This is a genomic window from uncultured Microbacterium sp. (assembly GCF_945952435.1).
Lineage (GTDB): Bacteria > Actinomycetota > Actinomycetes > Actinomycetales > Microbacteriaceae > Microbacterium.
In genome coordinates this window covers 55,452-106,842 of record NZ_CAMFHZ010000010.1, presented here as the reverse complement: position 1 = coordinate 106,842, position 51,391 = coordinate 55,452, and the positions used below count along the sequence as shown (strand labels likewise).

The window sequence follows — 51,391 nt, the reverse complement described above, 5'->3', positions numbered from 1 at the left end:
TGGGGATGATGCGGGCGATCCAGGATCTGGACACCCAGCTCGCCGGCAACTGAGCCGAGACCAAACGCAGGAGGGATCCGGGCTTCGGTCGGGGTCCCTCCTTCGTGGGACGGGGTGACGTCCCCGCTAGGCCCAGGGGTCCTCGAAAGGGATCAGCGACCGGCGTCGGCGAGGTGCGGCGCGTGGTGGCTCAGCACCTTCACGATCACGCCGTGGCGACGCAGCGTCGCGACGGTGCGGGTCTCCTCGTCGATGTCGCGGCCGAGCGCATGCACGTTCGCGACGACCAGCACGTCGCCGGCATGCAGCGTGTCGATGAGGCGGCCGATCCGATCCGTCCAGCTCTCCAGGATGTCCGGAGCGGGATGGCGGAAGCCCTCGATCGGCACCCCGAACCGGGTGAGGTCCTCGCGCTGCTGAACGACCGACGGCATGCCCTCGCGGGCGACGACCAGGCCGACGAGCCGCGACCCGTCAGGGCGGGCGGACCACCAGTCGCGGTTCTGCTGCAGCTGCGTGAAGCACTTCGGGCACTCGGCCGCGGCGTGCGGCAGGTGCAGGGGGCTGGTCAGAGCCTGCCCGAGGGTGTCCTCGTGCTCGTGAGTCGTCCCGCTCATCGTCTCGCCTCCCTGCCGCGTCGGTGCTCGAACCATTCTGCCCTGTCCCGCTGTACCGCGGCTGCGCGGAAGATACGTCGTCGCCGGAGTCCGCGCAACCGGCCCTCGCCCCGCGAACGCGGAGGTACGCTCGCAGACGGCCCGTTCGCCGACCCCGAGGAGCACACCATGCCGACCACCGCTGCCTACGCCGCCCCCGCCGAGGGCGCGCCGCTCGTTCCCACGGAGATCGAGCGACGGGAACCCGGTCCGCACGACGTCGTGATCGACATCGCGTTCGCGGGGATCTGCCACTCCGACATCCACACCGTGCGCGGCGACTGGGGCCCTCAGCGCTACCCGCTCGCTCCGGGGCACGAGATCGCCGGGATCGTCTCGGCGGTCGGATCCGAGGTCACCCGTCACGCCGTCGGCGATCGGGTGGGCGTCGGCTGCCTCGTGAACTCCTGCCGGGAGTGCGCCGCCTGCCTGCGCGGCGAAGAGCAGTACTGCACCGGCGGGTCCGTGGGCACCTATGGGGCCATCGATCGCGACGGCACCGTGACCCAGGGCGGCTACTCCCGCCAGGTCGTCGTCACGGAGGACTTCGTCGTGCGGATCCCGGAGTCGGTCCCTCTCGACCGTGCGGCGCCGCTGCTCTGCGCGGGGATCACCACGTACTCGCCGCTGCGGCACTGGAACGTCGGCCCCGGATCCCGGGTCGCGGTGATCGGCCTGGGTGGTCTCGGGCACATGGCCGTGCAGATCGCCCACGCGCTCGGCGCGGAGGTCACGGTGCTCTCGCAGTCCCTGCGCAAGAAGGACGAGGGGCTCCGTCTCGGAGCCGACCGCTACCTCGCGACCTCGGACCCTGCCACGTTCTCCGAGAACAAGCGCGCGTTCGACCTCATCGTGAACACCGTCAGCGCCGCTCTCCCGCTCGACGACTACCTCGGGCTGCTCGATACGAACGGCACGCTCGTGAGCGTCGGCGCCCCGCCGGAGCCGCTTTCGTACCGCGCGGGCCTGCTCATCGGGGGTCGCCGTTCGCTCGCCGGTTCGGCGATCGGCGGGATCGCCGAGACCCAGGAGATGCTGGACTTCTGCGCGGAGCACGGCATCGCGGCGGAGATCGAGCTGATCGACGCGGACCGCATCAACGACGCCTACGAGCGGGTGCTCGCGAGCGACGTGCGCTTCCGCTTCGTGATCGACGCCGAGACGATCTGACCGATCCGGTCGCCGGAGGACGCGTCCGCGTCCGTGTCCTCCGGATCCGACGGCATCAGAGCAGCCCGAGCGCCCGGACGGCGTCGCGCTCCTCGACGAGTTCGGCGACCGAGCGGTCGATGCGTTCGCGCGCCCACGCGTCCGGATCCAGGCCCTCGACGATCCTCCACTCCCCGTCCACGGAACGCACGGGAAACGAGCTGATCAGGCCCGCGGGTACGCCGTACTCGCCGTGCGAGACGACCCCGGCGCTGGTGCGGCGCTCCCCGGTTCCGAGCGCCGCATCCCGCACGTGATCGATCGTCGCGTTCGCGGCCGAGGCGACGGACGAGGATCCGCGCACCTGGATGATCTCTGCGCCGCGCTTCGCGACGCGGGGGATGAAAGTCTCGGCGAGCCAGGCGCGGACGTCCCCGTGCCGCTCGGCGAGAGCGTCGAGGATCGGCCGTCCCTGCACGGTCGCGTGCGCGACGTCCGGGAACTGGGTCGCCGAGTGGTTGCCCCAGATCGTGACGCCCGCGATGTCGGAGACCGGCACGCCGAGCTCTACCGCGAGCAGGCCGCGGGCGCGGTTCTCGTCCAGGCGGGTGAGCGCGCTGAACCGTTCGGCCGGCACGCCGTCGGCCGAGGCCGCCGCGATCAGCGCGTTGGTGTTGGCCGGGTTGCCGACGACCGTCACCCGCACGCCAGAGTTCGCGTGGGCGGCGATCGCGGCGCCCTGCGGGCCGAAGATCCCTCCGTTCGCGGACAGCAGGTCGCCGCGTTCCATGCCCGGCCCGCGCGGGCGTGCGCCGACGAGCAGGGCGTGGTCGGCGCCGTCGAAGCCGACCGCGGGATCGTCCGTCACCTCGACGTGCTCGAGCAGTCCGAACGCGCCGTCCTGCAGTTCGAGGGCGGCCCCCTCCGCGGCGGCGAGGCCCGCCGGGATCTCCAGCAGCCGCAGCCGGACCCGCTCGTCCGGGCCGAACAGGTCTCCGGCCGCGATGCGGAACAGCAGGGCGTAGCCGATCTGCCCTCCGGCGCCGGTCAGGGTGATCGTCGTGCTCATGTCGCCTCCTCCGACCGCCAGGGCGGTCCCTGTCTGCGAGCCTAGGCCTCGCGGGGCGGCCCCGCGCCGTGGAAAACTGGGCGCATGAGCTTCAATCCCGACGCGGACGTCTCCGACAACAACGTGCAACGGCGCGGCGGCGGTCGGACGGCGGCCATCGCGGGCGGCGGCGTGGTCGGCGTCGGCGCGATCGTCGTGCTGCTCATCAGCGCCTTCACCGGCGTGGATCTGTCCGGGCTGCTCGGCGGAGGCACGGACCAGGGCGCGCAGCAGCAGGATCAGGGCACGTCGGAGGGCGGCGTGCAGAACTGCTCGACGGGCAAGGACGCCAACGCCAGCGTCGACTGCCGCGTCGCGTCGACCTCGCTCGTGCTCAACAAGTACTGGACGACGCACGTGAAGGGCTACGTCGCGCCGCAGCAGGTCAGCGTCGACGGCGCGACCGCGACGCCGTGCGGCACCGCCTCGAACGACGTGGGGCCGTTCTACTGCCCCTCGGACCAGACCGTCTACATCGACCCGACCTTCTTCCAGGTGCTGCACCAGCAGTTCGGCGCCGAGGCGGGCGATCTCGCCCAGGTCTACGTGGTGGCGCACGAGTACGGGCACCACATCCAGAACATCACCGGGATCATGGACGCGCACCCGAACAACGGCACCGGTCCCACCAGCAACGGCGTGCGCACCGAGCTCCAGGCCGACTGCTACGCCGGCGCCTTCATCCGCGACATGACGCAGGAGAAGGACAAGAACGGCACCCCGTACATGACCACCCCCACCGACGCGCAGATCACCGACGCCCTCGACGCGGCCGCCGCGGTCGGGGACGACCACATCCAGCAGCAGTCCGCGGGCTACACCAATCCCGAGAGCTGGACCCACGGATCCAGTGCGCAGCGCAAATACTGGTTCGCGAGCGGCTACAAGAACGGGCTCGGCAGCTGCGACACGTTCGCCGTGTCCGGCTCGAAGCTCTGAGGCCGGCGCCGCTGCACGGACGGCGGCAAGCCGATCAGGCCCGCATCGCCTGGACGAGCGTGCGCAGCAGCGCGAGCACCCCACCGCGCGCGCGGAACCGGGTCAGCCCCTCGCTCACCTCCGCGGCCGTGCGCGAGGAGGCGAACCACGGCGGCTTGGGCAGGATCGTGAACCGCCCGCCGTCGCGGAGGATCGACACGGCGCGGGGGAAGGGGCGGAAGGGACCGCGTACCACCGAGCGCTCGACGTCGGCGAGCAGAAGGGCGTTGTGGACCACGCCGATCCCGCTGCCCACGTCCTGGATCGTGTTGCCGGGGAAGGCGCCCCACGTCACGGTGGGGGTGATAAACCCGAAGGCGGTCCACGTGTTGATGGCGATGGAGCCGTAGCGCAGCGCCGTGATGGCGCGGGAGAACCCTGCGCCCATCATCGCTTCCGTGGCCGGATCGACGATCACATTGGCTCCGAGCGTGCCCTGCAGGCGGTCGTTCGCGTAGGCGACCGCCGTGTCGAGGAACTCCTGTCCCGTGCCGCGGAGCGCCTGGACGCCGAGGACCGGCGCGAAGTACTCGGTCGTCGCGATCGCGGTCGGATCGTCGTCCTCTCCGAGCTCCACGAGCAGGCGGTCGGCGAGCACGAGCGCATCGGGGTAGGCCTCGGCCGCCGCAGCCATCCGCTCGGCGGAGTGCGGGTACCAGATCGGACGCTCGGGGGCGAGGGCATAGGCGCGACGCAGCTCGGCGAGGAACTGATCCTTCTGCGCCCAGTCGTCGGAGAGCAGGACGATCTGCCCCGCGATGCAGTTGTGACCCGCGTTCTGCAGGCGCATGGTGGCAACGTGCTCGGCCTGGAAGCGCAGATCCTCCGCGCTCCACTCGCCCGGCACGACGATGATCGGCGAGACGCCCCCGAGCTCGGCCGTGATCGGCGTCTTCAGCCGGGGGCGATCCTCGCGCTTGCGCCGCGACGCCTGCGCCCCCGTGCCCCAGACGATCGCGTCGAAGGTGGCGGCGGAGCCCGTGATGTGCACCTGGGAGAAGGCGCGGTTCGCCGTGAGGTACGCGCCCACTTCGGGGCCGCCACGGACGATCCGCAGGAACCCCGGCGCGATGAGAGGAGCCAGCGCCTTCTCGAACACCGGCACGAGGGCGTCCTGCGTCGGATTGACCTTGAGCAGCGTGACCCGGTCGTGCGCGAGCAGCTCGTACAGCACGTCGAGCACGGGGATCGAGGTGATGTTGCCGGCGCCGAGCACGAGGCCGATGCCGCCGTCGCCCTCTGCGGGCCGGCGCTGGGCCAGCCCTGCGCGCGCACGCGCATCTCCGGGCGTCACGCCGGGGGTGAGCCAGACCTCGCCGGTGAAACCGGAGAGCAGCACCTTGTCGACGCCGAGGAGCGGGAAGGAGTGCACGCGGGTCTGGCCGGAGGTGGTGCGATCGATGCGCAGGCCGTCCAGCGGGTTCCTGCCCTGCGCGAGTCGTTCCAGCGTCTCGATGTAGGCGTCGAGGGCGCCGAGCGTGGCGTACGGTCCGCTCAGCCACTCCTCGCCGCGCAACGGATGATCTTCGGAGAGCTGCTTGGAACGCACGGCGGCGCGCACCCAGGCGCGGGCGTTCACGGCCACGGCCCGTCGCACGCCCCGCAGCACCGTGACGCGCTGGCCGATGGTCAGCGCTCCCCAGCCCGCGGATCCGCGTCGCAGATCCTCCAGGGCGGCCTCGAGCGGCTCGCGGACGTCCTCGGGGAGGGTCTCGGGCATCGGCATCTCCTTCGGCGCGGTCTGGCTTCACCTTACGCGCCCGGCGTGGGACCGAGTCTCAGCAGATCCCGCCGTCGATGTCGCCACCGGCGGGGGAGATCAGATGAGGGAGAGCTCGCGGAGCTTCGCCTCGACGTCGGCGTTCGACGGCTCGACGTGGTGCGAGGAGTCCGGGTACACCACGACCGGGATGTTCGTGCGGCCGGAGATCTCCTTCGCGACGTCGGCCGCGGCGGGGTCGGCGACGAGGTCGACGTAGGTGTACTCGACGCCGAGGGCGTCGAGCTGCTTCTTCGTGCGGATGCAGTCGCGGCACCAGTCGGCGCCGAACATCGTGATCGTCTCGGGTGCGTCAGAGCTCATAGATCCAGGGTACGGCGGATCCGACGACGCGGATCCGCCGAGGCGCCGCCTGTGGAAATCCCTGTTCATCTGCTGTTCGCTCTCGGCCGTCATGCTCATCTGACGGCAAACACCAAGGTTCTGCGAGGCATCCCGTGGGACGATGGAGGCTCACGAGCGGAGGAGGGGGCATGGACGACGTGCCTGCGATCGGACCGATGGCGTCCGGCGCGCCCTTCTCCGGGGTCGCCGTCGGCGCGACCGTGATCGTGCCGACCTTCAACGAACGCGACAACGTGGCGGCGCTCGTCGAGCGCGTGGCCGCGGCTCTCGCCGGTCGCGACGCCGAGATCCTCTTCGTCGACGACTCGACCGACGACACCCCCGCTACCATCCGCCAGGTGGCCGCAGACGCACCGCTGCCCGTCCGGCTGCTGCACCGGGACGACCCTCAGGGCGGTCTCGGCGGCGCCGTGGTCGAAGGCATCCGTGCCGCCGCCTACGACGTCTGCATCGTGATGGACGGCGATCTGCAGCACCCGCCCGAGCTGCTCCCGGAGATGATCGACCGCTACGAGGACGGAGACGTCGACGTCGTGATCGCCTCGCGCTACATCGGCGGAGGCGACAGCGGCGGGCTCGCCGGTGCCGTGCGCGTCGGCGTCTCGCGCGGCGCGACCTCGCTCACCAAGGCGATGTTCCCGATCCGCCTCTCCGGCGCGTCCGACCCGATGACCGGCTACTTCCTCGTCGATCGGCGCCGCATCGATCCCGCGGCCCTGCGCCCGAACGGCTTCAAGATCCTCCTCGAGATCCTGGTGCGCTCCGACGTGCGCATCGCCGAGGTCCCGATGGAGTTCGGGGAGAGGCTGCACGGGGAGTCCAAGGCCTCGTTCCGTCAGGGCATGGCCTTCCTGAAGCACCTCGCGCGCCTGCGCTTCGGCAAGATGTCCCTCTTCGCCCTCATCGGCGCGGTGGGCGCTGTCGCGAACCTCGTCATCATGTGGGCGCTCACGCACCTGGGCGTGGAGTACATCTGGGCCGCGATCATCGCCGCAGAGGTGACGATCATCGGGAACTTCATCCTGCAGGAGCGCTACGTCTTCAACGACATGCGCGACGACGCGTCCACGATCGGCGTGCGGTTCGCGCAGTCGTTCACCTTCAACAACGTCGAGGCGGCGCTGCGGATCCCGATCCTCGCGCTCATGGTCGAGAGCTGGCACATCTCGAGCATCCTCGCCGCCGCGATCTCCCTCGTGGTGGCCTTCTTCGTCCGCTTCGTGTTCCACTCGCTCGTGGTCTACGCCCCGCGTCGCTCGGTCAGGGTCGCGCGCAAGGAGGAGTCCGCGGCCCGCGCGCTCGAGATCGAGGGTGCCGGCGCGGAGTGATCCCGCCCCGGGGCGTTGCGTGCGCTCCGGCCCCGGGCTCCGGCACCAGGCTTCGCACGGGCGACTCAGCCGATGTTCGCCTTGAGATCGTCCACCGTGTCGCCGTAGTTGATGCGGATGACCGGGAGCTCCAGCTTGGGCGTCCCGATCGTCACGTAGCCGTGTTCGATCGTGCGCGCGAGCAGGAAGCCCGCCTTCGTCACGCCCTCCTCGGCTGTCGCGTTGTAGTGGCCGTACGGGTAGGCGATGACCTCCTTGACACCGCCGAGGATCTGCGCCGACTTCTCCAGGTCGGCGGCGATCTGATCGGCGGAGAGGTTGACCATCTGCCCCTTGCCGTTGGCTCCGGCGGTGTGCATCGAGTCGGTGTGCGAGCGCTGCAGCACGTACGGGGAGGGGGAGCCGTCGTGTCGGACGTTGGTGATGACGAACGATGTCGTGAGCAGCTTGTCGTCGGTGACGACCGGCACGGCCAACTGGAGCCAGGTCGGATCCGCGTCGTCGTCGGTGATGATGAGCGAGTGCTGCGGCAGGAAGAGCTTGCCGTCGATGAACGCGTTGAGCTCGTCCCAGGTCGGCAGGTAGAACTTCTGGGCCGCCACGTAGGCCATGTGCTTCTTGAAGTCCTCGATGTACACGTAGTTCTTGTGCAGCCAGCCGTCCTCGCCCTCGGGCTTGGTGGTGAACTGGTGGTACATCAGGATCGGGATCTTGGCCGCCGTCGCGCTGTTCTGCTCCGGAGTCGTCCACGCGGCGTAGAGCGTGCGCTGTCGGTCGGCGCAGGTGGCCAGCTGGGATCCGTTCACCCGATCCGTCTGGGTCTGCGCCTGCGCCTGAGCGGCGCTCGGGTACCAGCCGGCGAAGACGGATCCCGGACGCTCCAGGATCGGCAGCCCGGTGTAGAGCACGCCCTCGGTCTGCAGCATCGGGGCCTGGGCGACGCCGTCGCCGGCGAAGGAGAGCGCGCAGGCCCTCGGGTCGGTCGCCGTCTTCAGCAGCGCCTCGGCGGGCGTCAATGGAGTCGGCGTGGGGGTCGGCGTGGACGTGGGCAGCCGGTGGCGCGCGGTGGCCCGGGGCTCGGCCTGGCCGGAGAGCGCGTGGATCGTCGTCGTGGTCACCACGGCGACGAGCGCGATCGCGAGGACCGCGATGAGCCCTACGATGAATCGGCGCCGCCGGAGGACACGCGGCGAAGGGCGCTTCGGGCGCGACGGACGGGGTGCTCCTCCGGACATGGTGCCGAGTGTAGGGGATCGGGGTGTCGCGCCAGGGGAGCGGGCTCAGAGCAGCCAGCCGTGTTCCTCGGCGATGCGCGCGGCGTCCGCCCGCGTGCGCGCCTCGAGCTTCTGCATCGCGGACGAGAGGTGGTTGCGGGTGGTGCCCTCGGACAGATGGAGCATTCCGGCGACGTCGGCGATCGTGCCGCCGGAACGGGCCGCGCCGAGCACCTGCGCCTCGCGCGACGTGAGCGGCGAGGGGCCCGCGGCGAGGGCGTCGGTGGCGAGCGCCGCGTCGATCACCGTCTCGCCGCGCATGACCCTGCGCACGACGTCGGCGAGCTCTGTCGCGGGGGTGTCCTTGACGACATAGCCGGCCACGCCGGCCGCGAGCGCTCGGGAGAGGTAGCCGGCGCGGCCGAACGTCGTGACGATGACGACCCTCACCCCGGGGTGCGCCTCCCGCACCCGCGCCGCCGCGGCGAGCCCGTCGATCCCCGGCATCTCGACGTCGAGCAGCGCGATGTCCGGCCGATGCTCCTCGACCGCCGCCAGTACCTCGTCCCCGCGGCCGACCTGGGCGATCACGGAGAGGTCGTCCTCCAGGGAGAGCAGCGTGGCGAGGGCTCCGCGCACGAGCGCCTGGTCGTCGGCGAGCAGGATCCGGATCATGTGTCCCTCCGTCGGGTGTTCGCGGTCACGCCGTGACCTCCAGCAGGAAACCGCCGTGCGGGGAGCGACCGATCCGCAGGGATCCTCCGGCGTCCGCGGCACGTTCGGCGAGACCGTGCAGGCCCGTGCCGATCCGGTCGTCCGTCGTATCGCGCGGAGCGGGGCCGCGGCCGTCGTCCTCGATCGTGATCCGCTCCGGGGTCAGGGACACCCAGCACGCGGTCGCGCCGGCATGGCGGATGACGTTGGTCGTGGCCTCCCGCAGCGCCCACCCGAACAGTTCGCGTCGATCCTCGGGCACCTCGTCGGTGGTGGTCGGCAGATGCGCCGTGATGCCGGCGGCGGGGAGGAGGCCGCGCAGCGAGGCGAGTTCGCTCGCGATCCGCACCTGGCGGTAGCCGGAGACGACGGCGCGCATGTCGCTGAGCGTCGCCCTCGCCAACTCCTGCACGTCGTGGATCTCGGCGGACGCCGCCTTCGGATCCCGCTCCGCGAGCCGCGCCGCGAGGTCGGCCTTGAGGGCGATCGCGGACAGGGAGTGACCGAGGATGTCGTGCATGTCCCGGGCGACGCGGTTGCGCTCCTCCTCGACCGCCACGTCGGCGAGCTCGCGCTGTGTGCGGCGGAGCGTCGCGAGGGTCTGCAGGTTGCGCGTGAACGCGGCCATCAGGATGCCGACCGAGAGGATCACGAGGGGCATCGTCCACGGGGGCGTGCTCGAGGGGGAGAGCGCGTCGTCGACCACGTCGACGACGAGCGCGAGCGCGGCCGTCGCCACGACGGCGATCCCTGCGGGGGCGGTGCCGCCCAGGCAGACCGCGGCCGACACGGCGACGTACGTCCACAGCCCCGTCAGATCCGCTCCGAGCACCACCACGAACGGCAGCGAGAGCAGCAGGAGCGCGACCGGAGGGGTCCAGCGCCATCGTGCGGGGAGCGCCATCGCGATCGGGAAGGCGACCGTGAACACCGCGCCGAAGACGACCAGCCCCGTCGCCCAGAGCAGCGCGACCGGTGCGGGCGCCTGGACGAGCACCGGCACGAGCACGAACCCGACGAGGAAGAGGAGGCTGATGAGCGCTCCCGGGTACCATCGTCGCGCGCCGGGAGCGCCGAGCGTGAGCCGTACCCGCGCGAGGCCCGTGACGCCGTCGAGCGAGGGGGCGTCGAGGAATCCGCCCTCCCGGATCGGGAACCGGCGGCGGAACGGACCCGGCGCCGGTTCCCACAGGAGCGACGCGCGACGGACGGGGCGCTCCGGGGTAACCGGTGCGCCCCGTCCGTCGCGGGTGTCGCTCGTCACGTCAGACGCGCTTGGTGTCGCGGCGGAACATCATCACCGCGAGCCCGGTGAAGACGAGGAACCACACGACGAGGTTGAGCACCGACCAGCCGTCCGGAGCGACGCCGATGACGGCCGACTGGGAGAGGTTCGCGATCCCCCAGAGCGGGGTGAACTTCGCCGCGGTCTGCAGGGCGTCCGGCATGAGCGTGAGCGGCACGAACAGGCCGCCCATGAAGCTCAGGATCGGCAGGATCGGGCCGAGGTAGCGCATCGCGTTCTGCGCGGGGAAGGCGTAGCCGACCGCGAGACCGAGGCTCGTGAGCATGAGCGAGCTGAGCCAGGCGAGCAGGCCGGCCGCCATGAGGTTGCCCATCGGCGCCGTGATGCCCATGACCGCCCCGACGACGAGCGTGACGAGCACGGCGATCCCGCCGAGGACCATGCCGCAGACGACCTTCACGAGGATGTACACGACGGGGTTGAGCGGGGTCAGCCGCAGCTGGCGGCTCCAGCCCTGTGCACGCTCCGAGGCGACGGAGACGCCGGTCATGGTGCTCGCGACCATCGCGCCGTAGACGGCCATCGAGATCATGATCGGCACGGCGGCGGAGAGGCCGCCCTGGGCGATCGGGGTGCTGGAGATCGGGGTGTTCTTGTTCGGCAGCCCGATCATGAACAGCATCGCGATCGGGAAGATCAGCGTGAACACGACGACGCTGGAGTTGCGGAAGAGGCGCTTGAGCTCCACGGCGAGGAACGTGAGGCTGAAGCCGCCCAACGGGGGCACGCGCCGAGTGGTCGGGTCGATCCGATCCAGGCGCTCGGTGGCGGTGGTCATGGTCATTCGCCTTCCGTGTCGTCGCCGGTGAGGCGCAGGAACGCCTGTTCCAGGTTCTGACTGGTGATCGTGACGTCGCGCGCCGACGTCCGGGTGAGGAGGTGTCGGGCGACGGCGTCGGAGTCGTTGGCCCGGATGATGATGCGAGGCCCGCGGACCTCGACGGAGTCCACGCCGGGCAGGGCCGCGATCTCGGCCTGGGCGTCGGCGGACTGGCCGTCCCACTCCGCCTCGATCGTGCGTCCCGAGGCCATCGCCTTGATCTCCGCGGTGGTGCCGTCGGCGACGATCCTGCCCTTGCGGATGAGGACGATCCGGTCGGCGTACTGATCGGCCTCCTCGAGATAGTGCGTCGCGAAGAGCACCGTGCGCCCGCGCTGGGCGTCCGCGTGGATCGCCTGCCAGAACGAGTGCCTGCCCTCGACGTCCATCCCGGTGGTCGGCTCGTCGAGCACGATGAGGCCGGGATCGGAGACCAGCGCCATCGCGAAGCGCAGCCGCTGCTGCTGCCCGCCCGAGCACTTCTGCACCTTGCGGTCGGCGATGTCGAGGATGCCCGCCCGCTCGAGTGCGGCGTCGATGCTCGTGGTGTGTGCGAACAGGGAGGCCGTGAGCTTCATCGTGTCGCGCACGGTGATGTCGGCGAGCAGGCCGCCGGTCTGCATCACCGCGGACACGAGTCCCCGCGAGATGGCCTGGCGCGGAGTCAGCCCGAACAGCGAGACGCTGCCGCTGTCCGGCTGCGAGAGGCCCAGCAGCATGTCGATGGTGCTGGTCTTCCCCGCGCCGTTCGGGCCCAGGAAGGCGACGACCTCGCCCTGGCGCACGGAGATGTCCACGCCGTCGACGGCCGTGAACCCGTGGAAGCGCTTGGTCAGGCCGACCGCCTCGATCGCGGGGAGCGAGGACGTGCCGGTCCGCGCGGAGGTGACGGGCTGTTCCGTCCGAGTCTCGTTCATGTCGTCCAGTCTGCTCCGCTCTGGCGGCTGCGCACGATGAACGATGTCATGGATCCGCCATGACATCCGTCACGGCAGGAGCGTGGCGATCGTCCTGTCCCGACGTGCGCGTCGGACAGACCCTGATCCCGGGTCCGTCCGGGCGCCCGGTGGGAGCACGATAGACTCGGAGGGCTCAACAGGAGGTAGCCCGGTGATCCTTCACTACATCGTCTTCGGAATTCTGTTCCTCGGCGGAATCGTCGTCCTGGGCATCGCTCCCGGTCTCCCGGCCTGGCAGGGTCCGGTCTTCATCGCCGGGATCCTGCTGATCTGCCTCGCCCTCGCCTACATGATGCGCGAGCCGGGCGGCGCCACCAAGCGCTCGCGTTCCTGGGAAAACTGAGCCCGCACGGCCGCGCGGGGGCCTCGTCCGCCGAGCTTCCCGCGCATACTCCCGGGGAAGCAGGCGTCCGTGATCCCGGGGGCCGATCCGCTCCCCCGACGCGGGGAATAGCATCGAAGGATGCTGGATCCCGCCACCGACTCCCCTGACGGCGGTGTCTGGAGCCGTCGCGGCACGCCCGCGGCGCTGCGGCTCTGGGGTCCTGTCGCGCTGTGCCTGCTCGTGCAGGTGCCGTCGGCGGTGTGGATCGCGGCCCACGACGATCTCCGCGGCTTCCGTTGGAGGATCGCTCTGCACCTCCTGCTCGCGATCCTCGGCCCGCTCTCCCTGCTGGCGGCCCGGCGCCTGCCCGGACCCACGGTCGCGGTCGTCTCCGCGCTGGCCCTCGCCGACGTGCTCACGGCTCCCGTCCTCGGGCCGCCCTACCTCGCGCTCGCCTTCGCGATCGCCGGTGCCGTCGCCCGCGGGGCGGAGATCTGGGCCGCCGTGTCGATCGCCGTCGGCTGGACCGCCGCGATCCTCGTCGGCCTCGGCATCGGCCGTACCTGGCATCCGGCCCTCATCGTCGCCGTGACGATCGGTCTCGCCGTGAGCTTCGGCGCGGGCGCGCTCATCCGTGCGCGGGGGATGCGGATGGCGATGGCGCGCACCGATGCGGCCCGGCAGCAGCAGCAGGCCGAGGAGCGGGAGCGCGTGCGGATCGCCCGCGAGCTGCACGACGTCCTGGGCCATGCGCTGTCCCAGATGAACGTCCAGGCCAGCGTCGGGCTGCACCTCTTCGACCGCGATCCCGCGCAGGCGCGCGCTGCTCTGGAGAACGTCAAGAGCACCTCGAAGCTCGCCCTCGAAGAGGTGCGCGGCGTGCTCGGCGTGCTGCGCGACGGCGAGGTGCCTCTCGTCCCGCAGGCCGAGCTCGCGGAGCTCCCCCGCCTCGTTGCGGGACTCACCGTGCCCGGACTCGACATCGCCCTGGACGATCGTCTCGGCGATCGGGCGCCCAGCCGCGCGGCGCAGTTCGCGGCCTACCGCATCGTGCAGGAGGCGCTGACGAACGCGGTGCGTCACGCGGAGGCGACGCACGTGCGGGTCGTCCTCGAGAGGGAGGATGACCCGGATCCGCGGCTCGTCGTCCGCGTCTCGGACGACGGCAAGGGCTTCCGCGGCGCAGATCCGCTGAGCTCCGCGCACGGGGGCGTGCTCGGGATGCAGGAGCGGGCGGCGCTGCTCGGGGGCGCGCTGGAGGTCGGCGACGCGCCGGAGGGCGGCGCGCGGATCGTCGCGACCCTGCCGTGGGGACGGGCCTCGTGAGGACGCCGTCGTGATCCGGGTCGCGCTCGCCGACGATCAGCTGCTCGTGCGGGCCGGCTTCCGAGCGCTCCTGGACGCCGAGGAGGGGATCGAGGTCGTCGCGGAGGCCGCCGGGGGCCGCGAGCTGCTCGACCGCATCCGCGCGACGCCCGTCGACGTCGTTCTCATGGACATCCGGATGCCGGACGGCGACGGGCTGTGGGCGACCGAGCAGATCGCCGCGGACCGGCGCCTGGACGGCGTGCACGTCGTGATCGTGACGACCTTCGAGCTCGACGAGTACGTGGTGCGTGCGGTGCAGGCCGGCGCCGCGGGCTTCCTCGTGAAGGACACGGAGCCCACCGACCTCGTGCGGGCCGTGCGGGTCGTCGCGGCGGGGGAGGGACTCCTCTCGCCCGGCGTCACGAGACGCCTGCTCGAACGCCTGGCGGTCGGTCTCCGCAACGCCCCGGATCCGGCCGCGCTCGCGGCGATCACCGATCGCGAGCGCGAGGTCCTGCGGCTCGTGGGGCAGGGACTGACGAACGACGAGATCGCGTCGAGGCTGTACCTCAGCCCTCTCACGGCGAAGACCCACGTCTCCCGGATCATGTCGAAGCTGCACGCCCGCGACAGGGTGCATCTCGTCGTGATCGCCTACGAGACGGGGCTCGTCGCGCCGGGGTGGCAGTAGCCGTACTCCCCCGGGAGCATGCCGAATCACTCCCCGAGCTGGATTCGCGGCGCGGGCCGGAGGACGAGGCTGAATGCGGCGATCGACACGCGTTCGCCGCATTCGAAGGACGAACCCATGTTTCCACTCGTCGCGGCCGCGGCCGCGCATCCTGTCGCCCATCACTTGCACCGGGGCCCGTTCGTGCCGTTCTGGCCGGTCGTCATCATCGGTCCGCTGATGTTCCTCATCATCGTCGGCCTGGTCGTCGCGCTCATCGTCCGCGGGCGCCGATCGGCGCCGGGACCGTGGCGCGGCGGCCCGTGGCAGGCCGCGGGGGCGCCCGGAGCACCGCCCATGCCGCCGACCTGGTCCGCGACGCCCGGCCCCGAGCAGGTGCTCGCCGACCGCTTCGCGCGCGGCGAGATCGACGAGGCAGAGTACCGTGCGCGCCGCGACGCGCTGCGCGGTCAGCCCGGCGCATGAGGACGGCACCCCTCCCGCCGCGATGGGGCCGGCCTCGGATCCTGTCGTCAGCGGGATCCGAGGCCGGCCTGCGTGCCGATCCCCGCGACGATGCTGCTCGTCGACCACCTAGCCGGTGACGAAGGCATTCGCGGCGCGACGTCGCCGGTGCGTGAGAGGCGACGGAACAGGGCAGACTCGTGATCACGATCCCGTGAGTCCGCCGACGCGAGGACCGACCGTCGTCGCACAGGCCCGAGATCCCGGTGCCGCGGCGGAGGGCCGAGGGAAGCCGGGAGAAGAAAGCCGAGAAAGGAGGGGGACCCCGTGCCGTCATCTCCGCGCGCCGTCTCCCGCACCGCCGTCTCCCGCACCGTCGCGATCTCCGCGGACCTCGAACGCCGCATCGCCGCCGGCGAGCTCCCGGCAGACGTGCGCCTCCCCAGCGAGACGGCGCTGAGCGTCGAGTACGGGACCACGCGCAGCGTGATCCGCGGGGCACTCGCCCGACTGGCGCGGCTCTCGCTCGTCTCCTCCCGGCCCCGTGGCGGCTGGATCGTCCAGGCGGCGCACCAGACGCAGGGTTTCGACCGGATGCAGTCGTTCACCGAGTGGGCTGTCGAGGGCGGGCGCGTACCCGCGGGCGTGATCACCTCCCGCGCCGTCCGTCCGGCGGACGCGCGCGAGGCGCAGCAGTTCCGGATCCGCCTCGGGGAGGCGCTGCATCGGATCGTGCGCGTCCGTCTGCTCGACGGCCGTCCGGTCATGATCGAACGCTCCACCTGGGCGCCGTGGGTCGCCGCGGTGATCGAAGCTCTGCCCGACGACGTGGTCTCGACCACGGTCGCGCTCGCGGAATCCGGCATCAGGGTCGCCGCGACGAATCACCGGATCGAGGCCGCCGCCGCGAGCACCGAGGATGCCGACCTGCTCGGCATCCGTCGGTCGAGCCCGCTGCTGCAGGTCGGGCGCACCACCACCACGCGCGAGGGGCGGCTCGTCGAGATCGGCGTCGACCGCTACCGGGCCGGTGTCATCGCCTTCGAGATCGAGGCCGGTCACACCGTCCGCACGGCGCTCTGACGGGAGCGCCGCCGGGGCCGTCGCCATCCACCGATCGCGGCCGAGACGGCCCAGTGTGCACGCTCGGTCGATCGATCGCGCCCTCCGCGCCCCGGGTCACCCTCTCGACCTGCGACGTTCACGCGACGTTCGCCTGCCCTTGCTCTGCTCGATCGCGGCGCCCGCCCGGGGCGTCGCCTGTCTTCGAGGAGCAGCATGTCCAGCGAGCCCGTCCCGTTCACCCCGGAGCCCTACGAGCGTCCGCAGACCGTGCCGAACGAGGTGCTGCACAGCGGCATGACCCGACGAGGCATGTTGCGCGCGCTCGGCCTGCTCGGCGGTGCGGCCGCGGTGGGTGCGGACGTGGGCGTGGGAACCGGCGCCGCGTCGGCGGCCGCCGCGCCGGGCGTGCGCGCTGCGGCGTCTGCGGGCGGCCGGACCGCTGTCCTGCCGAAGGGGTTCACGGGCGACATCACCGACATCAAGCACGTGGTGATCCTCATGCAGGAGAACCGCTCGTTCGACCACTACTACGGCGCGCTGCCCGGCGTCCGCGGCTTCGACGACAAGCAGGCCCTCCGCTTCCAGAACGGCACGGACGTGTTCTCCCAGCCGCAGGGATCCTCGTTCGTGAAGCCCAGCAGGGTCACCACGGTCGCCGGGACGACCACGGGGCTCGACCACTCCTACGAGGGCGGAACGTCGGCGTGGAACGGCGGACGCTACAACAACTGGATCGGCGCCAAGGGCGCGAACACGATGCACCATCTCACCGGGGAGGAGATCCCCTGGCAGTACTCGCTCGCGAGCGCCTACACGATCTGCGACAACTGGCATTGCTCGGTGATGGGCCCCACGACCCCGAACCGCCTGTTCGCGTGGACCGGCACGTCGGGCGGGACCGTGTCGAACGGGGGCGAGTCCGACGGCAACCGCACGTGGCAGACCTACCCCGAGGCGCTGCAGAAGGCGGGAGTCTCCTGGCGCATCTACGTGGACAACACGAACAACGGATCCAGCTGGGTCGGCGACTACACCGACAACCCGATCCGCGGCTTCAGCGCCTTCACGACCTCCGGCACGTCCGCGCAGGATCTCGCGAACCGCAAGGACGCCGCCAAGAACGCACCGGGCACGGGCCTCGTGTGGCGGGCGGGATCGGCTCCGTACGCGTCGACGGGGGTCGTCAACAACGACAGCGACGCGAACCTGAACGGCGTGCTCAAGGAGTTCATCGCGGCGTGCGCGCCCGGGGCGCAGCGCCCGCTTCCGCAGGTGTCCTGGATCGTCGCGCCGTACAGCTGGTCGGAGCACCCCTCGGCGAACCCCGAGCACGGCGCGCACTTCTGCAACCGCGTCATCCAGACGCTGCGCAGCAACCCGGAGATCGCCGCCCACACGCTCCTGATCATGACGTTCGACGAGAACGACGGCTACTTCGACCACGTCCTCCCGCCGTACGCGGAGCCGGGCACCCCCGACGAGTACAACGGATCCACCCCGATCGGCTACGGCGCGCGGATCCCCACGATCCTCGTCTCGCCGTGGACCCGCGGCGGCTGGGTGAGCACGGAGACGTTCGACCACACTTCGCTGATCCGCTTCCTGGAGACGTGGACCACGGCGCTCGGCACGCCGGCGCTGTCGACGACGATCTCGGCCTGGCGGCGGGCGATCAGCGGAGACCTCACCAGCGCGATGGACTTCGCGCATCCCGTGCTCGACGCGCCGCCGTCGCTGCCCGACACGGATGCGCTCGTGCAGATCGCCCGGGCCGGCGGGACCATCGGAACCCAGGTGCCGCCGGCCGACAGGTGGTCGAGCACAGCGCTCCGGCGTCGTCCTCTCTCCTACCATCCCCACGGCACGTTCGTGGAGGATCGCACGACGGGCACGGTCCGCGCGCAGCTGAGCCTCGTCGGAGGGCCGCGCGGGAAGGCGGTGAGCTTGCAGGCCTTCCCGGACAAGTACCTGCCGTTCACGAACACGCCCTACACCGTCTCCGCGACGAAGCCCGCCGTGCACTCGTGGGACGCCACCGCGCAGGACGGGCGCTACGCCTTCTCCGTCTACGGCCCCGACGGGTTCGTGCGTGCGCATGCGGGAACCGTGATCCCCGCGGGGCAGAACAGCTCCGGGGTGCCGCGCATCGACGTCGAGCTCGTCGCCGGCGCGACGCCGACCGTCCGGATCGCGCTGCACAACGACGGACGACAGGCCGTGCACTACAGCCTGGTGCCGAACGACCACGCCGGCACGGCGCGGAAGATCTGGGTCGCGCCCGGAGCCACGGAATCGGTCGTCTGGCCGACCGAGGAGGGCTACTACGACGTCGTCGTCACCGCCGACACGAACACCGGTTGGCAGCACCGCTACGCCGGCCGCATCGCGCAGCTCGGCGCCTGATCCCCGGCCACGCAACGGAATCGGAGACGACAGCGACATGCACAGGAACCCCTTCCGCGCGGCACGGACCGCGCTCGCCGCGACCCTCGGCCTCGCCCTGGTCCTCGCTCCCGCGCTGGCGCCGAGTGCGGCGACCGCGGCGCCGGCCGTCGCACCGTTCGCGACCTACACGTTCGACGGAGACAGCGGCCGCACGGTCGCGGACTCCTCCGGACACGGCAACGACGCGACCTGGGTCGGAACCCCGGCGTCGGTGCCGGGCGTCTCGGGGAAGGCGGCCGCCGTCAGCGGCGGTGCGAACTACGTGAAGCTGCCGCTGGTCGACGGCAAGACGGACGGATCCGGATCGTTCTCGTACGAGTTCTGGATGTCGGAGCAGAGCAGGACCTCCTACGGCACCCTGTTCAGCAATCAGGACTTCGACTCCTGCAACAACCCGGGCCTCACGCTCTACAACCAGAGCACGCCCGGCGTGCTGCAGGCGTGCTGGGGGCTGACGCCGGGCGGGGCGAAGCAGTACCTCGCCGGGGCGTCGCCGGGGCTGTTGAATGCGTGGCATCACGTCGCCGTCTCGGTCGATCGCACGGCGAACGTGGTGACCGTCTACACCGACGGGGTCGTGACGGCGACGTCGAAGGCGGGGCAGCTCACCGCGAACACCGTGCTCAAGAGCGGCTACGCGTTCAACCTCGGCGGCCTCAGCGGCAGCGAGCAGGACGCGGGCGACGGCTTCGTGAACGCGTCGATCGACACCCTGAGCTTCTACGACGCCGCGATCCCCGCCACGCAGGTCGCCGCCGACTACGCGGCGCAGAAGCCCGCCACCGTGCAGTACACGGTCGCCTTCGACGGCAACGGCGCGACGGGCGGGGCGACCGCCGCCCAGGCGTTCGCCGCCGGTCGGAGCGCGCCGCTCACCGCGAACGGCTTCACGCGTCGCGGCTACGGATTCCAGGGCTGGGCGACCAGACCGGGCGGCCAGGTCGCCTACGCCGACGGACAGACGGTCTCGGATCTCGCGACCGCGTCGGGTGCGACGGTCACGCTCTTCGCCGTGTGGAGCAGGTTCCGGGCGGCGGGGGACACGGTCGCGCCGGTCGCGTCCTACGACTTCGACGACGACAGCGGATCCACGGTCAAGGACTCCTCCGGGCGGGGCAACGACGCGACCTGGTCGGGAACCGCGGCCTCCGTCGACGGCACCTCCGGCAGGGCGGCGTCCGTGAGCTCCCCGGCCGGCAGCGTCCAGGGCGTGAACTTCTTCTCGCTCCCTCTCGTCCCCGGATCCACGGACGGCTCTGGCAGCTTCTCGTTCGTCTTCTGGCTGAACGAGACGTCATCGAGCTCGGACTCCCCGATCGTCTCGAACCAGGACTTCACGCACTGCTACAACCGGGGGACGACCCTCTACAACACTGCGGGTTCGCCCGGCGTGCTGCGCGGGTGCTTCGGGCAGAAGGGCTCGTCCACCGCTCAGAACTACCTGCCGAACGTGAGCGGCGGATCCGTGATCGGGCGCTGGCACCAGGTCGCCCTGGTCGCCGACCGCGCGGCCGGGACCATGACCGCGTTCCTGGACGGCGAGCAGACGGTGCAGAACACGAACCTCACCGCCGCGTTCTCGCTCCAGAGCGGCTTCCCGTTCCGGGTCGGCGCCGAGGGCTCGGGGACGGACCTCGGCGACGGGTTCGTGAACGCCGCCATCGACACCTTCGACTTCTACGACGCCGCGGTCCCCGCGGCGCAGATCCGCAACGACTTCCTCGCGACCCGGCCGGCCGCGGCCGTGAACGACGGATCGACCATGCCCCGCGGTTTCGTGTCGTCGGTGCTCAAGGCGCCCGCGGTGCGCGCCGGGGGTTCGGTCGCGCAGCCGCTCTCCGGACTCTGGAACGGCGCCGCGGGTGCCCGCTTCGCGAAGGTCGACGGAGACTCCTGGCTGAGCGTCGACGCGGACGGGGTCGTCCGCGGCACGGCGCCCTCCTCGGCTCCGAACGTCCCGGCCTTCCTCACGGTCGAGGCGAGCGACGGGGCGACGACGTCCCGCATCGACGTCGAAGTCGTGGTGCTCGCGCCCGGCGCGCGGGTGCCGTTCGACGCGGTCACGTGGAACCTGTGGGATGCGGGCACCCACGTGAACGACTCGGGCTGGAAGAACCTCGCCGTGCTCGCCGCGAACGGCTTCGGCGTCGTCGGGGTGCAGCAGGACGGCGGTTCCGGCGCGGCGAGACTCGCGAAGGCGCTCGGCTGGCATGCGGTGGAGGGTGCGGGCGGTGCCGGGATCCTGTCGCCGTATCCGCTGACCGCAGCGACAGGGGCGGAGGCGCGCGCGACGGAGACGTCGCCGATCGTCCGTGCCGACCTCGACGTGCTCGGCCAGCCCGTGCGGGTGTTCAGTGCAGGCCTGGACCACGCGGGCTACGGGCCCGAGGCCGCGTGCTCCGGCGCGGATCCGGATGCGCTCGTCGCCGCGGAGAAGAGCACGAACCGGTACGCGCAGGCGCAGGCGCTCGCGGCGGCCGCCCGGCCGGCGGTCGCGGAGTCGGCGGCGACTCCCGTGCTCGTGCTCGGCGACCTCGCCTCGCCCTCGTCCTCAGACTGGACTGCGGCCACGTCCGCCGCCCACTGCGGCGTGGGATCCGTCGCGTGGCCCGTTCCGGCGCTGCTCGCGGATGCGGGACTCACCGATGCCTACCGTGTCGCAAACCCGGATCCGGTCGCCGACCCCGGGGCGACCTGGTCTCCGCTGGTCACGACCGATGCGGCGACCGGCGCCCCGGAGCCGCAGGACCGGATCGACGAGGTGCTGTTCGCGGGCGAACGCCTCGTCGTGCGCGGCGCCAACACGTTCGTCGCGGGCTGGCCGTCTCCCCGGAACGTGCTCGGCAACGCATGGACGAGCAACCACCGTGCCGTCGTCGCGTCCTTCGCGCTCGGCGCGGCCGGCACGGAGCCGGGAGGCGGAGCGACAGACCCCGGTACGGATCCCGGATCCGTTCCGCCCGGCGACGGAGGCGCGGGCGCCTCTCCCGGCCAGGGCGGCGCTTCGGGGGCGGACGCGTCAGGGAGCTCCGGCACCGTGTCGTCGGGTCGGGGGTCGCAGGGCGGTGCGGAGCGCCGTGGCGGTCTTGCGGCCACCGGCGGCTGGATCGCGCTGCCCCTCGCCGCGATCGCGGTCGCGCTGCTCGCGGCGGGCGGTGTGCTGATCGTCCGTCGCCGGCGCGCGGCCGGTGCCAGGCACTAAGCGCCGGAGGGGAGAAGCCGGGCGCACGCGGGGGAGACGGCGAACGGCGGGGTCCCTGTACGGGGACCCCGCCGTTCGGGTGCGCTCAGCGCTGGGGGACCGGGGCTGCCGCGGTCGCGCCCGTGCTCTGCCGGGTGCGGTCGTCGGCGTCGAGGGCGCGCAGATCCGCACCCTTCGTCTCGCGCGCAGCGATGACCGCGACGAGCGTGATCGCGCAGGCGATCGCGACGTAGATCGCGACGGGGACGCTCGACGCATAGGTCGCGAGCAGGCTCGTGGCGATGATCGGGGCGAGGGATCCCGCGAAGATCGACGTCACCTGGTAACCGAGGCTCACGCCCGAGTAGCGCATGCGGGTCGGGAACATCTCCGCCATGATCGCCGGCTGCCCCGCGTACATCGCGGCATGGAACACGAGTCCGAGCGCGATGGCCGCCCAGATCACGAGGGGGTTGCCCGTGTTCATCATCGGGAAGGCGAAGAAGCCCCAGGTGGCGCCCAGGATCGCGCCCGCCGCGTAGACCGGCCGGCGACCCCAGCGATCCGAAAGCCGCCCGAACAGCGGGATGACGAGGAAGTGCACGACGTGCGCGCCGGCGAGGATCAGGAGGGTCGCCGAGGTCGCCTCCTTCACCGTCTGCGTCAGGTAGACGATCGAGAACGTCACGACGACGTAGTAGAGGATGTTCTCGGCGACGCGCAGGCCCATCGCCACCAGCACGCCGCGCGGGTAGCGCCGCACGACCTCGAGCGGTCCGAAGCCCTGGGACGCCTCCTGCTCCTGCTCCTTCTTCATCTCGAGGAAGATCGGCGCCTCGGTGACCTTGGTGCGGATGTACCAGCCGATCAGCACGATGACGGCCGACAGCCAGAACGCGATCCGCCAGCCCCAGCCGAGGAAGGCGGCGGAGGGGAGCGTGGCAGACAGCACGAACAGCACGAGCGTCGCGAGCAGGTTGCCGACGGGAACCGCCGCCTGCGGCCAGCTCGCCCAGAAACCGCGCCGGTCGCGCGGGCTGTGCTCCGCGACGAGGAGGACGGCGCCGCCCCACTCGCCGCCGATCGCGAAGCCCTGGGCGAAGCGCAGCAGCACGAGCAGGACCGGCGCGAGGTAGCCCACCTGGGCGAAGCCGGGCAGGCAGCCGATGAGGAACGTCGCCGCTCCGATGATGAGGATGCTCGCCTGCAGCAGCCGCTTGCGCCCGTACTTGTCGCCGAGGTGGCCGAAGACGATTCCGCCGAGCGGCCGCGCGATGAACCCGATCGCGTAGGTCACGAAGGCTGCGATGATGCCGCTGAACGGATCGGTCGACGGCGGGAAGAACACGGTGCCCAGCACGAGCGTCGACGCCGAGGCGTAGAGGAAGAACTCGTACCACTCGACGACCGTGCCCGCCATCGAGGCGGCGACGACCCGTCGCAGACCGGTGGGGGAAGCTGTCTCGTACGCCATGGGTGCTCCTTTGCACGATCGGGACGTCTCTCGGCTCTCCAGCCTGGGCGGATCGAGAAGATGCGACAAGAGGCATTTGCGGCGATCACGATGTGCAGAAATGCACACTCTCGCGCGCCGGTGGGCGTGCGGATCCGTCGCGAGGCGGATCCCGGGTGACGCCGCTCATTCCGGTGAAGCGGCGTATCGGAGCTCGACGAGCTGCGACGGCGCGAGGATGCGCGCGCTCCGCAGCCGCAGTCCCACCCGGCCGCCTCGATAGAACGGCACGCCGTCACCGAGCAGGGCGGCGCCGACCAGAACGATGAGCTCGTCCACGAGGCCCGCTTCGAGCAGGGGGTTCCACGTGGTGGCGCTGCCGAACATCAGCAGGTCGCCTCCGTCCTGTTCCTTGAGCCGCCGGATCTCGGCCGGTCCGTCTGCGCGCGCGACGACCCGCGTCGTCGCGGCCCAGGGGTCCTCGGGCGAGACGGAGAGGGAGTCGCTGATCACGAGCGCGTCCATCGCGAGGACCCGGCGGGCGATCTCCTTGTCGCGGTCGCTCGCGGAATCGTCCGCGGCGACCGCGGACCACGCCGCCAGATTCTCCCGGAACCACGTGCTGCCGTAGACGAGCGTTCCGGCGGTGCGCAGGAGGTCGAGGTTGTGCGTGTTGAACGCGTCCTCGAACGGCATCGGGCGCAGATCGCCGCCCGGACCCTGCTGGTAGCCGTCGAGGGAGGTGAGCACGGAGACGACGAGCTTGCGCATGCCCCCATCCGACGCCGGGATCCGCGCGCGGTCAAGAGGGGGAGTCGAGTCGCTCCGCGATTCCGGCCGAGCCGGCGAGTGGTCTTATGCGAGAGTCAGGAAGAGCTTCTGCAGCTCCTCGACGGTCATAGGATCGTCGGGATCTGCGAGGCACTTCTGCATCGCCGTCGAGATGATCTGGAACCCGGCCTTGTCGAGGGCGCTCGACACGGCCGCGAGCTGGATCACGACGTCACGGCAGGAGCCGCCGTTCTCGACCGCCGTGACGACCGCATTGAGCTGGCCCTGGGCCCGGCGAAGTCGGTTCACGACGAGCTTGACGTCAGGGTCGATCGCATTCTGCGCGGTGGTGCGCGATGGCATCGGTATCCTCCTTGGGAATCGATCTCGGATCGCCGCCCTCTACGGCGATCCGGCGCTTGCGGATTACCCTCCAGGGTATCCTCCCCTTCTGCGGGGCGGTCCGAATCAGTCGCGACGGAAGATCCGGGAGAACAGTCCGCCGCCGCCGCCGCGCGCCGCCGCCTTCTCGGCATCCGAGTGCTGTCCTCCGCACCACTGGCTCGCGGGGACGCTCCGCCGTACGGCCGCGACGTGCTGGCCGCAGCCGCTCCACGTGGTCTTGCCGCAGACGCGGCAGGTCGCCGGGTAACACATAGGTCCACCTTTCTCGATGAGGGATACCCTCCTGGGTATCGTACAATACGGGGGAGGGTATCTATCCGAGAAGAGGCAGCGGTGGGAAAGAAGATCGTGATCGTCGGCGGCGTGGCCGGAGGGATGTCCGCGGCGACGCGACTGCGGCGGCTGGACGAGACGGCGGAGATCGTCGTCTTCGAGCAGGGGCCGTACGTGTCGTACGCGAACTGCGGCCTCCCCTATTACGTCGGCGGGGTCATCGCCGACCGGGACGCGTTGCTGCTGCAGACCCCGGATTCCCTGGCTGCCCGGTTCCGCGTCGATGTGCGCGTGCGTCACCAGGTCCTCGACATCGATCCCGACCGCCGCGTCGTCTCCGTTCTCGACGGGGGCACGGGAAGACGCGGCGACGAGGGCTACGACGAGCTGATCCTCGCCGTGGGTGCGTCAGCGCGGGCGTCGGTCCCCGCGGCAGATCTGCCGGTGCATTCCCTGCGCACCGTCCAGGACGTGGATGCGCTCGCCGGCATCCTCGACGTCGCAGGGCCGACCGCCACGGCGCTCGTCGTCGGCGGGGGATTCATCGGTCTCGAAGCCGTCGAGAACCTCGTCCTCCGCGGGGTGCGGGTGGTGCTCGCGCAGCGCTCGCCGCATGTGCTGAGCCCCCTCGACGTCGAAATGGCCGCACCCATCGAGGCGGCGTTGCGCGCCCAGGGGGTCGACGTGCGGACCTCCACGACCGTCGAGGCTGTCGACGGCCGCACGGTGCGGTTGAGCGACGGCACGACCCTGCAGCCCGACTTCGTCGTCGACGCCTCGGGAGTGGTGCCGAACGTCGAGCTGGCGCGCGCGGCAGGCCTTCGGCTCGGGCCGACCGGAGGGATCGCGGTCGATGAGAGCAACCGCACGAGTGCGGCGCACGTCTTCGCGGTCGGCGACGGTGTGGAGAAGGTCGACGCGCTCTCCGAGGAGGGAGCGCTCATCGCTCTGGCGGGGCTGGCCAACCGGCATGGTCGCACCGTGGCCGACGTGATCTCCGGGCGGGATGAGGCCAACTCTCCTGCGTTCGGCACCTCGATCGTGAAGGTCTTCGGCATCATCGCCGCGCGGACGGGCTGGAGCGAACGGCAGCTGCAGGCCGCCGGGCGGCCGTATCGCGCGATCCACACGCATCCCTTCTCCCACGCCACCTACTACCCCGGCGCGCAGCCGATGTCGATCAAGGTGCTCGTCGATCCGGAGTCCGACGCGATCCTGGGAGCACAGGTCGTCGGCGGGGACGGCGTCGACAAGCGCATCGACGTGATCGCGGTCGCGATGGCCGGCGGGGTGACCGCGACGGGGCTGAGTCGGCTCGAACTCGCCTACGCGCCGCAGTTCGGCTCGGCGAAGGATCCCGTGAACCAGATCGGCTACGTGGCCGACAATCTCCGCGCGGGCACCACCCGCTCGATCCAGTGGCACGAGCTGGACGACGCGCGGGAGGCGGGTGCTGTCCTCGTCGACGTCCGCTCGGTCGCGGAACATCGCGCCGGCGCCATCCCCGGCTCGATCAACCTTCCCCTCGACGAGCTGCGCGACCTGCTCGACGAGATCCCCGAGGGGCGAATCGTCGTGCACTGCCAGGTCGGGCAACGGGGGCACGTCGCCGCCCGGATCCTGTCGCAGCGAGGCTTCGATGTCGTCAACCTCGACGGGGGCTACCGCACCTGGCGCGACGGCGCATCGGCGGTCTCGCACGTCGCGACGTCCGTCTGAGTCGTCCGCCGCGTCCGCGGCGCAGGGTCAAGAGGAGGCGGGTGCTCCCGCCGTGAGGTGCGGGAAGCGGGCCCGCAGTCCGGTGAGGAGGAACTCCAGGCCGATCTCGAACGCCTGATCGGCACGTGCACGTCCCGTCGGGGCGGCGGCCACGGCGCGGGCGAGCGTCGTCGTCTCCGACTGCGGGTGCCAGACGACGTCCGGCCCCGCGAGGTCGAGGCCGAACCCGATCGCGAAGGCGTCGACGACCGCCACGATCGCGAGCACGTCGCCCTCCGGGATCCCCTCGTCGGCGAGGCGGGTCGCGAGCTCGTCGTACCACCGGATCGTGGCCGCATCGGTGATGGTCGTCTCGACGATCAGAGGAACCAGCAGGGGGTGCTCGGCGTACATCCTGCGCTGGGTGCGGACCGCGTACGCGATGAACTCCAGCCAGTCGTCGCCCTTGCCCTCGAGCGAGTACCTCTCGGCGAGGCGCCCGCGGACGAGCTCGATGATCTCCTCGCGCCCGGCGACGTGGTGGTACAGCGAGGAGGGGTTGACGCCGAGGCGCCGCGCGATCGCGTTGACGCCGAACGGCGCACCGGACTCGATGAGCTCCATCGCGGCGTCGGCGATGAGCTGCGTCGACAGCAGCGGCTTCTTCGGACGGCCCATGTGACACCTCTTCCCGCCACGAGCCTAGACGTCTTCCCTCTGCCCTCTTCCGTCGGAGGGCGCTTCCCTGCATAATAACCAAATACCATTTGATTAGCGGGTGCCGATCCGGCGCCGAGAAGGGGAGAGCGGCGACGACGCCGCACTCGCCGCCTCGAACCCGCCGCATCCGAGGAACACACCCTTATGACCTCCGAATCCCAGCGCCTGCCTCTGACGGCCCGGCGCATCGTCTCCACCTTCGGCATCGGCGTCGTCGGCTTCATGAGCGCCAATCTGGTGCCGTTCATGATCCTGGCGATCCAGGGCTCGCTGCACGTCGGCGCGACCGAGGCGGGCACGCTCATGACGGCCTGCCTGCTCTGCACCGCGGTCACCTGCCTCATCGTCACGCGGTTCACCGAAGGGCGGGGCCGGTACCTCGTCGCCCGTGCCGGCCTGCTCACCACCGCCGTCGGCTTCGGTCTCGCGGCGCTCGACGTGAACCCGATCCTCTCGATCGCCGGAATCCTCGTCGGCGGCATCGGCGCCGGCGGGGCGGTCGCGGCGGGCGGGGCCGCGCTCGCCGCCCTGCGCAACCCCAACCGCGTCTCAGGCGTGAGCGGGCTCGCGAATCGCGCGATCGTCACCGCCGTCCTCGCGATCATCCCGCTCGTCGGGGTCGGGATGGGCAGCGCGTTCGGGATCCTCGCCGGGCTCGCGTTCGTGCTCTTCTTCGTGGCCGGCTGGTTGCCGACGATCGACGGATCCGCCGCCGCGCCCGCCGAGGCCCCGGCGGACGAGGCCGCGGCGCCCACCGGCGCGATGGTCACGACCACGACGGGCACGTTCCGCCGGCGCACCCCCACCCGGACCATCACGATCGCGGGCTTCGCCCTGCTGGTCATGTTCGCCGTGTGGGCCGTCGGGGAGGATTCGCTCTGGGCCATGTCCGGCGCGATCGGCGTCGCCCAGGCGGGCATGTCCGAGGCGCAGCTGGGGCTCGTCCTGTCGGCCTCGACCGCGGGGGGCCTGCTCGTGTCGATCGCGCTCATCTTCGTGGGTGCGCGCTTCGGCCGTGCCCTGCCGCTCGGCGTGCTGCTCGTCCTCGGCGGGTCGCTCAAGCTGCTCGCGTGCCTCACCGCGGATCCCACGGTCTATCTGGTCACCATGATCGCGTGGAACACCGTGTACTCGGTCGCGTTCATGTACGTCGTCGCGACGGCCGCCGCCCTCGATGCGAGCGGCCGCTGGTCGGGCCCCGTACTGGGTGTGTACCTCGTGGGGTCGAGCCTGGCGCCGCTGTTCGGCGCGTGGGTCGGCGAGAGCTTCGGATTCCCGGCGCTCGGCGCGGTGCTCGCCGGCTTCAGCCTCGTTCTCCTCGTGCCGATGGTGCTCGTCGCCCGGCTGTCGAGCAGGGTGGAACGGGAGCAGAGGATCCCGGGGGAGAGCTCGCCCGAGATCGACACCGTGCGCACGGCGGGGGTGTGACGATGACGACGCTCTACCGCAACGCCCGCATCTTCACCGCCGACACGACGGCTCCTTGGGCGGAGGCCCTCGTGGTCGAGGGATCCGACCTCGTCTTCGTCGGGGATCTCCCGGGCGCCGAGCGCTCGGCGGGCACGGGGGCCGAGGTCGTCGATCTCGGAGGGGCGCTGGTCGTCCCCGGCTTCGTCGACGCGCACTCGCACCTCCTGATGCTGGGAGAGGCGCTCGGCCAGGTCGCGCTCACCGATGCCAGGGACGTGGCGACGATCCAGGAGCGGCTGCGTGCGGCCAGGGACGAGGCGCCGGACGCGCCGCGGCTGCTCGGCCGGGGGTGGCTGTTCGACTCGATCCCCGGAGGTCGCCCGACCGCGGCGATGATCGACGAGGTCGTGGCCGACGTGCCCGTGTACCTCAACGCCAACGACTACCACTCCTGCTGGGTCAACACGGCCGCGCTCGCCGAGCTCGGCATCGACCGGGACACGCCGGATCCGATCGGCGGGCGGATCAGCCGCGACGCGAACGGCGACGCCGACGGGATGCTCTACGAGACCGCCGCGTCGCAGCGCGTGTGGCCGCTGCTCAGCCAGGTGCAGACCGAGGCGGATCGCGATGACGCGCTGGAGCGCGCCCTCGACTCCTATCTCGCAGCCGGCGTCACCGCCGCGGTCGACATGGCGTTCAACGAGGACGGACTCGCGACGTTCGACCGGGCGGTCGCGCGCCGAGGAGCGCCGCTGCCGTTCACGGCGCTCGCGCACTGGTTCATCGAGAACACGGGCGACGACGAACAGAACCTCGCCCAGGTCGCGCGTGCGGCCGAGCTCGCGCATCGCCCCGACGACGGCGGTGTGCGCGTGATCGGCATCAAGCTCGTGCTCGACGGCGTGATCGACGCCTGCACCGCGGCGATGAACCACCCGTACGTCGACGGGTCGAACGCGGATCCGATCTGGTCGCTGGAGCGCGCGAAGGTCGTCGTCGCGGCCGCCGATGCCGCGGGGATGCAGATCGCGCTGCACGCGATCGGGGATGCGGCGAGCGATCTCGCGCTCGACGCGCTGGAGCACGCGGTCGCCGTCAACGGCGACCTGCCCCGGCGGCATCGGATCGAGCACCTCGAGTACACGTCGCCGGAGACGCCGGCGCGCATGGCGCGGCTCGGCGTGACGGCGTCGATGCAGCCGGTCCACGCAGACCCCGCGATCTGGGACAACTGGGCCGCGATGGTGGGGCCGGAGCGCGCGGCGCGCGGCCTCGCGTGGCCGGAGTTCATCGACGCCGGCGTGCGGCTCGCGTTCTCGACCGACGCGCCCACGGCACCCTACCCGGCGCTGCCGAACATGTACGTGGCGTCGACGCGGCGATCCGCCCTCGACGACTCGTATCCGCCGAACCATCCCGAGTTCGCACGCCCGCTCGCCGAGGCGATCGAGCGCGGCACCCGCGAGGCCGCGGCGTCGTGCCGAGAGGACGAGCGCCGCGGATCCCTCACCGCGGGCCGCAGGGCGGACTTCGTCGTGATCGACCGGGATCCCTTCGTCGAGGGCGAGGAGTCGCTGCTGTCCGCGCAGGTGACGCTCACCGTGTCGGGCGGTGGCGTGGTGCATCGGGCCTGAGTCGGGCGGCGTGCGCGGAGCTCACTGTGGATGCTGATACTCGACAGCCGGTGAGCTCCATCGGGCCCAGGGGGAGGAGCTGCGAAACCTCCTCCCCTCGGGGTCTAGGGGTGCGCGGATCCGGTCACCACAGGCCGCCGATCCAGAGCCCGAGGCCCGCCAGCGCGGCGGCGCCGAGGAGCGTGCCGAACGAGACGAGCGCGGTGGTGACCCGTTTGCGTTCCTGGAGCAGCCGGATCGTCTCGAAACTCGCCGTCGAGAACGTCGTGTAGCCGCCGAGGAAGCCCGCGCCGACGACGGCGTGCAGGGGCGCCGGGATCGCCTGCGATGCGGTGAGGCCGGTGATCAGGCCGAGCGCGAGCGATCCGGTCAGGTTGATCGTGATCGTGCCCCAGGGGACAGGTCCTCGGCTTCGGGAGCGGATGACGCCGTCGAGGAACAGGCGGAAGGCGGCGCCCAGCCCGCCGGATGCGGCGACCGCGACGAACAGCAGCGGGGTCACGAGCGCACTCCGGAACGGCGGCGATGCACGGCGGCAGCGAGGGCGATCCCGGCCCCCGTCGCAGCGGCGCCGAGGAGAACCGTCGCGAGAGCGTAGACGACTCCGGTGAGAGCCGCGCCGTGTGCGAGCAGCCCGGCGGTGTCCGTGGCGAAGGAGCTGTACGTCGTGTACCCGCCCAGGACTCCCGTGCCGAGAAGGAGGCGCAGCAGGCGCCGTCGGCCTTCGTCGGGGCCGCGGCGGGCGAGAGTCTCGAGGAGCGCGCCGAGCAGGAAGGCTCCGCTGACGTTGATGGCGAACACGGCCCAGGGCATTCCTCCCGCGGCGGGGAAGAGAAGTGTGATGCCCTCGCGCGCGGCCGCACCGGCGCTGCCGCCGAGGAACACCACGGCCAGGGCGGTCGGGCGCACGTACACCGGCACGCGCCGGGTCTGCGGCAGTCGTTCCTCATCGACATCGGGATCGAGAGGCAGCGAGGCGAGGGGTTCGGTCTCGCTCATCGCGCGTCCTGCCAGGGCAGAGGGGCCTCGGGTCCGACCGGGTGCAAGGGGACCACGACGACGGGCCTGTGCTGGCGATGAGCCAGCTGCACCGCCACGGAACCGGTGAAGAAGTCGTGCAGGGAACCGCGGGCTCCGGGCTCGCGCGTGCCGACGACGATCATCGTCGCGTCCAGTTCGTCGGCCAGCCTCGAAAGCTCCAGGGAGGGAGCGCCGGCCAGGGCGCGCACGGCCCAGCGCACGGTACGTCCGTGCAGGCTCTTCTCTAGGGCCGCGCGCAGCTCAGGGTCGAACTCCTCGACACCCTCGTCGGCGAGATCCGGATCGATCGCGGCGGAAAGAATCTGCCCGTCCGGTTCCCGAACCACGGTGTACCGGCCGGTGTCGACACTCGCGCACACGAGGTGCGCGTCGAACCTCTCCGCGAAGGCCGCGGCCGTCGTGACGACCGTCGTGGGCTGCCCGGGGCTGACTCCCACGACGACGAACCGCGTGGTCCGGTCGCTCGTCTCCATTGCGTCTCCTACCTTTTGGGCGCGCTCGCGCCGATCAGGTAGGGACTGTTGTCGGAGATTCCGAGGTTTGGTGACGGCGAGCCCCACCGCCGCGATGCCGGAGCATCGTCGCCACTCTAACCCGTTCCGCTCTGTGTGTCAGGTCCGGGTCCGGCCGATGTGTTGTGGGTCCGTCGACGGGCGGCGCGAGGGACGGCGGGGCGAGGTCGGGTGGGGGATGGCCGTGGCCCTGTGGGCGGCGCGTTTCGTCTCGCTTCGCTCGCTCAACGACCGGGGGAGGGCCGAGGGGACGGGCACTGGGAGTACGGGCGCCAGGAAAAGGACGAAACCCCCGCGATGTAGAAGCTACGCGAGGGTTCCTGGGGTGATTGTAACGATCACCCTTGTGGCTCCGACCGGCATCGATCCGGTGACCTTTCGATTTTCAGTCGAACGCTCTACCAACTGAGCTACAGAGCCGCACAAGCCAAAAGGTGGAAGCTTCTGACCTGCGTCCTAGACGAAAGGCCTTTCCGAAGAAAGGCCCGTCGCTTGGAGCGACCCTGACGGGACTTGAACCCGCGACCTCCGCCGTGACAGGGCGGCACGCTAACCAACTGCGCTACAGGGCCATACGTATTCAGTTGTGTGTCGGAGAGTGACCCCAACGGGATTCGAACCCGTGCTACCGCCGTGAAAGGGCGGCGTCCTAGGCCGCTAAACGATGGGGCCGGAGGTGAACCCGGGGGTTCCCTTGCCGACGCTCAAGCATAAGGGGTCGCGGCGCGAAAACGCCAATCGAGGGCGCGTCGCTCCGGATCCCGGGCGTGTCCGGGAGAGGATGGCGGATGGGTCGAACGGCGAAAAAGCTCGGATCTGCGCAGATCCAGGGGTTGCGTGCGGGGCTGATGTTGTTAGTGTGAAACGAGTGACAACGGCGAAAGGGAGCCGCGTGAACATTCCGAACCCCGACGACGTGCGTCGCGCGCCCGCGCAGACGTCTGCCGTTCGTCGTATCCGGCGCCCCCGTCGACGCACCCTCACCGCCGGCGCGCTCAGCCTCACCGCGGTCGGCGCGCTGATCGTCAGCCTCTTCGTGGGCACCCCCGCGGCCCTCGCCGACGACTACCCCTCGTGGGACGACGTACAGGCGGCGAAGGCCAGCGAATCGGCGACGGCCGATCAGGTCAACCGCATCCAGGGCCTCATCGCGAGCCTCACCCAGAACGTCGCGGACACGAAGGCCGCCGCGGAGGTCGCGGGCAACGAGTACTTCAAGGCCCAGCAGGACGCCAACATCCAGGCCGAGCGCACCCGCACGCTGGAGGGCCAGGCGGCCGAGAAGAAGAAGCTCGCCGACGAGTCCGCGAGCAAGGCGGGCCAGGTCGCCGCACAGCTCTCCCGCAACGGCGGTGACACCACGAGCCTGCAGCTCTTCTTCTCCGGCTCGAAGAGCAACACCGACGAACTGCTCCAGCGCCTCGGACAGATGGATCGTGTGCTCGCCAGCACCGACGCGATCTCGTCCCGCGCGGCTCAGGCGAAGAACACCGCCCAGGCGCTGACCGATCAGGCCAACGCGGCGAAGGCCGAGCGCGACCGCCTGTCCAAGATCGCCGAGGACAAGATGCAGAAGGCTCAGGCCGCGTCGGAGGCGGCGCAGGCCGCTCTCGCGGACCAGCAGACGCACCTCGGCCAGCTCCAGGCTCAGCTCGCCGCCTTGCACGACACCACGGCGAAGACCGTCGCGGGCTACGAGGCCGGCGAGGCGAAGCGCGCCGCCGAGGAGGCGGCCCGCCAGGCCGCGGCCGCCGCCGCACGCGAGCAGGCCGCACGCGATGCCGCCGCGAACAGCGGTGGCGGTGGTGGTGGCGGAGGCGGCGGAAGCTGGTCCGGCAGCGGCGGCTGGGTGCGCCCCTTCGGCGGATACCAGTCCTCCGGCTACGGCTACCGCACCCCCGACTGCGCGTCCTGGGGCTGCTCCTCCAGCTTCCACGCGGGCGTCGATCTCGCCGACGGCAGTTGCGGATCCCCGATCTACGCGGCGCACTCCGGAACGGTCGTGTACGCGGGCTACAACGGCGGCTACGGCAACTACATCAAGATCAACAACGGCGACGGAACGGGTCTTGCGACCGGCTACGGCCACATCCTCAACGGCGGATTCAACGTCGGATACGGCCAATGGGTGGATGCCGGACAGGTGATCGCGTTCGCGGGCAACACCGGCGGATCCTTCGGCTGCCACCTGCACTACGAGGTCTATCAGAACGGCAGCACGATCAACCCGATCACCTTCATGGAGAACCAGGGCATCAACATGGATTGAGCGCCCTGCGCACGAAGAACCCCCGGGCCGAGCGGCACCGGGGGTTCTTCGTGTCCGGGCTTCGCGGACCGACGGATCAGGATCGGTCGGTCGCGCTCAGCGCCGTTCGTCTGCGATCAGTGACCGTCCTTCTGGAAGCGCTCGATGGCCTCGTCGAGGATGCGCTGCGCCTCCGCGGCGTCGCCCCACTCGTCGACCTTGACCCACTTGTTGGGCTCGAGGTCCTTGTAGTGCTCGAAGAAGTGCGCGATCTCCTTCTTCGTGTACTCGGCGAGGTCGTCCACGTCCTGGATGTGCGACCAGCGCGGGTCCTTCGACAGCACGGCGACGAGCTTGTCGTCCCCGCCCGCCTCGTCGCTCATCTTCAGCACCGCGACAGGACGCACGTTCACGACGACGCCCGGGTAGATGGCCTGGTCGAGCAGCACGAGCACGTCGAGCGGGTCGCCGTCCTCCCCGAGCGTGTCGTCGAAGTAGCCGTAGTCGGCCGGGTAGCCGAACGTCGTGTAGAGCACGCGGTCGAGGTGCACCCGACCGGTCTCGTGGTCGACCTCGTACTTCACGCGGCTGCCGCGCGGGATCTCGATGACGGCGTCGTGTGCGCTCATGCCTGTGCTCCTTGAGAAGAGGGGAAGGATGGCGACCAGCCTACCGGCCCTCGTTCCGCGGCCCTCGTTCCGCGGCCGAGGTGCGCCCGGCTAGCGTGGATCCATGCCCGAGGCTCCGCTGCACCCTGCCGTCGCCGAGATCCGTCTCGCCGTGCGCTCCGCACTCGCCGCCCTGCCGCAGCCGCCGGCCACCGTGATCGTGGCGCTCTCGGGAGGGGCGGACTCCCTCGCGCTCGCCGCGGCCACCGCGTTCGAGGCGCGCGCCGCGGGGATCCGCGCGCGGAGCGTCACCGTCGACCACGGCCTGCAGGACGGATCCGACGCGGTCGCCGCGGAGGCGGCCGCGACCGCCACGCGGCTGGGCCTGGAGGCGTCCGTCGTGCGGGTCGTCGTGCCCGACGCGGGGGAAGGCCCCGAGGCGGCGGCCCGCGATGCCCGGTACGCGGCCCTGCGCGCCGTCGCGTCGGCCGAGCGGGCCCCCGTCCTGCTCGGCCACACGCTGGACGACCAGGCGGAGACCGTGCTGCTGGGACTGGCCCGCGGATCCGGGGCAGGCAGCCTGCAGGGCATGTCCCCGATCCGCACGGACGACGACGGCGTCCGCTGGTTGCGTCCCCTCCTCGGCATCCGCCGCGCGAGCACGCGGGCGGCGTGCGAGGCGGAGGGGCTCGCCGTGTGGGACGACCCGCACAATGCGGACCCCCGCTACCTGCGCGTGCGTGTGCGGGAGCGGGTGCTGCCGGTGCTCGAGGCCGAGCTCGGCCCGGGCGTCGCCGAGGCGCTGGCCCGGACCGCCGCCCAGCTGCGCGAGGACACCGAGGCCTTCGACGAGATGATCCAGGAGACCATCGAGGACATCGTCGAGCATGCCGAAGCGGGCATCTCCGTCAGCGTGGCCGCTCTCGCCGCGAATCCCGCGGCGCTACGCAACCGGATCGTCCGCTTCGTCGTGCACAGCGAGTTCGGTGTCTCGCTGACCAGACGGCAGACCCTGGAGGTCGGCCGTCTGGTCACCGACTGGACCGGGCAGGGGCCGATCGACCTCCCCTCCTGCTCCGCGGCGCGCCGCGGAGGGAGGATCGTGTTCGCCGCCCGCGGCTGAGCGGGAGGGGCCTACTTCCTCCCGCCGAGGAGTCCGCCGAGGATGTCGCCGATGACGTTTCCCGCGCCCTGCGCGCCCGACGAGGAGCCGGATCCGCCCCCGAAGAGCCCGCCGAGCCCGCCGAGGATGTCGCCGAGACCGCCCGATCCTCCGGAGGACGCCGACCCGCCGGAGGGCGCCGATCCCTGGTTCCCGCCACCGAGCAGGCCGCCGAGGATGTCGCCCAGGCCGCCTCCTCCGGCGGACTTGCCCTTCTGACTGTTCGCGATGATGCCCATCACGATCGGTGCGAGGATCGGCAGCAGCTTGCCGAAGTCGATGCCCGCGGTGCGGGGCTCCTTCGTGAGCGCCTCCGCGACCTGGTGCTTGTCGTCGCCGAAGACGTGCGAGACGATCTTCTCGCCATCCGCCTCGTCGACGTCGTCGAGCGACGCGGCGCCTGTGAAGCCGTCGTGCTTCGCCAGCGCCTGCTCGATCGCCGCGGACCCGGCGGGACTCTCCGCGTTCTTGGCGAGCCCGCCCAGCAGCGCAGCGCCGCCCTCCTGCACCGCCTGCCGCGCGACGTCCTCGCTGACGCCGAGCTTCGTGGCGATGTCCGCGATCGGGACCTGGCTGAGGATCTCGTCGGTGTCCATGACATTCCTTCCGTCCGCGGGTGCTCGGTTCCCCCAGAGCGCCTGCCCGCCGTTGCGCTCACAGTATCGGCTCGGGGGAGCCACGGACAGGGGATCCCCGTCGCGTAAAATCGACGCATGCGCGCTGCGGACATCCAGAACGACCTCTCCCAGATCCTCGTCACCGAGGAGGAGATCCGCACCAAGCTCGACGAGCTCGCGATCCAGGTGGCCGCCGACTACGAGGGCAAGGACCTGCTCCTGATCGGCGTGCTCAAGGGCGCCGTCATGGTGATGGCCGACTTCGCGCGCGCGCTGCCCTTCCACGCCCCGATGGACTGGATGGCCGTGTCCAGCTACGGCGCCAGCACGAAGTCGAGCGGTGTCGTGCAGATCCGCAAAGACCTCGACACCGACCTGCACGGCAAGCACGTGCTCATCGTCGAGGACATCATCGACTCCGGCCTCACCCTGAGCTGGCTGCTGGAGAACTTCGAGTCACGCGGCGCCGAGTCGATCGAGGTGCTCGCGCTGCTGCGCAAGCCCGAGGCCGCGAAGGTGCACATCGACTGCAAGTACGTCGGGTTCGACATCCCGACCGAGTTCGTCGTCGGGTACGGCCTCGACTATGCGGAGCGCTACCGCAACCTGCGCGACGTCGCGGTGCTCGCGCCGCACGTCTACGCGTGACGCCGACACCCGGTACGCCGTGGGCGAATCCCCAGCGGGAGCCAAGGGCGCTCGCGCTACGCTGATCGGATCATGGATGTCAAGAAGATCACGCGCAATCCGCTCACGTATGTGGTGCTGATCGGTCTGCTTCTGATCGGCGGTTTCCTGCTGATCTCGAACCTGGGCTCCTCCTCGCAGGTGTCGACCCAGGAGGGCCTCGACCTGCTCAAGGGCGGGACGGTCACCAAGGTGGTCAACACCGACGGCGACCAGCGCGTGGACATGACGCTGTCCAAGCCGTTCAAGGGCTCCGAGAACGTGCAGTTCTACTACGTCCAGGCGCGTGCGTCCGAGGTCGTCAAGGCCATCGACACCGCCGCCCCGAAGGACGGCTACAACGACGCCGTGCCGAAAGCGACCTGGTTCGACGGCTTCCTGTCGATTCTCATCCCGATGCTCATCCTGGGTCTGCTGTTCTGGTGGCTGCTGTCCAGTGCGCAGGGAGGCAACAGCAAGATCATGCAGTTCGGCAAGTCCCGGGCCAAGCTCGTGAGCAAGGAGAACCCGACGGTCACCTTCGCCGACGTCGCGGGCGCCGACGAGGCGATCGAGGAGCTCGACGAGATCAAGGAGTTCCTGCAGGATCCGGGCAAGTTCCAGGCCATCGGCGCGCGGATCCCGAAGGGCGTGCTGTTGTACGGCCCTCCCGGAACCGGAAAGACTCTGCTCGCCCGTGCCGTCGCCGGTGAGGCGGGCGCCCCGTTCTACTCCATCTCCGGATCGGACTTCGTGGAGATGTTCGTCGGCGTCGGCGCGTCGCGTGTGCGGGACCTGTTCACGCAGGCCAAGGAGAACGCGCCGGCCATCATCTTCATCGACGAGATCGACGCCGTCGGACGCCACCGCGGAGCTGGCATGGGCGGCGGCAACGACGAGCGCGAGCAGACGCTCAACCAGATGCTCGTCGAGATGGACGGCTTCGACCCGAACGCCAATGTCATCGTGATCGCGGCGACGAACCGCCCCGACATCCTCGACCCCGCGCTCCTGCGCCCTGGCCGTTTCGACCGCCAGATCGGCGTGGACGCCCCCGACCTCAAGGGCCGCCAGAAGATCCTCGAGGTGCACGCCAAGGGCAAGCCGCTCGCGAACGGCGTCGACCTCGAGGTCGTCGCCCGCAAGACGCCGGGCTTCACCGGTGCGGACCTCGCCAACGTCCTGAACGAGGCGGCGCTGCTCACCGCGCGCTCCAACGCCCAGCTCATCGACAACCGCGCCCTCGACGAGGCGATCGACCGCGTCATCGCGGGCCCGCAGCGTCGCACGCGCGTGATGAAGGACAAGGAGAAGCTCATCACCGCCTACCACGAGGGTGGGCACGCGCTCGCCGCGGCGGCGATGAACTACACGGATCCGGTCACCAAGATCACGATCCTGCCGCGCGGCAAGGCGCTCGGCTACACGATGGTGCTGCCGTTGGACGACAAGTTCTCCGTCACCCGCAACGAACTGCAGGATCAGCTGACGTACGCGATGGGCGGCCGTGTCGCGGAGGAGATCGTGTTCCACGATCCGACGACCGGCGCCTCCAACGACATCGAGAAGGCGACCGACATCGCCCGCAAGATGGTCACCGAGTACGGCATGACGACCCAGGTCGGACCGGTCAAGCTCGGGTCGGGCTCGGGCGAGATGTTCGTCGCCCGCGACATGAACCGCGGCCGCGACTACTCCGAGAACATCGCAGAGACCGTCGACGCCCAGGTGCGCGCGCTCATCGAGCAGGCGCACAACGAGGCGTACCAGGTGCTCAGCGCGAACCGCGACATCCTCGACAAGCTCGCCCGCGAGCTGCTCGAGAAGGAAACGCTCGACCACAACCAGATCGCCGAGATCTTCACCGAGGTGCAGAAGCTCCCGGAGCGTCCGCAGTGGTTGTCGAGCGAAGGCCGTCCGGTCTCGCTGCTGCCCCCGATCGAGATGCCGAAGCGCGGCGTCGAGGTGGGGACGGCGGCCAGCGAAGCCGCGCAGAGCGCGTCCGAGCGACGTCCGGGCACCGCGGGCGGCGGCAAGCCGCGCCCCGCGACCGCCTGATCGTCGCCGCGTCGTGACCGTGGATACGCAGTGACCGTCGACAGGGCGCGCGTCGCCGCGCTGACGCGCGAGCTGCTGCTCGCGATCGGCGAGGATCCGGATCGCCCCGGTCTCACCCAGACGCCGACGCGGATGGGCGATCTGTACGCCGAGTTCTTCTCGGGCGTCGGCGAGGACCCCGGCGCACCGCTCGCGCACACCATCAGCGTGTCGCACGGTCCCGCACCGGACACCCTTCCGTCCGGGGCCGTGCTGTTGCGGGGGATCCGGTTCCGCTCGGTGTGCGAGCACCACCTGCTGCCGTTCGCCGGTCACGCTCACATCGCCTATCTGCCCGGCGAGCAGGTCGTGGGTCTCGGCGCGCTCGTCAAGGTGGTCGAGATCCTCGCCTCCCGCCCCCAGGTGCAGGAGAGGCTCGGCGAGCAGATCGCCGACACGATCGCCAGCCACCTCGACGCGCAGGGCGTCCTCGTCGTCATGGACGCCGTGCACGGGTGCGTGACCACGCGCGGGGCGCGCCAGACCGACGCCTCGACCCTGACGATCGCGGCGCGCGGCGCCTACACGGATCCGGTCGCGCGCGCCGAGCTCATCGCCCTGATCGGAGCGGACGGATCGCGATGACCGCGATCTGGGGGATCGTCAACGCGACGCCCGACTCGTTCAGCGACGGCGGACGGTACCTCGACGCGGATCACGCGATCGCGCACGCGCGCCTGTTGCGGGCGCAGGGCGCCTCCGTGCTGGACATCGGGGGCGAGTCGACCCGGCCGGGGGCCGAGCGCGTGGGCGTCGCCGAGGAGCAGCGGCGCGTGCTGCCCGTGATCGCGGCGCTCGCCGCGGAAGGCGTGCCGGTGAGCATCGACACGCTCAACGCCGAGACCGCGGTGGCCGCGGTGCAGGCCGGGGCGCGGATCGTCAACGACGTCTCCGGAGGACTGGCGGATCCGGACATGCTCGCCGCCGTGGCGTCGACGGGAGCCGACATCGCGCTCGGGCACTGGAGAGGGCCGTCCGCCGACATGTACGCGCGCGCCGAGTACACCAGGGTCGGGCGCGACGTCGCCGCCGAGTTGCGGTCGCGGATCGCCGCAGCCGCCGCGGCAGGGATCGCCCCCTCGCGCCTCATCGTCGATCCGGGTATCGGCTTCGCCAAGACGGCGACCCAGAACTGGGATCTGCTGCGCGAACTCGGCGACGTCGTCGCGCTGGGCCCGCGCGTGCTCGTCGGCACCTCTCGCAAGCGCTTCCTCGCCGAGACGCTCGGCGGGGAAGCGGACGAGGCGCGCCGCGACCTCGCGACCGCCGTGACGAGCGCGCTGGCCGCGCGCGCCGGTGCGTGGGCAGTGCGGGTGCACGACGTGGCCGCCACCCGGGACGCGCTCGCCGTCGTCCAGGCGTGGGACGGCTGAGCCGGGTCCGGCTTCCCGCCGGACGTCTGTCGCTCGCCGTACGCTAGGGGCATGGACTTCCTCGACACGATCACGCTGACCGGGCTGCGCGTGTTCGGGCATCACGGGGTGTACGCGCAGGAGCGCGCCGAGGGGCAGGAGTTCGTGATCGACCTGCGCCTGCTGCTCCCGCTGCGGGCCGCGGCCGCGAGCGACGACGTCGCCGACACGGTGCACTACGGAGAGCTCGCGGAACGGGTCGCGGCGCTCGTGGCCGGCGATCCCGTCGACCTCCTGGAGACCCTCGCCGACCGGATCGCGCACGCCGTGCTCTCGGACGGGCGGATCGAGGCGGTCGAGGTCACGGTGCACAAGCCGCATGCGCCGATCCCGCTCACCTTCGACGACGTCTCCGTCACGATCATGCGACGCCGCGCCCCCGGCGGCGGGGGTGTCGCATGACTCCGATCCGCCCCATCCCTCCCCGCGGCAAGTCGCTTCCCGCGATCGACCCCCGGCCCGCCGACGCCCCGGTCGAGGCGGTCGTCGCTCTCGGATCCAACCTCGGCGACACCGACGCCACCATCGACACGGCCGTGCGGGAGATCCGGCGGCTTCCGCTCGTCGACGACGTGCGCGTCTCCCGGGTCTTCCGCACTGTCGCCCTGCGTCCGGAGGGGCCGGATCCGGACGCGCCGGAGTTCGCCAACGCCGTCGCGATCGTCACCACGCGGCTCGCCCCTCAGATCCTGCTCGGCATGCTGCATGCGATCGAGGAAGAGCACGGACGCATCCGCACCGAGCGGTGGGGCGATCGCACTCTCGATCTCGACCTCATCGCCTACGGCGACGTCACCAGCGACGCCGAGCGCCTGCTGCTCCCGCATCCGCGGGCGGCGGAGCGGTCGTTCGTGCTCGCGCCGTGGCTGGACGTCGACCCCGACGCCGCGCTGCCGGGGCGTGGACGCGTGGCGGATCTGCTCGCCGCACTCGAGGACGGCGCATGAAACGCCTTTCCCCGGTCGTCCTGCTCGTCCTCGCGCTCGGCGGGGCGGCCGTCGGCTTCCTCCTCGACCACGGCCTGACGACCGCGGGGCGGTCGACGTTCACGCCCGCGGTGGCGCTGCCGATCCTGCTCATCCTCCTCGCGATCGCGGTGCTCGCCTTCGCCTGGCCCATCCGGCGGGCGACGCGGGCCCCGCGGCATCCCGCTTCCCACGGCGGGCGGCGGCGCCGCGTGGACCCCTTCCGGGCGCTGCGGATCGCCATGCTCGCACGGGCCTCCGCGTTGCTCGGCGCGGTGCTGCTGGGCTTCGGGGCGGGTCTGGGCGCCTACCTTCTGTCCCGGCCCGTCGCCCCGCCGCTAGGCTCGATCACGGCCATCGTCGCCACGGCGATCAGCGCTCTCGTGCTGACGATCGCGGCGCTGATCGCCGAGAGCTTCTGCATCCTGCCGCACGACCCCGACGGCCCGACCGGGCCGCGCCTGGAGGACGACGATGACGACCATTCCCGAGCCGCCGCGGACACCGGGCGCTGACGCCCGCATGCCTTCCCCGGCCGATCCCGGGGCCGTTCCCGCCACGGCCGGGACGTCCTCCGGCGCCACGGACGGGACGTCCTCCGGCGCGCTGCCGGGGCATTCGGCTCCGGCGAGCGCTCCCGTGCTCGACGAGCGCACCTACCCCGGTCTGCGCGCTCCGCGGGGCGAGGGCGCGCTCGCGCTCGACGGGGAGTGGCACCAGATCTCCCCGAAGTACGTCGTCGCCGAGGTGATCCTGCGCATCCTCGGACTCGTGATCGTCGGACTCGCCGCGGCGGTCGTGGCGAACTGGTCGGGGCAGTCGTGGGCGTGGTTCGCCGGTGGGGTGATCGCGCTCGTCCTCCTCTTCGAACTCGCGATCCTGCCGCGCCAGGCCAGGGCGATCGGGTACATGCTCCGGGCCGACGACATCGTGTTCCGCAAGGGGATCCTGTGGCAGCGCATGATCGCCGTGCCCTATGGCCGCATGCAGCTGGTCGACATCACGCGGGGCCCGGTGGATCGCGCGTTCGGGATCGCGAAGCTGAAACTCGTCACCGCGGCGGCCACGACGGGCGTCGACATCCCGGGGATGACGGAGGAGGCGGCCGAGGCCCTGCGCGACACGCTGATCGACGTGGCCGAGATGCGTCGGACGGGGCTATGAGCACGCCCGACGCGCCGTCCCCCGGGCAGGGGACGCCGGCGGCCTCGGCGCCCGTCGGCGGGCGCCGAGCCGACTCGCTCGCCGACGGCGAGTGGCACCGGATGCACCCGCTGACTCCGCTGCTCAAGGGCGGCCTGGTGCTGGTGATCGTGCTCGGGTACCTCGTCGCGAACCTGCGCGAGCGCATCGCGTACTGGCTGGTGTCGCTGTTCACCCCCGCACGTGTGCCGGAGTTCGGCGGCGACCCGGTGGACTGGATCCTCGCGAACAACCTCGTGCTCATCGTGCTCCTCGCGCTCGTGGCGGCGGTCGTCGTGCTCATCGGGCTGTTCTGGCTGATGTGGCGCTTCCACGACTTCCGGATCACGGATGCGCACGTCGAGGTGCGCAAGGGCGTGATCTTCCGGTCGCACCGGCGCGCGCCGCTCGACCGGGTGCAGGGCGTGAACCTCACGCGTCCCTTCCCCGCGCGCCTCATCGGGCTCGCCAAGCTCGAGGTCGACGGCGCCGGCAACGACGCGAACGTCCCCCTGGAATACCTCTCGACCGCGAAGGCCGAATCCGTCCGCGCCGACATCCTGCGACTGGCCTCCGGCGCCCGTCGCGCGCGCGAGGAGAGCCGGGGGAGTGCGGATGCGCCGGGCGTGCGCACCCGCCGGGCGCAGCTCGCCGACTCCATGAACGTCGGCGTCACGGGCCTCATCGCCGGGGTCGACCTGGACGACGTCGCGCCGGAGCACGTGCTGCGCATCCCCGCCGGCCGTCTGATCGGATCGCACCTGTTGTCGGCCCTCACGTGGGTCGCCTTCCTCGCGGTGGTGTTCGGGGTCTCGATGGGCGTGGCCGTGCCGACGATGCTCGCGGACGGTCGTCCCGACGGAGGACTCGCGGTGTTCGGCATCGCCCTCCTGGTCGGACTGCCGATGCTGTTCGCGGCGATCGCGATCACCTGGGGGAGGATCGCGCGGGCGCTGCGGTACTCGATCGCGCCCACCAGGGACGGCGTGCGCATCACGTTCGGACTGTTCACGACCGTCACAGAGACGATTCCGCCGGGGCGGATCTTCGCGGTCGAGGTCTCGCAGCCGCTGCTGTGGCGGCCGTTCGGCTGGTGGACGGTGCGGATCAACCGCATGAGCGGCAAGGCGGCCGCGAAGCAGCAGTCCAGCGCGGGGCAGCAGTTCAACATCGTGCTGCCCGTGGGTACACGGGCCGACGTCGAGCGCGTGCTCGCCCTGATCCTGCCCGATGCCCCGGCCGACCTCGTGCCGTTCATCTGGGAGCAGGGCGTCCTCGGCCCTCGGCCCGACGACTCTTACGCGACGATCCCGGCCCGCGCGGCCTGGCGACGGCCGTTGTCCTGGCGGCGACACGGGATCGCGCTCACCGACTTCGCGATTCTGCTGCGCCGGGGCCGGATCTGGCGTCAGCTCGCGCTGTTCCCGCTGGCCCGCCTGCAGGGCTTCTCGTTGCATCAGGGGCCGATCGACCGCGCCCAGCGCGTGGCGAAGGCCCGCGCCCATTCGGCCACGGGGCCGGTGCGGGGCGAGGTGTCGGGCATCGAGAGCACGGTCCTGCTCTCGATCCTGAACAGGCTCGCCCCCGCCGCAGCGGAGGCTGCCGCGACGGATCGCGCGCATCGCTGGGCGGAGGGCGAGACGCGCGCCTCGGTCGCGCCGGGGGTGCCCGAGGGTGCGGGCCGCTCGGGCTGGATCGGATCGCCGGACGCGCCCGGATCCGCCGACCGCGTGGGATCGTCGGTCGCGCCTCCTCCTCCGGGGTGGATCGAACCATCCGGCGGGGCCGCATCGGCGGGCAATCGGTCGGCCGGAGGTCTGCCGTGATGCGGGCCGGGCGCTTGGACGTCGGGATCCTCGGAGCAGGCCACGTCGGTCCGGTGCTCGGTGCCGCGCTCGCCGGAGCCGGGCATCGACTCGTCGGCATCACGTCGGGATCCGATCCGGATCGCGCGGCCGCGGTGCTGCCCGGCCTTGCGATCATGGATCCCGGCGAGCTCGTGCGAACGAGCCAGCTCGTCGTGCTCGCCGTGCCCCACGACCAGCTGCCCGGCCTCGTCGCAGGGCTGGCGGAGGTCGGCGCCTGGCAGCCGGGGCAGCTCGTGCTGCACACCGATCCGGCGTATGGCGTCGCCGTGCTCGAACCGGTCGTCCGCGCGGGGGCGATTCCGCTCGCCGTGCATCCGGCCATCTCCTTCACGGGAACGACGCTGGACCTTCGGCAACTGCAGGCGGCGTACGCCGGTGTGACCGCGCCTCCGATGGTGCTGCCCATCGCACAGGCGCTCGCCGTCGAGCTCGGCTGCGAACCGGTCGTGATCGCGGAGGAGGATCGTGCGGCGTACGCCGAGGCGATCTCCACCGCTTCGGAGTTCGCCCGCTCCATCGTGGGGCAGGCCACGGGAATCCTTCGCGGCATCGGGGTCGAGAACCCGGGCGGGTATCTCTCCGCCCTCGTGTCGTCGACGTTCGACCGCGCGCTGCGCGAGGTGTCGCCACCGGACCCGCTCGCTCCTCCCGGCGCGTTCTGACCACGATGCACGGATTCCGCGCCGACCTTCTCGCGGAGAGGCGGGTCCTCGATCTGCGCCGCGGAGGAGAGCGGGACGCAGGGCGAGGGCCCGGCCGCAGACCGCACCGCGGTCGGAGACCCGCGGCTCCCGCGGAATGGGAAGGCACGACAGGGAGCGTCGGTAGAATGGGCGGCGACTTTCGCTAGGAGCCCCCACCCATGACTGACGCGCCCGCGCCGCACCCCGCCCACGACGACGCTGCGTTCGTATCCGAGCAGGAGGACGTCTTCGAGCAGAAGGCGGTGCGCCTGGCCAAGCGTGAGCGACTGATCGAGGAGCGGGATGACGCGGCGGGCGGCGCCTTCCCCGTGGTGGTGCCAGTCACGCACACCATCCCTCAGCTGCGTGCCGAGTACGGCGACCTGGAGGCCGGCGCCGAGACCGGGCTGTTCGTCGGGGTGGCCGGTCGCGTGGTGTTCAGCCGCAACACCGGAAAGCTCTGCTTCGCGTCGTTGCAGTCGGGCGACGGATCGCGGATCCAGGCGATGATCTCCCTCGCGAACGTCGGAGAGGAGTCGCTGGCGCGCTGGAAGGAGCTCGTCGACCTGGGCGACCACGTCTTCGTCCACGGCGAGGTGATCTCCAGCCGTCGCGGCGAGCTGTCCATCATGGCCGACTCGTGGGCGATCGCGTCGAAGGCGATCCTTCCGCTGCCCAACGCCTACGGCGAGCTCAGCGAGGAGGGTCGCGTCCGCAGTCGATTCCTCGATCTGATCCTGCGCGATCAGGCCCGCACCACGGTCCGTGCCCGCGCCGCGGTGAACGCGAGCCTGCGCCAGACGTTCACGAGCCATGACTTCCTCGAGGTCGAGACGCCGATGCTGCAGGTTCAGCACGGAGGGGCTTCGGCGCGCCCGTTCGTCACGCACTCGAACGCCTTCGACACCGAGCTCTACCTGCGCATCGCGCCGGAACTGTATCTCAAGCGCGCCGTGGTCGGCGGCATCGACCGCGTCTACGAGATCAACCGCAACTTCCGCAACGAGGGCGCCGATTCCACGCACAGCCCGGAGTTCGCGATGCTGGAGGCCTACCAGGCCTACACCGACTACAACGGCATCGCCGATCTCACCCAGGAGCTGATCCAGAACGCCGCGATCGCGGTGGCCGGTTCCACGACCGTGACCTGGGCGGACGGCACCGAGTACGACCTCGGCGGGGAGTGGGCACGCATCTCCATGTACGACTCGCTCTCCGAGGCCGCGGGACGTCGCTTCGCCCCGGGTGATGCCGTCGAGGACCTCATCGCGTTCGCCGACGCCAACGGCGTGGAGATCCCCGCCCAGGCCACGCACGGCAAGCTCATCGAGGAGCTGTGGGAGCACTTCGTCAAGGGCGGCCTGGAGCGGCCGACCTTCGTGATGGACTTCCCCGTCGACACGTCTCCCCTCGTGCGCGAACACCGCTCGATCGCGGGCGTGGTGGAGAAGTGGGATCTGTACGTGCGCGGCTTCGAGCTGGCGACCGGATACTCCGAGCTGGTCGACCCCGTCATCCAGCGCGAGCGGTTCCTGGAACAGGCTCGTCTCGCTGCCCGCGGCGACGTGGAGGCGATGAGCGTCGATGAGGAATTCCTGCGGGCCCTCGAGCACGGGATGCCGCCGACCGGTGGCATGGGCATGGGCATCGACCGGCTGCTCATGGCGATCACCGGCCTGGGGATCCGCGAGACGATCCTCTTCCCGCTCGTCAAGTGAGCTGATCACGGGGTCGGTCCGCGGAACGCCCAGGCGGGCAGGATCCCGCCGTCGACGACGGAGCGCAGGAGTCGCGCGAAGGACAGATCCGGATCGATCGCTGCGAGCAGGCCGAGGTAGTGGGCGGCGTGCGTGGAACGCCCTATCGCCCAGGACAGCCATGCGGCGGCGGCGAGCGGCCCGCCCCGGGCATCGCACGGCGCGAGCGAGGCCGTGCGCCGCACCAGCGTGAGCGCGACGCCCAGGCGATCCGGATCGGGCCGCGGTCCCTGTCCGATCATGGTGCGGCCGATCTCCGCGGGAACCTCGATCCCGGCCCCGGTGAACGCCAGTTGAGCCGTGAGCGCGGCGTCGCCGATATCGATCCCCCGCGCCCACTGGACGAGCGCGACATCGCGCAGCGCGGGCCGATTCAGGATCCACGCGAGTGCAGCCGCCAGGAACGGCGAGCTCGCCTCGGGAGAGTCCAGCAGGTCCTCCAGGAACGACGGCAGATCGTCCAGGAGCAGCGCGACCTCCTGCGCGCGGGGATCGACCGGTGCCGGACCGGGCGTCGCCCTGCGGGCGTGCGCCGGCCCGAGCACCCGTTCGATCGCCTGCAGCGCGCGACCGACCGACTCCGTCTCGACCAGTCCCGCACGCGGCAGCTCTGCCCCGCTGAGCTGATCCGGCGCGGGGCCGACGAAGCCGGGGACGGCGGGAGTGTCCGGCAGGTCGTGCACCGGGTGTGCGCGGAAGGCCGGATCCCGGTAGTCGGCCCAGGAAGTCCCGCCGACATGGAGGGCCTCGACGATCCGCAGCCCTCTCCGCTCGGCCTCGCGCTCCACCGCGCCGACGAGCCCGGATCGGGGCGGTCGGGGCGGAGCGCCGGCGCGGATCACGCCATCCGGATCCGCGTACACCGCGATCGCGAGCGCGTCGGTCCCTGGCACGCGCCGGACGAGCCCGACGGCCGTCGCAGCGAACTCCGAGAGCAGTCCTGGCGGTCCATCCCCGGCATCGTCGGAGGGCGGCAGATCGAAGCGGATCGCCCCCGCGGTGCGGGCGCCGCGGAACGGCAGCAGGACGAGCGAGTTCCGAGGAGTGAAGCCGGTGAGCGCGGGGATCGCGGCGAGCAGCTCGGCGGCGCCCGCGGCATGCACGATGGTGGTCATGCGCCCACTCTGAGGCGCCGGGCGGGAGAGGAATCGCGTCAGGAACGAAGCAAGGGAACAACTGCCGTCGATTCCGCCCGGTGCAGGACGAAGGGCTCACAGCCCGTGCACCGCGGGCGCGGCTAGGATCGGAGCATGGACGATTTCTGGGTCGCGGCCGCGTGGTCGATCATCCCGACCATCGTCGTCTGCATCGTGTTCTGGTTCGTGCTCCGCGGCATCCTCCGCTTCGACCGCACCGAACGCCGCACCCATGCGCGCATCGAGGCCGAGGAGCGCGCCGCGCGGGGCCTCCCGCCCCGCTCCTGAGCCAGCGGGCGCGCCCGTGCGGATCCACGCTCTGGATAGGCCTCTGATCAGCACTTCTTTTGGCGCCGCCGTGCCGTGACGGGGCCTTGTCCCAGGCACCCGCTACTGTGGTTCACACCGCCGATCGGCGGGGGAGACCTGCCGGGAGCGCCTGCATGCCGAACATCGCATGGCCGTGGTGGATCATCGCGATCGGCGTGGTGATCGACCTGATCATCCGTGTTCTCGCGATCATCGTCGTGCCGCGCAACCGACGGCCCACGGCCGCGACCGCCTGGCTGCTCGCGATCTACTTCATCCCCTACATCGGCGTGCTGCTGTTCCTGCTCATCGGAAATCCGAGGCTCCCGCGTGCCCGGCGCAAGAAGCAGGATCTCATCAACCAGACGATCGCCGAGATCACGCAGGACATGCACCTCGGCGGCGCCCGTCCCGACATGCCGGAGTGGCTCGCATCCCTCGTGCGCATGAATCAGCGCCTCGGTGCGCTGCCGCTCCTCGGGGACAACGGCGCGCACCTCATCTCCGACTACCAGGCCTCCCTCGACGCGATGGCGGACGCGATCCGCACCGCGACCAGGTTCGTGCATGTCGAGTTCTACATCCTGCAGTCCGACCCCTCGACCGACAACTTCTTCCGCGCGCTCGAGGAGGTCGCCGCCCGCGGCGTTCCCGTGCGCGTGCTCCTGGACCACTGGGCCAACCGCTGGAAGCCGCGTTACCGCCGCACCATCGCCCGCCTGGACGCGATGGGCGCGGACTGGCATCTCATGCTGCCGGTGCAGCCGCTGCGGGGGCGCACGCAGCGTCCCGATCTGCGCAACCACCGCAAACTGCTCGTGGTCGACAACGAGGTCGCCTTCCTCGGCTCGCAGAACGTCACGGACTCGACCTACAACCTGCCGAAGAACATCAAGCGCGGCCTGCACTGGGTCGACCTCATGGTGCGCGTCGACGGTCCTGTCGTGGCGACGGTCAACGCCGTGTTCCTCTCCGACTGGTACAGCGAGACCGACGCGGTTCCGGAATCCATGGCGTTCGCCCCCGTCGAGCAGGGGACCGGCGACCTCGACTGTCAAATCGTGCCCTCCGGCCCGGGGTTCGAGGCGGAGAACAACCTGCGTCTGTTCCTGGGGCTGCTCTACGGCGCGCGCGAGAAGATCATGATCGTCAGCCCCTACTTCGTGCCGGACGAGGCGCTGCTGCTGGCGGTCTCGACGGCCTGCGACCGTGGTCTGCAGGTGGAGCTGTTCGTCTCCGAGGAGGGCGATCAGGCCATGGTGTATCACGCGCAGCGCAGTTACTACGAGGCGCTGCTGCGGGCCGGGGTCAAGATCTGGATGTACCGCAAGCCGTACATCCTGCACACCAAGAGCCTCACGATCGACGACGACGTCGCCGTGATCGGGTCGAGCAACATGGACATGCGCTCTTTCGGTCTGAACCTCGAGATTTCGATGCTGGTACGCGGCGAGGAGTTCGTGCAGGAGATGCGCGAGGTCGAGGACCAGTACCGACGCCTGAGTCGGGAACTCACCCTCGACGAGTGGATGCAGCAGCCGCTGCGCTCCACGGTGCTCGACAACCTGGCACGTCTCACCTCCGCCCTGCAGTAGCGCACCCGCGCGTCCCCGCACCCGTCGCCCTGCGGTGCGGCTCCGGCCTGTCGGCGGGCACGTCCGACCGGATAGCATGCCCGCATGAGGATCCGTTCGACCTTGGGTGTCGCCGCGCTCGCCGCATCCCTCGTCGTGGCCCTTGCGGGCTGCGCAGAGCTCGAGCCCACCTCCGCGCCGATCCCCTCCGCGGAGGCCAGCGGCGGATCGAGCACGGACCCCTCGGAGGCGCCCTCGACGGATCCGGCCGCCGCCTGGCTCGACGGTGGACGTGCGATCGCCCTCGTCACCTGGGGCTCTTCGTCGACCGCGTGCACCCCGAAGGCGGCCGACGTCACGGCGGAGGGACAGACCGTCACGGTCGCCCTCGCCGGTCCGCCGGCGGACACGGCGTGCACCGCCGACTTCGCCCCCCGCGCGACCTACGTGGCCGTCCCGGACGGCGTGGAGACGACGAGGGACGTCACGCTCTCCTTCCAGGGCGATCAGTTCTCGGGCCGGGTCCCGCTGCCGGGGCGGACGAGCTCCGCCTCCGGCGGCGCAGAGGACATGATGCCGAGCGCCGGGTGGTTCGCATCGGACGGGATCGTGCTGTTGACCTGGGGTTCTTCCTCCTGTCCGCCGGTGGTCCAGGACGTCGCGGAGAAGGACGGCGGCGCCACCGTGTCGTTCGTCACCGACACCACGAGGGCCTGCACGCGTGACCTCGCGCCGCGGCTGACCGTCCTCGAGGTGACCGCGCCGCAGGATCCCACGGGCTTCACGCTCACGCTGAAGGGCGACGGTCTGGACGGCACCGTCGCAGTCGCCGGCTGATCCACGCCCCGAAGAACCCGGGGAACCGCGGAGGGTCAGGCGGGACTGATCACATGCCCCTCGGGGACCGCGATCAGCAGGGCCCCGGCGTCGATCCGGCAGCGGATCCGCACGGCCTCGCCGAATTCGTCACCGTCGAGCTCGACCGGCACCGGATCGGGCGTGGCCGCCTCCGCGTCCTGGCCGCGCAGGTACCGCACCGAGCGGCTGGTCCCGGCGAGCTCGATCGCCCGGCGCCCTGCGCGCGTGCGGCGGAGCACGGAGTTCTGCCACCAGACCGTCCGCCACACCGCGAGCCAGCCGAACGGGCCGCGCGCCGGGATCACCGCGACGTCGAGAGCGCCGTCGGTGATCGACGCGTCCGGGATCAGGGAGATGCCGGCGGGCAGGGCCCCGCAGTTCGCGAAGAGCATGCTGTGCACGCGCACGGAGTGTACGCGCTCGTCATCGACGGCGTAGAGGATGCGAAAGGGCTTGGCGCCGGGGAGGGACCGCGCGGCCCCGTCGACGTACGCGACCCAGCCGACCGACTTC

The 51,391-nt window shown here is 71.1% G+C and carries 49 protein-coding genes, 3 tRNA genes and 1 pseudogene (1 of these 53 running past the window's edge); 29 read left to right on the top strand and 24 right to left on the bottom strand.

Annotated features, from left to right (window positions below; all coding sequences use genetic code 11):
* Nucleotides 1–152: 152 nt before the first annotated feature.
* Nucleotides 153–617, bottom strand: a complete 465-nt coding sequence (locus tag Q0P88_RS07435; protein ID WP_295012669.1) for a recombinase family protein — start codon at nt 615–617, stop codon at nt 153–155.
* 168 nt (nt 618–785) lie between these two features.
* Here Q0P88_RS07435 and Q0P88_RS07430 point away from each other — a divergent pair, with 168 nt between their 5' ends.
* A complete protein-coding gene (locus Q0P88_RS07430) occupies nt 786–1,826 on the top strand; it encodes an NAD(P)-dependent alcohol dehydrogenase (RefSeq protein ID WP_295012667.1) in 1,041 nt (346 codons plus the stop codon).
* A gap of 55 nt (nt 1,827–1,881) precedes the next feature.
* Here the strand turns inward: Q0P88_RS07430 and Q0P88_RS07425 are convergent, their stop codons facing one another.
* Nucleotides 1,882–2,874, bottom strand: a complete 993-nt coding sequence (locus Q0P88_RS07425) for a malate dehydrogenase (protein WP_295012665.1) — start codon at nt 2,872–2,874, stop codon at nt 1,882–1,884.
* Between the two features lie 81 nt (nt 2,875–2,955).
* On the opposite strand from Q0P88_RS07425, the pseudogene Q0P88_RS07420 reads away from it, so the two are divergent.
* Nucleotides 2,956–3,852, top strand: a pseudogene (locus Q0P88_RS07420) (neutral zinc metallopeptidase); the annotation flags it as partial.
* A 34-nt stretch (nt 3,853–3,886) separates the two neighbouring features.
* Here Q0P88_RS07420 and Q0P88_RS07415 read toward each other — a convergent pair.
* Together Q0P88_RS07415 and Q0P88_RS07410 are read right to left on the bottom strand one after the other, a co-directional pair.
* The gene (locus Q0P88_RS07415; protein ID WP_295012663.1) at nt 3,887–5,611 is read right to left on the bottom strand and encodes an aldehyde dehydrogenase family protein; all 1,725 of its coding nucleotides are present in this window, start codon (nt 5,609–5,611) and stop codon (nt 3,887–3,889) included.
* Nucleotides 5,612–5,710: 99 nt separating this feature from the next.
* Entirely contained in the window at nt 5,711–5,974 is a 264-nt protein-coding gene (locus Q0P88_RS07410; RefSeq protein WP_295012661.1) for a glutaredoxin domain-containing protein, read from the bottom strand.
* Between the two features lie 197 nt (nt 5,975–6,171).
* Between Q0P88_RS07410 and Q0P88_RS07405 the strand changes: the two genes are divergently transcribed.
* A complete protein-coding gene (locus Q0P88_RS07405) occupies nt 6,172–7,344 on the top strand; it encodes a glycosyltransferase family 2 protein (protein ID WP_295012675.1) in 1,173 nt (390 codons plus the stop codon).
* Between the two features lie 65 nt (nt 7,345–7,409).
* Here Q0P88_RS07405 and Q0P88_RS07400 read toward each other — a convergent pair whose 3' ends face one another.
* The 5 genes from Q0P88_RS07400 to Q0P88_RS07380 are packed head-to-tail and all read right to left on the bottom strand — an operon-like array spanning nt 7,410 to nt 12,315.
* A complete protein-coding gene (locus Q0P88_RS07400; RefSeq protein WP_295012659.1) occupies nt 7,410–8,579 on the bottom strand; it encodes a polysaccharide deacetylase family protein in 1,170 nt (389 codons plus the stop codon).
* 45 nt (nt 8,580–8,624) lie between these two features.
* The gene (locus tag Q0P88_RS07395) at nt 8,625–9,233 is read right to left on the bottom strand and encodes a response regulator transcription factor (protein ID WP_295012657.1); all 609 of its coding nucleotides are present in this window, start codon (nt 9,231–9,233) and stop codon (nt 8,625–8,627) included.
* A gap of 25 nt (nt 9,234–9,258) precedes the next feature.
* Nucleotides 9,259–10,536, bottom strand: coding sequence for a sensor histidine kinase (locus tag Q0P88_RS07390; protein ID WP_295012655.1), 1,278 nt, complete (start codon nt 10,534–10,536; stop codon nt 9,259–9,261).
* 1 nt (nt 10,537) lies between these two features.
* On the bottom strand, nt 10,538–11,356 hold the full coding sequence (locus Q0P88_RS07385; RefSeq protein ID WP_295012653.1) for an ABC transporter permease: 819 nt from the start codon (nt 11,354–11,356) through the stop codon (nt 10,538–10,540).
* 2 nt (nt 11,357–11,358) lie between these two features.
* Entirely contained in the window at nt 11,359–12,315 is a 957-nt protein-coding gene (locus Q0P88_RS07380; RefSeq protein WP_295012651.1) for an ABC transporter ATP-binding protein, read from the bottom strand.
* A gap of 193 nt (nt 12,316–12,508) precedes the next feature.
* On the opposite strand from Q0P88_RS07380, the gene Q0P88_RS07375 reads away from it, so the two are divergent.
* The 7 genes from Q0P88_RS07375 (at nt 12,509) to Q0P88_RS07345 (ending at nt 21,837) form a co-directional block, all read left to right on the top strand.
* A complete protein-coding gene (locus Q0P88_RS07375; protein WP_295012649.1) occupies nt 12,509–12,700 on the top strand; it encodes a hypothetical protein in 192 nt (63 codons plus the stop codon).
* A gap of 120 nt (nt 12,701–12,820) precedes the next feature.
* On the top strand, nt 12,821–14,008 hold the full coding sequence (locus Q0P88_RS07370; RefSeq protein ID WP_295012647.1) for a sensor histidine kinase: 1,188 nt from the start codon (nt 12,821–12,823) through the stop codon (nt 14,006–14,008).
* Nucleotides 14,009–14,018: 10 nt separating this feature from the next.
* On the top strand, nt 14,019–14,681 hold the full coding sequence (locus Q0P88_RS07365) for a response regulator transcription factor (RefSeq protein WP_295012645.1): 663 nt from the start codon (nt 14,019–14,021) through the stop codon (nt 14,679–14,681).
* A gap of 117 nt (nt 14,682–14,798) precedes the next feature.
* Nucleotides 14,799–15,146 (top strand): SHOCT domain-containing protein, encoded by a 348-nt coding sequence (locus tag Q0P88_RS07360; RefSeq protein ID WP_295012643.1) that lies wholly within the window; start codon nt 14,799–14,801, stop codon nt 15,144–15,146.
* 306 nt (nt 15,147–15,452) lie between these two features.
* Entirely contained in the window at nt 15,453–16,208 is a 756-nt protein-coding gene (locus Q0P88_RS07355; RefSeq protein WP_295012641.1) for a GntR family transcriptional regulator, read from the top strand.
* A gap of 195 nt (nt 16,209–16,403) precedes the next feature.
* Nucleotides 16,404–18,593 carry an alkaline phosphatase family protein gene (locus tag Q0P88_RS07350; RefSeq protein WP_295012636.1) on the top strand — a complete coding sequence of 730 codons (2,190 nt, stop codon included), beginning with the start codon at nt 16,404–16,406 and terminating at the stop codon, nt 18,591–18,593.
* 37 nt (nt 18,594–18,630) lie between these two features.
* Nucleotides 18,631–21,837, top strand: a complete 3,207-nt coding sequence (locus Q0P88_RS07345) for an InlB B-repeat-containing protein (protein ID WP_295012634.1) — start codon at nt 18,631–18,633, stop codon at nt 21,835–21,837.
* An 85-nt stretch (nt 21,838–21,922) separates the two neighbouring features.
* Here Q0P88_RS07345 and Q0P88_RS07340 read toward each other — a convergent pair whose 3' ends face one another.
* The 4 genes from Q0P88_RS07340 to Q0P88_RS07325 form a co-directional block, all read right to left on the bottom strand.
* On the bottom strand, nt 21,923–23,290 hold the full coding sequence (locus Q0P88_RS07340) for an MFS transporter (protein WP_295012632.1): 1,368 nt from the start codon (nt 23,288–23,290) through the stop codon (nt 21,923–21,925).
* 165 nt (nt 23,291–23,455) lie between these two features.
* Complete coding sequence (locus Q0P88_RS07335; protein WP_295012630.1) at nt 23,456–24,040, bottom strand: dihydrofolate reductase family protein; 585 nt, start codon at nt 24,038–24,040, stop codon at nt 23,456–23,458.
* 84 nt (nt 24,041–24,124) lie between these two features.
* Complete coding sequence (locus Q0P88_RS07330) at nt 24,125–24,403, bottom strand: metal-sensitive transcriptional regulator (RefSeq protein WP_295012628.1); 279 nt, start codon at nt 24,401–24,403, stop codon at nt 24,125–24,127.
* A 105-nt stretch (nt 24,404–24,508) separates the two neighbouring features.
* On the bottom strand, nt 24,509–24,697 hold the full coding sequence (locus tag Q0P88_RS07325) for a hypothetical protein (protein WP_295012626.1): 189 nt from the start codon (nt 24,695–24,697) through the stop codon (nt 24,509–24,511).
* An 81-nt stretch (nt 24,698–24,778) separates the two neighbouring features.
* Between Q0P88_RS07325 and Q0P88_RS07320 the strand changes: the two genes are divergently transcribed.
* Nucleotides 24,779–26,437, top strand: a complete 1,659-nt coding sequence (locus Q0P88_RS07320; RefSeq protein ID WP_295012624.1) for an FAD-dependent oxidoreductase — start codon at nt 24,779–24,781, stop codon at nt 26,435–26,437.
* Between the two features lie 27 nt (nt 26,438–26,464).
* On the opposite strand, the gene Q0P88_RS07315 is transcribed toward Q0P88_RS07320, so the two are convergent.
* Nucleotides 26,465–27,094, bottom strand: coding sequence for a TetR/AcrR family transcriptional regulator (locus Q0P88_RS07315; RefSeq protein ID WP_295012622.1), 630 nt, complete (start codon nt 27,092–27,094; stop codon nt 26,465–26,467).
* 186 nt (nt 27,095–27,280) lie between these two features.
* On the opposite strand from Q0P88_RS07315, the gene Q0P88_RS07310 reads away from it, so the two are divergent.
* Together Q0P88_RS07310 and Q0P88_RS07305 are read left to right on the top strand one after the other, a co-directional pair.
* Nucleotides 27,281–28,564 carry an MFS transporter gene (locus tag Q0P88_RS07310; protein ID WP_295012620.1) on the top strand — a complete coding sequence of 428 codons (1,284 nt, stop codon included), beginning with the start codon at nt 27,281–27,283 and terminating at the stop codon, nt 28,562–28,564.
* A 2-nt stretch (nt 28,565–28,566) separates the two neighbouring features.
* The gene (locus tag Q0P88_RS07305) at nt 28,567–30,183 is read left to right on the top strand and encodes an amidohydrolase (protein WP_295012618.1); all 1,617 of its coding nucleotides are present in this window, start codon (nt 28,567–28,569) and stop codon (nt 30,181–30,183) included.
* 124 nt (nt 30,184–30,307) lie between these two features.
* On the opposite strand, the gene Q0P88_RS07300 is transcribed toward Q0P88_RS07305, so the two are convergent.
* From Q0P88_RS07300 to Q0P88_RS07275, 6 genes are all read right to left on the bottom strand, one after another.
* Nucleotides 30,308–30,685 (bottom strand): CrcB family protein, encoded by a 378-nt coding sequence (locus tag Q0P88_RS07300; protein WP_295012616.1) that lies wholly within the window; start codon nt 30,683–30,685, stop codon nt 30,308–30,310.
* Nucleotides 30,682–31,182 carry a CrcB family protein gene (locus Q0P88_RS07295; protein ID WP_295012614.1) on the bottom strand — a complete coding sequence of 167 codons (501 nt, stop codon included), beginning with the start codon at nt 31,180–31,182 and terminating at the stop codon, nt 30,682–30,684. Before Q0P88_RS07295 ends, Q0P88_RS07300 begins: the two co-directional genes overlap by 4 nt.
* Nucleotides 31,179–31,697 (bottom strand): universal stress protein, encoded by a 519-nt coding sequence (locus Q0P88_RS07290; protein WP_295012612.1) that lies wholly within the window; start codon nt 31,695–31,697, stop codon nt 31,179–31,181. Before Q0P88_RS07290 ends, Q0P88_RS07295 begins: the two co-directional genes overlap by 4 nt.
* A 386-nt stretch (nt 31,698–32,083) precedes the next feature.
* Nucleotides 32,084–32,156, bottom strand: a tRNA-Phe gene (locus Q0P88_RS07285).
* Between the two features lie 78 nt (nt 32,157–32,234).
* A tRNA-Asp gene (locus Q0P88_RS07280) sits at nt 32,235–32,308 on the bottom strand.
* A 27-nt stretch (nt 32,309–32,335) separates the two neighbouring features.
* Nucleotides 32,336–32,408 (bottom strand) — tRNA-Glu (locus Q0P88_RS07275).
* Between the two features lie 220 nt (nt 32,409–32,628).
* On the opposite strand from Q0P88_RS07275, the gene Q0P88_RS07270 reads away from it, so the two are divergent.
* On the top strand, nt 32,629–34,005 hold the full coding sequence (locus Q0P88_RS07270) for a M23 family metallopeptidase (protein WP_295012610.1): 1,377 nt from the start codon (nt 32,629–32,631) through the stop codon (nt 34,003–34,005).
* Nucleotides 34,006–34,121: 116 nt separating this feature from the next.
* Here the strand turns inward: Q0P88_RS07270 and ppa are convergent, their stop codons facing one another.
* Nucleotides 34,122–34,613, bottom strand: coding sequence for an inorganic diphosphatase (ppa, locus tag Q0P88_RS07265; RefSeq protein ID WP_295012608.1), 492 nt, complete (start codon nt 34,611–34,613; stop codon nt 34,122–34,124).
* A 103-nt stretch (nt 34,614–34,716) separates the two neighbouring features.
* Between ppa and tilS the strand changes: the two genes are divergently transcribed.
* Nucleotides 34,717–35,715 carry a tRNA lysidine(34) synthetase TilS gene (gene tilS / locus Q0P88_RS07260; protein WP_295012605.1) on the top strand — a complete coding sequence of 333 codons (999 nt, stop codon included), beginning with the start codon at nt 34,717–34,719 and terminating at the stop codon, nt 35,713–35,715.
* Nucleotides 35,716–35,726: 11 nt separating this feature from the next.
* On the opposite strand, the gene Q0P88_RS07255 is transcribed toward tilS, so the two are convergent.
* Nucleotides 35,727–36,350 carry a DUF937 domain-containing protein gene (locus tag Q0P88_RS07255; RefSeq protein WP_295012603.1) on the bottom strand — a complete coding sequence of 208 codons (624 nt, stop codon included), beginning with the start codon at nt 36,348–36,350 and terminating at the stop codon, nt 35,727–35,729.
* Nucleotides 36,351–36,467: 117 nt separating this feature from the next.
* Between Q0P88_RS07255 and hpt the strand changes: the two genes are divergently transcribed.
* From hpt to lysS, 11 genes are all read left to right on the top strand, one after another.
* Nucleotides 36,468–37,019 carry a hypoxanthine phosphoribosyltransferase gene (hpt, locus tag Q0P88_RS07250; RefSeq protein WP_295012601.1) on the top strand — a complete coding sequence of 184 codons (552 nt, stop codon included), beginning with the start codon at nt 36,468–36,470 and terminating at the stop codon, nt 37,017–37,019.
* 72 nt (nt 37,020–37,091) lie between these two features.
* Complete coding sequence (gene ftsH / locus Q0P88_RS07245; RefSeq protein WP_295012599.1) at nt 37,092–39,095, top strand: ATP-dependent zinc metalloprotease FtsH; 2,004 nt, start codon at nt 37,092–37,094, stop codon at nt 39,093–39,095.
* Between the two features lie 30 nt (nt 39,096–39,125).
* Nucleotides 39,126–39,719, top strand: coding sequence for a GTP cyclohydrolase I (folE, locus tag Q0P88_RS07240; protein ID WP_295012597.1), 594 nt, complete (start codon nt 39,126–39,128; stop codon nt 39,717–39,719).
* Nucleotides 39,716–40,507 (top strand): dihydropteroate synthase, encoded by a 792-nt coding sequence (gene folP / locus Q0P88_RS07235; RefSeq protein ID WP_295012595.1) that lies wholly within the window; start codon nt 39,716–39,718, stop codon nt 40,505–40,507. Before folE ends, folP begins: the two co-directional genes overlap by 4 nt.
* A 51-nt stretch (nt 40,508–40,558) precedes the next feature.
* On the top strand, nt 40,559–40,948 hold the full coding sequence (gene folB / locus Q0P88_RS07230; RefSeq protein ID WP_295012593.1) for a dihydroneopterin aldolase: 390 nt from the start codon (nt 40,559–40,561) through the stop codon (nt 40,946–40,948).
* Nucleotides 40,945–41,493, top strand: coding sequence for a 2-amino-4-hydroxy-6-hydroxymethyldihydropteridine diphosphokinase (gene folK / locus Q0P88_RS07225; protein ID WP_295012591.1), 549 nt, complete (start codon nt 40,945–40,947; stop codon nt 41,491–41,493). The genes folB and folK overlap by 4 nt, the downstream gene beginning before the upstream one ends.
* A complete protein-coding gene (locus Q0P88_RS07220) occupies nt 41,490–42,026 on the top strand; it encodes a DUF3180 domain-containing protein (RefSeq protein WP_295012589.1) in 537 nt (178 codons plus the stop codon). The genes folK and Q0P88_RS07220 overlap by 4 nt, the downstream gene beginning before the upstream one ends.
* A complete protein-coding gene (locus Q0P88_RS14070; protein WP_363316501.1) occupies nt 41,986–42,675 on the top strand; it encodes a PH domain-containing protein in 690 nt (229 codons plus the stop codon). Before Q0P88_RS07220 ends, Q0P88_RS14070 begins: the two co-directional genes overlap by 41 nt.
* Nucleotides 42,672–44,519 carry a PH domain-containing protein gene (locus Q0P88_RS07210; protein ID WP_295012587.1) on the top strand — a complete coding sequence of 616 codons (1,848 nt, stop codon included), beginning with the start codon at nt 42,672–42,674 and terminating at the stop codon, nt 44,517–44,519. The genes Q0P88_RS14070 and Q0P88_RS07210 overlap by 4 nt, the downstream gene beginning before the upstream one ends.
* Nucleotides 44,516–45,223 (top strand): Rossmann-like and DUF2520 domain-containing protein, encoded by a 708-nt coding sequence (locus tag Q0P88_RS07205; RefSeq protein WP_295012585.1) that lies wholly within the window; start codon nt 44,516–44,518, stop codon nt 45,221–45,223. The genes Q0P88_RS07210 and Q0P88_RS07205 overlap by 4 nt, the downstream gene beginning before the upstream one ends.
* 200 nt (nt 45,224–45,423) lie before the next feature.
* Entirely contained in the window at nt 45,424–46,962 is a 1,539-nt protein-coding gene (gene lysS, locus Q0P88_RS07200; RefSeq protein WP_295012583.1) for a lysine--tRNA ligase, read from the top strand.
* Between the two features lie 5 nt (nt 46,963–46,967).
* On the opposite strand, the gene Q0P88_RS07195 is transcribed toward lysS, so the two are convergent.
* The gene (locus tag Q0P88_RS07195) at nt 46,968–48,116 is read right to left on the bottom strand and encodes a DUF4192 family protein (protein ID WP_295012581.1); all 1,149 of its coding nucleotides are present in this window, start codon (nt 48,114–48,116) and stop codon (nt 46,968–46,970) included.
* Between the two features lie 135 nt (nt 48,117–48,251).
* On the opposite strand from Q0P88_RS07195, the gene Q0P88_RS07190 reads away from it, so the two are divergent.
* From Q0P88_RS07190 to Q0P88_RS07180, 3 genes are all read left to right on the top strand, one after another.
* On the top strand, nt 48,252–48,425 hold the full coding sequence (locus Q0P88_RS07190; protein WP_295012579.1) for a hypothetical protein: 174 nt from the start codon (nt 48,252–48,254) through the stop codon (nt 48,423–48,425).
* A gap of 155 nt (nt 48,426–48,580) precedes the next feature.
* On the top strand, nt 48,581–50,041 hold the full coding sequence (cls, locus tag Q0P88_RS07185) for a cardiolipin synthase (protein ID WP_295012577.1): 1,461 nt from the start codon (nt 48,581–48,583) through the stop codon (nt 50,039–50,041).
* An 84-nt stretch (nt 50,042–50,125) separates the two neighbouring features.
* Nucleotides 50,126–50,857 (top strand): hypothetical protein, encoded by a 732-nt coding sequence (locus Q0P88_RS07180; RefSeq protein ID WP_295012575.1) that lies wholly within the window; start codon nt 50,126–50,128, stop codon nt 50,855–50,857.
* A 35-nt stretch (nt 50,858–50,892) separates the two neighbouring features.
* Here the strand turns inward: Q0P88_RS07180 and Q0P88_RS07175 are convergent, their stop codons facing one another.
* A protein-coding gene (locus Q0P88_RS07175; protein WP_295012573.1) for a diacylglycerol kinase family protein crosses the window boundary here: on the bottom strand, nt 50,893–51,391 show its 3' portion. 497 nt of this gene lie beyond the right edge of the window; only the last 499 of its 996 coding nucleotides appear in the window; its start codon lies beyond the right edge, outside the window; its stop codon occupies nt 50,893–50,895.

Bases quoted from the DNA above. Each gene is read 5' to 3' on its own strand.
- Q0P88_RS07435 (WP_295012669.1), bottom strand. From the start codon at position 617: ATGAGCGGGACGACTCACGAGCACGAGGACACCCTCGGGCAGGCTCTG.
- Q0P88_RS07430 (WP_295012667.1), top strand. From the start codon at position 786: ATGCCGACCACCGCTGCCTACGCCGCCCCCGCCGAGGGCGCGCCGCTC.
- Q0P88_RS07425 (WP_295012665.1), bottom strand. From the start codon at position 2,874: ATGAGCACGACGATCACCCTGACCGGCGCCGGAGGGCAGATCGGCTAC.
- Q0P88_RS07415 (WP_295012663.1), bottom strand. From the start codon at position 5,611: ATGCCCGAGACCCTCCCCGAGGACGTCCGCGAGCCGCTCGAGGCCGCC.
- Q0P88_RS07410 (WP_295012661.1), bottom strand. From the start codon at position 5,974: ATGAGCTCTGACGCACCCGAGACGATCACGATGTTCGGCGCCGACTGG.
- Q0P88_RS07405 (WP_295012675.1), top strand. From the start codon at position 6,172: ATGGCGTCCGGCGCGCCCTTCTCCGGGGTCGCCGTCGGCGCGACCGTG.
- Q0P88_RS07400 (WP_295012659.1), bottom strand. From the start codon at position 8,579: ATGTCCGGAGGAGCACCCCGTCCGTCGCGCCCGAAGCGCCCTTCGCCG.
- Q0P88_RS07395 (WP_295012657.1), bottom strand. From the start codon at position 9,233: ATGATCCGGATCCTGCTCGCCGACGACCAGGCGCTCGTGCGCGGAGCC.
- Q0P88_RS07385 (WP_295012653.1), bottom strand. From the start codon at position 11,356: ATGACCACCGCCACCGAGCGCCTGGATCGGATCGACCCGACCACTCGG.
- Q0P88_RS07380 (WP_295012651.1), bottom strand. From the start codon at position 12,315: ATGAACGAGACTCGGACGGAACAGCCCGTCACCTCCGCGCGGACCGGC.
- Q0P88_RS07370 (WP_295012647.1), top strand. From the start codon at position 12,821: ATGCTGGATCCCGCCACCGACTCCCCTGACGGCGGTGTCTGGAGCCGT.
- Q0P88_RS07360 (WP_295012643.1), top strand. From the start codon at position 14,799: ATGTTTCCACTCGTCGCGGCCGCGGCCGCGCATCCTGTCGCCCATCAC.
- Q0P88_RS07350 (WP_295012636.1), top strand. From the start codon at position 16,404: ATGTCCAGCGAGCCCGTCCCGTTCACCCCGGAGCCCTACGAGCGTCCG.
- Q0P88_RS07345 (WP_295012634.1), top strand. From the start codon at position 18,631: ATGCACAGGAACCCCTTCCGCGCGGCACGGACCGCGCTCGCCGCGACC.
- Q0P88_RS07340 (WP_295012632.1), bottom strand. From the start codon at position 23,290: ATGGCGTACGAGACAGCTTCCCCCACCGGTCTGCGACGGGTCGTCGCC.
- Q0P88_RS07335 (WP_295012630.1), bottom strand. From the start codon at position 24,040: ATGCGCAAGCTCGTCGTCTCCGTGCTCACCTCCCTCGACGGCTACCAG.
- Q0P88_RS07330 (WP_295012628.1), bottom strand. From the start codon at position 24,403: ATGCCATCGCGCACCACCGCGCAGAATGCGATCGACCCTGACGTCAAG.
- Q0P88_RS07325 (WP_295012626.1), bottom strand. From the start codon at position 24,697: ATGTGTTACCCGGCGACCTGCCGCGTCTGCGGCAAGACCACGTGGAGC.
- Q0P88_RS07315 (WP_295012622.1), bottom strand. From the start codon at position 27,094: ATGGGCCGTCCGAAGAAGCCGCTGCTGTCGACGCAGCTCATCGCCGAC.
- Q0P88_RS07310 (WP_295012620.1), top strand. From the start codon at position 27,281: ATGACCTCCGAATCCCAGCGCCTGCCTCTGACGGCCCGGCGCATCGTC.
- Q0P88_RS07305 (WP_295012618.1), top strand. From the start codon at position 28,567: ATGACGACGCTCTACCGCAACGCCCGCATCTTCACCGCCGACACGACG.
- Q0P88_RS07295 (WP_295012614.1), bottom strand. From the start codon at position 31,182: ATGAGCGAGACCGAACCCCTCGCCTCGCTGCCTCTCGATCCCGATGTC.
- Q0P88_RS07290 (WP_295012612.1), bottom strand. From the start codon at position 31,697: ATGGAGACGAGCGACCGGACCACGCGGTTCGTCGTCGTGGGAGTCAGC.
- ppa (WP_295012608.1), bottom strand. From the start codon at position 34,613: ATGAGCGCACACGACGCCGTCATCGAGATCCCGCGCGGCAGCCGCGTG.
- tilS (WP_295012605.1), top strand. From the start codon at position 34,717: ATGCCCGAGGCTCCGCTGCACCCTGCCGTCGCCGAGATCCGTCTCGCC.
- Q0P88_RS07255 (WP_295012603.1), bottom strand. From the start codon at position 36,350: ATGGACACCGACGAGATCCTCAGCCAGGTCCCGATCGCGGACATCGCC.
- hpt (WP_295012601.1), top strand. From the start codon at position 36,468: ATGCGCGCTGCGGACATCCAGAACGACCTCTCCCAGATCCTCGTCACC.
- ftsH (WP_295012599.1), top strand. From the start codon at position 37,092: ATGGATGTCAAGAAGATCACGCGCAATCCGCTCACGTATGTGGTGCTG.
- folP (WP_295012595.1), top strand. From the start codon at position 39,716: ATGACCGCGATCTGGGGGATCGTCAACGCGACGCCCGACTCGTTCAGC.
- folB (WP_295012593.1), top strand. From the start codon at position 40,559: ATGGACTTCCTCGACACGATCACGCTGACCGGGCTGCGCGTGTTCGGG.
- folK (WP_295012591.1), top strand. From the start codon at position 40,945: ATGACTCCGATCCGCCCCATCCCTCCCCGCGGCAAGTCGCTTCCCGCG.
- Q0P88_RS07220 (WP_295012589.1), top strand. From the start codon at position 41,490: ATGAAACGCCTTTCCCCGGTCGTCCTGCTCGTCCTCGCGCTCGGCGGG.
- Q0P88_RS14070 (WP_363316501.1), top strand. From the start codon at position 41,986: ATGACGACCATTCCCGAGCCGCCGCGGACACCGGGCGCTGACGCCCGC.
- Q0P88_RS07210 (WP_295012587.1), top strand. From the start codon at position 42,672: ATGAGCACGCCCGACGCGCCGTCCCCCGGGCAGGGGACGCCGGCGGCC.
- lysS (WP_295012583.1), top strand. From the start codon at position 45,424: ATGACTGACGCGCCCGCGCCGCACCCCGCCCACGACGACGCTGCGTTC.
- Q0P88_RS07195 (WP_295012581.1), bottom strand. From the start codon at position 48,116: ATGACCACCATCGTGCATGCCGCGGGCGCCGCCGAGCTGCTCGCCGCG.
- Q0P88_RS07190 (WP_295012579.1), top strand. From the start codon at position 48,252: ATGGACGATTTCTGGGTCGCGGCCGCGTGGTCGATCATCCCGACCATC.
- cls (WP_295012577.1), top strand. From the start codon at position 48,581: ATGCCGAACATCGCATGGCCGTGGTGGATCATCGCGATCGGCGTGGTG.
- Q0P88_RS07180 (WP_295012575.1), top strand. From the start codon at position 50,126: ATGAGGATCCGTTCGACCTTGGGTGTCGCCGCGCTCGCCGCATCCCTC.